Origin of the sequence: Pseudomonas paraversuta, assembly GCF_904063065.1 — a bacterium.
GTDB classification, from domain to species: Bacteria; Pseudomonadota; Gammaproteobacteria; order Pseudomonadales; family Pseudomonadaceae; genus Aquipseudomonas; species Aquipseudomonas paraversuta.
In genome coordinates, this window is the sequence record NZ_CAJFCL010000008.1 from 228,831 (window position 1) to 284,281 (window position 55,451).

General features: G+C 59.1%; 56 protein-coding genes and 1 pseudogene (2 of these 57 cut by a window edge). 36 read left to right on the forward strand and 21 right to left on the reverse strand.

Annotation, left to right across the window (positions count from 1 at the left end):
- Positions 1 to 130: the 5' end (the start) of a ribonuclease PH gene (gene rph / locus JQ845_RS17650; protein ID WP_003437790.1), read on the reverse strand. The gene continues 593 nt to the left of window position 1, outside the view; only the first 130 of its 723 coding nucleotides appear in the window; its start codon is at positions 128 to 130; its stop codon lies beyond the left edge, outside the window.
- 222 nt (positions 131 to 352) lie between these two features.
- On the opposite strand from rph, the gene JQ845_RS17655 reads away from it, so the two are divergent.
- The 6 genes from JQ845_RS17655 to JQ845_RS17680 all read left to right on the forward strand — a co-directional run bounded on the left by JQ845_RS17655 (position 353) and on the right by JQ845_RS17680 (position 5,664).
- Positions 353 to 1,216 (forward strand): YicC/YloC family endoribonuclease, encoded by an 864-nt coding sequence (locus JQ845_RS17655; protein WP_003437788.1) that lies wholly within the window; start codon positions 353 to 355, stop codon positions 1,214 to 1,216.
- A gap of 13 nt (positions 1,217 to 1,229) precedes the next feature.
- Positions 1,230 to 1,850, forward strand: a complete 621-nt coding sequence (gmk, locus tag JQ845_RS17660; RefSeq protein WP_003437785.1) for a guanylate kinase — start codon at positions 1,230 to 1,232, stop codon at positions 1,848 to 1,850.
- A gap of 167 nt (positions 1,851 to 2,017) precedes the next feature.
- Positions 2,018 to 2,281, forward strand: coding sequence for a DNA-directed RNA polymerase subunit omega (gene rpoZ, locus JQ845_RS17665; protein ID WP_003437783.1), 264 nt, complete (start codon positions 2,018 to 2,020; stop codon positions 2,279 to 2,281).
- Positions 2,282 to 2,341: 60 nt separating this feature from the next.
- Positions 2,342 to 4,447, forward strand: coding sequence for a bifunctional GTP diphosphokinase/guanosine-3',5'-bis pyrophosphate 3'-pyrophosphohydrolase (gene spoT / locus JQ845_RS17670; protein WP_003437781.1), 2,106 nt, complete (start codon positions 2,342 to 2,344; stop codon positions 4,445 to 4,447).
- 24 nt (positions 4,448 to 4,471) lie between these two features.
- On the forward strand, positions 4,472 to 4,852 hold the full coding sequence (locus JQ845_RS17675; RefSeq protein WP_003437778.1) for a RidA family protein: 381 nt from the start codon (positions 4,472 to 4,474) through the stop codon (positions 4,850 to 4,852).
- 68 nt (positions 4,853 to 4,920) lie between these two features.
- The gene (locus JQ845_RS17680; RefSeq protein WP_010656758.1) at positions 4,921 to 5,664 is read left to right on the forward strand and encodes a putative periplasmic lipoprotein; all 744 of its coding nucleotides are present in this window, start codon (positions 4,921 to 4,923) and stop codon (positions 5,662 to 5,664) included.
- A 66-nt stretch (positions 5,665 to 5,730) separates the two neighbouring features.
- Here JQ845_RS17680 and JQ845_RS17685 read toward each other — a convergent pair whose 3' ends face one another.
- Positions 5,731 to 6,582: an SDR family oxidoreductase gene (locus JQ845_RS17685; protein ID WP_203009304.1), complete on the reverse strand. Its 852-nt coding sequence runs from the start codon at positions 6,580 to 6,582 to the stop codon at positions 5,731 to 5,733.
- Between the two features lie 188 nt (positions 6,583 to 6,770).
- Here JQ845_RS17685 and exbB point away from each other — a divergent pair, with 188 nt between their 5' ends.
- From exbB to JQ845_RS17715, 6 genes are all read left to right on the forward strand, one after another.
- A complete protein-coding gene (gene exbB, locus JQ845_RS17690) occupies positions 6,771 to 7,751 on the forward strand; it encodes a tonB-system energizer ExbB (protein ID WP_003437770.1) in 981 nt (326 codons plus the stop codon).
- A 6-nt stretch (positions 7,752 to 7,757) separates the two neighbouring features.
- Positions 7,758 to 8,183, forward strand: coding sequence for a TonB system transport protein ExbD (gene exbD, locus JQ845_RS17695; RefSeq protein WP_003437768.1), 426 nt, complete (start codon positions 7,758 to 7,760; stop codon positions 8,181 to 8,183).
- Complete coding sequence (locus JQ845_RS17700; RefSeq protein WP_202210175.1) at positions 8,180 to 8,926, forward strand: TonB family protein; 747 nt, start codon at positions 8,180 to 8,182, stop codon at positions 8,924 to 8,926. Before exbD ends, JQ845_RS17700 begins: the two co-directional genes overlap by 4 nt.
- A gap of 224 nt (positions 8,927 to 9,150) precedes the next feature.
- On the forward strand, positions 9,151 to 10,071 hold the full coding sequence (locus JQ845_RS17705) for a hydrogen peroxide-inducible genes activator (protein ID WP_003437762.1): 921 nt from the start codon (positions 9,151 to 9,153) through the stop codon (positions 10,069 to 10,071).
- Positions 10,072 to 10,079: 8 nt separating this feature from the next.
- Entirely contained in the window at positions 10,080 to 12,155 is a 2,076-nt protein-coding gene (gene recG / locus JQ845_RS17710; RefSeq protein ID WP_203009319.1) for an ATP-dependent DNA helicase RecG, read from the forward strand.
- 69 nt (positions 12,156 to 12,224) lie between these two features.
- Complete coding sequence (locus tag JQ845_RS17715; RefSeq protein ID WP_203009305.1) at positions 12,225 to 13,634, forward strand: aminoacyl-tRNA deacylase and HDOD domain-containing protein; 1,410 nt, start codon at positions 12,225 to 12,227, stop codon at positions 13,632 to 13,634.
- Between the two features lie 89 nt (positions 13,635 to 13,723).
- On the opposite strand, the gene JQ845_RS17720 is transcribed toward JQ845_RS17715, so the two are convergent.
- The 4 genes from JQ845_RS17720 to JQ845_RS17735 form a co-directional block, all read right to left on the reverse strand.
- Positions 13,724 to 14,104 carry a hypothetical protein gene (locus JQ845_RS17720; RefSeq protein ID WP_003437753.1) on the reverse strand — a complete coding sequence of 127 codons (381 nt, stop codon included), beginning with the start codon at positions 14,102 to 14,104 and terminating at the stop codon, positions 13,724 to 13,726.
- 208 nt (positions 14,105 to 14,312) lie between these two features.
- On the reverse strand, positions 14,313 to 14,588 hold the full coding sequence (locus tag JQ845_RS17725; protein ID WP_003437750.1) for an HU family DNA-binding protein: 276 nt from the start codon (positions 14,586 to 14,588) through the stop codon (positions 14,313 to 14,315).
- A gap of 188 nt (positions 14,589 to 14,776) precedes the next feature.
- Entirely contained in the window at positions 14,777 to 15,925 is a 1,149-nt protein-coding gene (locus JQ845_RS17730; protein ID WP_161719194.1) for an NAD(P)/FAD-dependent oxidoreductase, read from the reverse strand.
- A 41-nt stretch (positions 15,926 to 15,966) separates the two neighbouring features.
- Positions 15,967 to 16,134: a rubredoxin gene (locus JQ845_RS17735; RefSeq protein ID WP_003437744.1), complete on the reverse strand. Its 168-nt coding sequence runs from the start codon at positions 16,132 to 16,134 to the stop codon at positions 15,967 to 15,969.
- Positions 16,135 to 16,334: 200 nt separating this feature from the next.
- On the opposite strand from JQ845_RS17735, the gene JQ845_RS17740 reads away from it, so the two are divergent.
- Positions 16,335 to 16,898, forward strand: a complete 564-nt coding sequence (locus JQ845_RS17740) for a chorismate--pyruvate lyase family protein (RefSeq protein WP_003437740.1) — start codon at positions 16,335 to 16,337, stop codon at positions 16,896 to 16,898.
- Positions 16,899 to 17,789, forward strand: a complete 891-nt coding sequence (ubiA, locus tag JQ845_RS17745) for a 4-hydroxybenzoate octaprenyltransferase (protein ID WP_203009306.1) — start codon at positions 16,899 to 16,901, stop codon at positions 17,787 to 17,789. It abuts the gene before it with no gap.
- A 63-nt stretch (positions 17,790 to 17,852) separates the two neighbouring features.
- On the opposite strand, the gene JQ845_RS17750 is transcribed toward ubiA, so the two are convergent.
- On the reverse strand, positions 17,853 to 20,237 hold the full coding sequence (locus tag JQ845_RS17750; RefSeq protein WP_203009307.1) for a penicillin acylase family protein: 2,385 nt from the start codon (positions 20,235 to 20,237) through the stop codon (positions 17,853 to 17,855).
- A 37-nt stretch (positions 20,238 to 20,274) separates the two neighbouring features.
- A complete protein-coding gene (locus tag JQ845_RS17755) occupies positions 20,275 to 20,859 on the reverse strand; it encodes a DUF6436 domain-containing protein (RefSeq protein ID WP_203009308.1) in 585 nt (194 codons plus the stop codon).
- 109 nt (positions 20,860 to 20,968) lie between these two features.
- Here JQ845_RS17755 and bipL point away from each other — a divergent pair, with 109 nt between their 5' ends.
- Entirely contained in the window at positions 20,969 to 21,910 is a 942-nt protein-coding gene (gene bipL, locus JQ845_RS17760) for a phospholipase BipL (RefSeq protein ID WP_203009309.1), read from the forward strand.
- A 28-nt stretch (positions 21,911 to 21,938) separates the two neighbouring features.
- Here the strand turns inward: bipL and JQ845_RS17765 are convergent, their stop codons facing one another.
- Entirely contained in the window at positions 21,939 to 22,691 is a 753-nt protein-coding gene (locus JQ845_RS17765) for a DUF2059 domain-containing protein (protein WP_003437731.1), read from the reverse strand.
- A gap of 151 nt (positions 22,692 to 22,842) precedes the next feature.
- Between JQ845_RS17765 and JQ845_RS17770 the strand changes: the two genes are divergently transcribed.
- From JQ845_RS17770 to JQ845_RS17780, 3 genes are all read left to right on the forward strand, one after another.
- The gene (locus tag JQ845_RS17770; protein ID WP_003437729.1) at positions 22,843 to 23,478 is read left to right on the forward strand and encodes a 2OG-Fe(II) oxygenase; all 636 of its coding nucleotides are present in this window, start codon (positions 22,843 to 22,845) and stop codon (positions 23,476 to 23,478) included.
- A complete protein-coding gene (locus JQ845_RS17775; protein ID WP_003437728.1) occupies positions 23,475 to 23,966 on the forward strand; it encodes a 2-thiouracil desulfurase family protein in 492 nt (163 codons plus the stop codon). Before JQ845_RS17770 ends, JQ845_RS17775 begins: the two co-directional genes overlap by 4 nt.
- Positions 23,967 to 24,083: 117 nt before the next feature.
- Positions 24,084 to 24,797: a carbonic anhydrase gene (locus tag JQ845_RS17780; protein ID WP_003437726.1), complete on the forward strand. Its 714-nt coding sequence runs from the start codon at positions 24,084 to 24,086 to the stop codon at positions 24,795 to 24,797.
- A gap of 73 nt (positions 24,798 to 24,870) precedes the next feature.
- Here JQ845_RS17780 and JQ845_RS17785 read toward each other — a convergent pair whose 3' ends face one another.
- Positions 24,871 to 25,506, reverse strand: coding sequence for a hypothetical protein (locus JQ845_RS17785; RefSeq protein WP_003437723.1), 636 nt, complete (start codon positions 25,504 to 25,506; stop codon positions 24,871 to 24,873).
- Positions 25,507 to 25,837: 331 nt separating this feature from the next.
- Here JQ845_RS17785 and coxB point away from each other — a divergent pair, with 331 nt between their 5' ends.
- The 9 genes from coxB to JQ845_RS17830 all read left to right on the forward strand — a co-directional run bounded on the left by coxB (position 25,838) and on the right by JQ845_RS17830 (position 34,152).
- On the forward strand, positions 25,838 to 26,965 hold the full coding sequence (gene coxB, locus JQ845_RS17790; protein ID WP_003437721.1) for a cytochrome c oxidase subunit II: 1,128 nt from the start codon (positions 25,838 to 25,840) through the stop codon (positions 26,963 to 26,965).
- An 82-nt stretch (positions 26,966 to 27,047) separates the two neighbouring features.
- Positions 27,048 to 28,637, forward strand: coding sequence for a cytochrome c oxidase subunit I (ctaD, locus tag JQ845_RS17795; RefSeq protein WP_003437719.1), 1,590 nt, complete (start codon positions 27,048 to 27,050; stop codon positions 28,635 to 28,637).
- A 117-nt stretch (positions 28,638 to 28,754) separates the two neighbouring features.
- Positions 28,755 to 29,327 carry a cytochrome c oxidase assembly protein gene (locus JQ845_RS17800; protein ID WP_003437718.1) on the forward strand — a complete coding sequence of 191 codons (573 nt, stop codon included), beginning with the start codon at positions 28,755 to 28,757 and terminating at the stop codon, positions 29,325 to 29,327.
- Positions 29,328 to 29,339: 12 nt separating this feature from the next.
- Entirely contained in the window at positions 29,340 to 30,227 is an 888-nt protein-coding gene (locus tag JQ845_RS17805) for a cytochrome c oxidase subunit 3 (RefSeq protein WP_003437717.1), read from the forward strand.
- Positions 30,228 to 30,237: 10 nt separating this feature from the next.
- Positions 30,238 to 30,975 carry an SURF1 family protein gene (locus JQ845_RS17810; RefSeq protein WP_203009310.1) on the forward strand — a complete coding sequence of 246 codons (738 nt, stop codon included), beginning with the start codon at positions 30,238 to 30,240 and terminating at the stop codon, positions 30,973 to 30,975.
- Positions 30,950 to 31,543: a hypothetical protein gene (locus JQ845_RS17815; protein WP_003437715.1), complete on the forward strand. Its 594-nt coding sequence runs from the start codon at positions 30,950 to 30,952 to the stop codon at positions 31,541 to 31,543. Before JQ845_RS17810 ends, JQ845_RS17815 begins: the two co-directional genes overlap by 26 nt.
- 10 nt (positions 31,544 to 31,553) lie before the next feature.
- Complete coding sequence (locus JQ845_RS17820) at positions 31,554 to 32,633, forward strand: COX15/CtaA family protein (protein ID WP_202210181.1); 1,080 nt, start codon at positions 31,554 to 31,556, stop codon at positions 32,631 to 32,633.
- Positions 32,621 to 33,520 carry a heme o synthase gene (gene cyoE, locus JQ845_RS17825; protein WP_003437711.1) on the forward strand — a complete coding sequence of 300 codons (900 nt, stop codon included), beginning with the start codon at positions 32,621 to 32,623 and terminating at the stop codon, positions 33,518 to 33,520. The genes JQ845_RS17820 and cyoE overlap by 13 nt, the downstream gene beginning before the upstream one ends.
- Positions 33,517 to 34,152 (forward strand): SCO family protein, encoded by a 636-nt coding sequence (locus JQ845_RS17830; RefSeq protein ID WP_203009311.1) that lies wholly within the window; start codon positions 33,517 to 33,519, stop codon positions 34,150 to 34,152. The genes cyoE and JQ845_RS17830 overlap by 4 nt, the downstream gene beginning before the upstream one ends.
- A gap of 56 nt (positions 34,153 to 34,208) precedes the next feature.
- Here JQ845_RS17830 and JQ845_RS17835 read toward each other — a convergent pair whose 3' ends face one another.
- The 3 genes from JQ845_RS17835 to JQ845_RS17845 form a co-directional block, all read right to left on the reverse strand.
- On the reverse strand, positions 34,209 to 34,979 hold the full coding sequence (locus JQ845_RS17835) for a MetQ/NlpA family ABC transporter substrate-binding protein (protein WP_010656765.1): 771 nt from the start codon (positions 34,977 to 34,979) through the stop codon (positions 34,209 to 34,211).
- Between the two features lie 82 nt (positions 34,980 to 35,061).
- The gene (locus JQ845_RS17840) at positions 35,062 to 35,736 is read right to left on the reverse strand and encodes a methionine ABC transporter permease (protein ID WP_003437705.1); all 675 of its coding nucleotides are present in this window, start codon (positions 35,734 to 35,736) and stop codon (positions 35,062 to 35,064) included.
- Positions 35,736 to 36,743: a methionine ABC transporter ATP-binding protein gene (locus JQ845_RS17845; protein WP_003437703.1), complete on the reverse strand. Its 1,008-nt coding sequence runs from the start codon at positions 36,741 to 36,743 to the stop codon at positions 35,736 to 35,738. Before JQ845_RS17845 ends, JQ845_RS17840 begins: the two co-directional genes overlap by 1 nt.
- 190 nt (positions 36,744 to 36,933) lie before the next feature.
- Here JQ845_RS17845 and katE point away from each other — a divergent pair, with 190 nt between their 5' ends.
- The gene (gene katE / locus JQ845_RS17850; protein ID WP_268968812.1) at positions 36,934 to 39,126 is read left to right on the forward strand and encodes a catalase HPII; all 2,193 of its coding nucleotides are present in this window, start codon (positions 36,934 to 36,936) and stop codon (positions 39,124 to 39,126) included.
- 90 nt (positions 39,127 to 39,216) lie between these two features.
- Here katE and JQ845_RS17855 read toward each other — a convergent pair whose 3' ends face one another.
- From JQ845_RS17855 to JQ845_RS17870, 4 genes are read right to left on the reverse strand one after another with little or no spacing between them, the layout of a single operon-like run.
- Entirely contained in the window at positions 39,217 to 39,933 is a 717-nt protein-coding gene (locus tag JQ845_RS17855; protein ID WP_003437696.1) for a PA5502 family lipoprotein, read from the reverse strand.
- Positions 39,934 to 39,970: 37 nt separating this feature from the next.
- Complete coding sequence (gene znuB / locus JQ845_RS17860) at positions 39,971 to 40,759, reverse strand: zinc ABC transporter permease subunit ZnuB (RefSeq protein WP_003437694.1); 789 nt, start codon at positions 40,757 to 40,759, stop codon at positions 39,971 to 39,973.
- Positions 40,752 to 41,540 carry a zinc ABC transporter ATP-binding protein ZnuC gene (znuC, locus tag JQ845_RS17865; protein WP_003437692.1) on the reverse strand — a complete coding sequence of 263 codons (789 nt, stop codon included), beginning with the start codon at positions 41,538 to 41,540 and terminating at the stop codon, positions 40,752 to 40,754. The genes znuB and znuC overlap by 8 nt, the downstream gene beginning before the upstream one ends.
- Positions 41,540 to 42,022, reverse strand: coding sequence for a Fur family transcriptional regulator (locus JQ845_RS17870; protein ID WP_029612723.1), 483 nt, complete (start codon positions 42,020 to 42,022; stop codon positions 41,540 to 41,542). Before JQ845_RS17870 ends, znuC begins: the two co-directional genes overlap by 1 nt.
- A 66-nt stretch (positions 42,023 to 42,088) precedes the next feature.
- On the opposite strand from JQ845_RS17870, the gene JQ845_RS17875 reads away from it, so the two are divergent.
- Positions 42,089 to 43,009 (forward strand): zinc ABC transporter substrate-binding protein, encoded by a 921-nt coding sequence (locus JQ845_RS17875; RefSeq protein WP_160626503.1) that lies wholly within the window; start codon positions 42,089 to 42,091, stop codon positions 43,007 to 43,009.
- Positions 43,010 to 43,093: 84 nt separating this feature from the next.
- Here JQ845_RS17875 and JQ845_RS17880 read toward each other — a convergent pair whose 3' ends face one another.
- Entirely contained in the window at positions 43,094 to 44,044 is a 951-nt protein-coding gene (locus JQ845_RS17880) for a homoserine kinase (protein ID WP_010656768.1), read from the reverse strand.
- Positions 44,045 to 44,102: 58 nt separating this feature from the next.
- On the reverse strand, positions 44,103 to 44,393 hold the full coding sequence (locus JQ845_RS17885) for a DUF2782 domain-containing protein (protein ID WP_003437683.1): 291 nt from the start codon (positions 44,391 to 44,393) through the stop codon (positions 44,103 to 44,105).
- Positions 44,394 to 44,467: 74 nt separating this feature from the next.
- Between JQ845_RS17885 and polA the strand changes: the two genes are divergently transcribed.
- A complete protein-coding gene (gene polA, locus JQ845_RS17890) occupies positions 44,468 to 47,233 on the forward strand; it encodes a DNA polymerase I (RefSeq protein WP_203009313.1) in 2,766 nt (921 codons plus the stop codon).
- A 251-nt stretch (positions 47,234 to 47,484) separates the two neighbouring features.
- Here the strand turns inward: polA and yihA are convergent, their stop codons facing one another.
- Positions 47,485 to 48,135 carry a ribosome biogenesis GTP-binding protein YihA/YsxC gene (gene yihA / locus JQ845_RS17895; RefSeq protein ID WP_003437678.1) on the reverse strand — a complete coding sequence of 217 codons (651 nt, stop codon included), beginning with the start codon at positions 48,133 to 48,135 and terminating at the stop codon, positions 47,485 to 47,487.
- A 190-nt stretch (positions 48,136 to 48,325) separates the two neighbouring features.
- Between yihA and JQ845_RS17900 the strand changes: the two are divergent.
- The 6 genes and pseudogenes from JQ845_RS17900 to JQ845_RS17925 all read left to right on the forward strand — a co-directional run bounded on the left by JQ845_RS17900 (position 48,326) and on the right by JQ845_RS17925 (position 53,905).
- Positions 48,326 to 48,614 (forward strand): annotated as a pseudogene (locus JQ845_RS17900) (c-type cytochrome).
- Between the two features lie 46 nt (positions 48,615 to 48,660).
- A complete protein-coding gene (locus JQ845_RS17905) occupies positions 48,661 to 49,281 on the forward strand; it encodes a c-type cytochrome (RefSeq protein WP_003437669.1) in 621 nt (206 codons plus the stop codon).
- A 190-nt stretch (positions 49,282 to 49,471) separates the two neighbouring features.
- Complete coding sequence (locus JQ845_RS17910; RefSeq protein ID WP_160626506.1) at positions 49,472 to 50,125, forward strand: thiol:disulfide interchange protein DsbA/DsbL; 654 nt, start codon at positions 49,472 to 49,474, stop codon at positions 50,123 to 50,125.
- A gap of 14 nt (positions 50,126 to 50,139) precedes the next feature.
- A complete protein-coding gene (locus JQ845_RS17915; RefSeq protein ID WP_160626508.1) occupies positions 50,140 to 51,006 on the forward strand; it encodes an endonuclease/exonuclease/phosphatase family protein in 867 nt (288 codons plus the stop codon).
- The gene (locus JQ845_RS17920; protein WP_203009314.1) at positions 51,003 to 53,039 is read left to right on the forward strand and encodes a GGDEF domain-containing protein; all 2,037 of its coding nucleotides are present in this window, start codon (positions 51,003 to 51,005) and stop codon (positions 53,037 to 53,039) included. Before JQ845_RS17915 ends, JQ845_RS17920 begins: the two co-directional genes overlap by 4 nt.
- Positions 53,040 to 53,122: 83 nt before the next feature.
- Positions 53,123 to 53,905 carry an N-acetylmuramoyl-L-alanine amidase gene (locus JQ845_RS17925; RefSeq protein WP_202210185.1) on the forward strand — a complete coding sequence of 261 codons (783 nt, stop codon included), beginning with the start codon at positions 53,123 to 53,125 and terminating at the stop codon, positions 53,903 to 53,905.
- An 11-nt stretch (positions 53,906 to 53,916) separates the two neighbouring features.
- On the opposite strand, the gene JQ845_RS17930 is transcribed toward JQ845_RS17925, so the two are convergent.
- Positions 53,917 to 55,451, reverse strand: partial view of an ATP-binding protein gene (locus JQ845_RS17930; RefSeq protein WP_003437664.1) — the 3' portion only. The gene runs 256 nt beyond the window's last position; the window shows 1,535 of its 1,791 coding nt (coding positions 257-1,791); its start codon lies beyond the right edge, outside the window; the stop codon is at positions 53,917 to 53,919.

A 55,451-nucleotide genomic window follows, 5' to 3' on the forward strand; every position in this document is an offset into this window, starting at 1 on the left:
CGCTGACGGTGCAGATGACTTTGGTGTCACCGAACTCGACCAGTACAGAACCCTCTGCGTGTTTGGTGTAGTTGCGGGTGATGCGGATCGGACGGAGCTGATCGGCAACGCGACCACTTGGACGTTTCATGTGGGATACCTGTACGGGACGGAAAACTGCCGAGCATTATAAAGGCCATGGCCCGACAGGACACGCCTAATAATTGCATGCCCGGCTCGCCGCCCCCTTGGGAGCGCCATGACACCGGGTACTTTTACGACAGACGTCATTTGGGGCCGTCCCCTGCACTGCGTTACAATCCTTCGCCTCAATGGCCGTCAGGCTAAATTCATCGAATCGCGAGGTACCTCCATGGTGCATAGCATGACCGCCTTTGCCCGCGTCGAAAGTGCCGGCACTCAGGGCACCCTGAGCTGGGAGCTGCGCTCGGTCAATAGCCGCTACCTGGAGCCGCACCTGCGCCTGCCCGAGTCTTTGCGTGACCTCGAAGGTGCGGTGCGTGAAGCGCTGCGTCAGGGGATCTCACGTGGCAAGCTGGAATGCACGCTGCGTTTCACCGAAGAAACCACGGGCAAGCCGCTGCAGGTTGACCGTGAGCGTGCGGCGCAACTGGTGGCCGCCGCCGAATCCATCGCCAGCCTGATCAAGCAGCCGGCTGCGCTGGATCCGCTGAAAGTGCTGGCCTGGCCAGGCGTATTGGTGGCGGATGCAAGCGACCCTCAAGCCCTGAACAATCAGGCGCTGGTGCTGTTCAAGCAGGCGCTGCAGGAACTGAAAAACGGCCGTGAGCGCGAAGGCGCCGAACTGGCGCGCCTGATCAGCGAGCGACTGACCGCGATCGAGGCTGATGTCGAGACTTTGCGTGAACTCGTGCCACAGATGCTGGCCACCCAGCGGCAAAAGGTGCTCGATCGCTTTGCTGACATGAAGGCCGAGCTTGATCCCCAGCGCCTTGAGCAAGAAATGGTCCTGCTGGCGCAAAAAAGCGACGTTGCCGAAGAGCTTGACCGCCTGAGTACCCACATCCTTGAGGTGCGGCGCGTGCTCAAGTCCGGTGGAGCCGCCGGCCGGCGCCTCGACTTCCTGATGCAAGAACTCAACCGGGAGGCCAACACCCTCGGTTCCAAGGCATTCGATCCGCGCAGTACCCAGGCGGCGGTCAACCTCAAGGTGTTGATCGAGCAGATGCGCGAACAAGTACAGAATATTGAGTAAGGCTCTCCCTGACATGACCCATAGCACCGGCACCCTTTATATCGTTTCTGCCCCTTCTGGCGCAGGCAAGACCAGTCTGGTCAAGGCATTGATCGACCTCGAACCGCAGATTCGCGTCTCGGTTTCGCACACCACCCGCGCCATGCGCCCGGGTGAGGTCAACGGCGTGAACTATCATTTCGTCGAACGCGAAGAGTTCGTGAAAATGATCGAACACGGTGATTTCCTGGAGCGCGCCGAGGTGTTCGGCAACCTTTACGGGACTTCGCAGAGCCATTTGCAGCAGACCCTGGATGAAGGTCACGACCTGATTCTGGAAATCGACTGGCAAGGCGCCGAGCAGGTTCGCCAGCTGATGCCGCAGGCGCGTTCGATCTTCATCCTGCCGCCGAGCCAGCAAGCCTTGCGTGAGCGTCTGGACAATCGCGGGCAGGACAGCGACGAAATCATTGACGGGCGCATGCGTGAAGCCGTGAGTGAAATGAGTCACTACGTCGACTATGACTACCTGATCATCAATGATGATTTTGCGCTGGCACTGGAGGACCTGAAGGCAATTTTTCACGCCAATCGCCTCCAGCAAAAACGTCAGCAGCAGCGTTTTGGCAAATTACTGGCTGAATTGCTGGGTTAAAGGGCTCTTCCCAAAACCCCTGTAAGGGCTTTACATTGGCGCTTACAGCGGGTTTGGGAAGGCGCTTGAAAAATCAGCGCTTCCCTAATGGCTGGTGATTTTTTAAACTGTTGAGTCCGCTCGCCCATCCGGGCAGCGCGCATATTGCATTTGCTACGAGGAAGACCATGGCCCGCGTAACCGTTGAAGACTGTCTAGAACACGTGGATAACCGCTTTGAGCTGGTCATGCTCTCTACCAAGCGTGCCCGTCAACTGGCCACCGGCGGTAAAGAGCCTTTGGTTGAGTGGGAAAATGACAAGCCTACCGTTGTTGCCTTGCGTGAAATCGCTGCAGGCCTGATGAGCTACGAGTTTATCGCCAACGCTGAAATCGTCGAAGACGAACCGCTGTTCGCAGCGTTCGAGGACGAGTCCAACGAGGCGAACTAAGCCTATGCCCGGTCGACGTAGCACGGCGAAGGGTAAAAAGTTTTGGCAGGAGGTTTCCTCTTGCCGAGCATAGACGCCCTCGCCGATCGCTTGTCGACTTACCTCAGTGCGGACCAGGTCAATCTGGTCCGACGAGCGTACTTCTACGCCGAACAAGCCCACGACGGCCAACGCCGACGTAGCGGCGAGCCTTATGTCACGCATCCGCTGGCAGTGGCGAACATTCTTGCCGACATGCATATGGACCATCAAAGCCTGATGGCTGCCATGCTGCATGACGTGATCGAAGACACCGGTATTGCCAAGGAAGCGCTTGTCGCGCAGTTCGGCGAAACCGTGGCCGAACTGGTCGATGGCGTCAGCAAGCTGACCCAGATGAACTTCGAGACCAAGGCCGAAGCCCAGGCTGAAAACTTCCAGAAAATGGCCATGGCCATGGCGCGGGATATCCGCGTGATTCTGGTCAAGCTGGCTGACCGTCTGCACAACATGCGTACCCTCGAAGTGCTGTCCGGCGAAAAACGCCGGCGGATTGCCAAGGAAACCCTGGAAATCTACGCGCCCATTGCCAACCGGCTGGGCATGCACAGCATTCGTATCGAATTCGAAGATCTCGGTTTCAAGGCGATGTACCCGATGCGCTCCGCGCGCATCTATCAGGCGGTCAAGCGCGCCCGGGGCAACCGCAAGGAAATCGTTAACAAAATTGAAGAGTCGCTCAGCCACTGTTTAGCCGTAGACGGCATTCAGGGCGAAGTCAGCGGCCGTCAAAAGCATATTTACGGCATTTATAAAAAAATGCGCGGCAAGCGCCGGGCCTTCAACGAGATCATGGACGTTTACGCGTTCCGGATCATCGTCGACAAGGTCGACACCTGCTACCGGGTTTTGGGTGCTGTACATAATTTGTACAAACCACTGCCGGGACGGTTTAAAGACTACATCGCGATTCCCAAAGCCAACGGCTATCAGTCGCTGCATACCACGCTGTTTGGCATGCATGGCGTACCGATCGAAATTCAGATCCGTACCCGTGAAATGGAAGAAATGGCCAACAACGGTATCGCCGCCCACTGGTTGTACAAGTCCAGTGGCGACGAGCAGCACACGGGGACCCATGCCCGGGCGCGGCAATGGGTCAAGGGCGTGCTGGAGATGCAGCAGCGCGCCGGCAACTCCCTCGAATTTATCGAAAGCGTGAAGATCGACCTGTTTCCGGACGAGGTCTACGTGTTCACGCCTAAAGGCCGGATCATGGAGCTGCCAAAAGGCTCCACCGCAGTCGATTTTGCCTACGCGGTGCACACCGACGTCGGCAACAGCTGTATTGCATGCCGTATCAACCGGCGTCTCGCACCGCTGTCCGAGCCGCTGCAAAGTGGTTCCACGGTCGAGATCGTCAGCGCCCCCGGTGCCCGCCCCAACCCGGCGTGGCTCAACTTTGTGGTTACCGGCAAGGCGCGTACGCATATCCGTCACGCCCTGAAATTGCAGCGCCGTTCCGAGTCCGTGAACCTTGGCGAACGCTTGCTGAACAAGGTGCTCAACGGCTTCAACAGCGCGCTGGACAAGATCCCGGCCGAGCGCATTCAGGCCATGCTTCAGGAGTATCGTCTGGAGCAGGTCGAAGATCTGCTGGAAGACATCGGCCTGGGCAATCGCATGGCTTACGTCGTTGCCCGGCGTCTGATGGGTGAAGGCGAACAGCTGCCGAGCCCGGAAGGTCCACTGGCGATTCGCGGTACCGAAGGTCTGGTACTCAGTTATGCCAAATGTTGTACGCCGATCCCGGGAGACCCGATTGTGGGTCACCTGTCCGCGGGCAAAGGCATGGTTGTGCACCTGGATAACTGCCGCAATATCAGTGAGATTCGGCACAACCCCGAAAAATGTGTCCAGCTTTCGTGGGCCAAGGATGTCACCGGTGAATTCAACGTCGAGTTGCGTGTCGAACTGGAGCACCAGCGTGGCCTGATTGCGCTGCTTGCCAGCAGCGTCAACGCAGCCGACGGCAACATCGAAAAAATCAGCATGGACGAACGCGATGGTCGTATCAGCGTTGTCCAACTGGTGGTCAGCGTGCACGACCGTGTGCATCTGGCCCGCGTGATCAAAAAACTGCGCGCCCTTAACGGGGTTATCCGCATCACTCGTATGCGTGCGTAGCCATCTAATTACAAGGAGTCACCCATGACCAAGACTGTAATCACCAGCGATAAGGCACCTGCTGCTATCGGTACTTACTCTCAGGCGATCAAAGCTGGCAATACTGTCTACATGTCCGGTCAGATCCCGCTGGACCCAAAAACCATGGAACTGGTTGAAGGTTTTGAAGCCCAGACCATTCAGGTATTCGAAAACCTGAAATCCGTGGCTGAAGCAGCAGGCGGTTCGTTCAAGGACATCGTCAAACTGAATATTTTCCTGACTGACCTCAGCCACTTCGCCAAGGTCAACGAAATCATGGGCAAATACTTCGAACAGCCATACCCGGCTCGTGCCGCTATCGGCGTTGCGGCCCTGCCAAAGGGTTCGCAGGTTGAGATGGACGCTATTCTGGTCATTGAGTAACACCCCTCGGCGCAGCGCCTTCATGCTGCGCCAACCCCCCGCTTGCCCCGCTTTAAAAGGATTCCGCCATGCGCAAAGCGCTCGCTTTCTCGCTGCTCACCATTTTCCTGGGTGGCTGTGCCAGCGGCCCCGCCCATCGCGATATCAGTGGCGTCTGGATCAACCAGGCCGCGATCAATGAAGCTGCCAAAGGCGGCAATTTGCGTGAAGCCCTGCTGGCCAACGGGCCAAATCTTGAATGGCAAATTGATTCCAAACAGGCCAAAGCCAACTACACCAATGGTTTTGAGTGGGTTGAAGGCAAGCTGATGCCTGAAAACAAAGGGGTTTGGCAGGTCAATATTTATGGCAGCGCGGCCACCGACTTGAGCCTCAATGGCGACGAGCTGGTACAGGCTGCGGGTGAGTCTGATCCGCAACAATCCTTTGTTCGTTCCCCCATCAACCTGACAAGCGACGCGCCTTTGGGCACCAATTTCGAGCACGCGCTCAAGACTGCCTATCTGGGCGGTCAGTGGCGTGTGGTCAGCGGTAAAGGGCAAGGCAATCAAGTGACCTTTTTTGCCGATGGCCGGATTACCGGTTTACCTGAAGCCAATGCTTACGCCCTGTGCCTGGCGGGCGACTGCGCATCAATGAGCGGCGAGTACGACAGTCTCTGGCTGGAACAGGACGAGACAGGTGCGGCGCACATTTTTGTGCGCAATGGTCGCCAGCTGGAGATCTTCCAGGCGCTGGATTCTGCCAAGCCTGACGAAATGCCCCAGCTATACCCGGGCAAGCGTGAATGGGTACTGGAAAAGCAGCTTTAAGCCTGGCCTGCTGCAAGAGCTTGCTGGCGATGGTATCGCCGGCAAGCTGCGCTCCCGCAGAGAGAGTCAATCCGCTAGCATCGCGCTGTAGCCTTCGCGATAACTCGGATAGCGCGGTTCCCAGCCCAGGGCCTTGGCCCGTGCGTTGCTGCAGCGTTTGCTGCCGGCCCGGCGCACGCTGGCTTCGGCAGCCCATTCGGTAATACCCAGACGTTCACGCAGCCAGCCCACGACTTCAGCCAAAGGTACCGGCGCGTTATCCACGCCGATATAGCAATCCTCCAGGGTTTTGCCCTGCAGGTCGGCCTGGAGCAGGAATGCCAGAAGGCCGCCTGCGTCATCGGCATGGATGCGGTTGCCATACAGCGGCGGATCGACTGCCACGCGATAGCCCTTGCGCACTTGCCCCAACATCCATTCGCGACCGGGTCCGTAAATCCCGGTGAGGCGCACCACGCTGGCAGCAATGCCGCTGTTCAATGCGATCTGCTCGGCTTCACGCATGATTCGCCCCGAGTAGCTTGTGGCTTCGGCAGGCGAGGTTTCATCGACCCATTCGCCTTCCGTCTGGCTATACACCCCGCTGCTGGAGACAAACAGCAAGCGCTTTGGCTGCTGGCCTTTTTGCTTGAGCCAGCCCAGCGTGTGCTTCAAACCTTCCATATAAGCGGCCTGATAGCCGGCCTCGTCGTGGTCGGTGGCGGCGGCGCTGTACACCAGATAGTCAATGTTGCCTTCAGGCCATTGCCCGGGGCACTGGTCGCTGAACAGGTCCCCCGCCACGCCTGTGACGCCTGCAGGTAACCGCTCAATGGAGCGTCGCAGCCCATAGACCTGCCAGTTATTGGCCGGCAGTTGAGCCGCCAGACGACTTCCGACATCACCGCATCCGGCGATCAGAACCGAGGCTTTGGGCATCTCAAAACTCCTAATTTAAAGTTACAAAAGTACATGTTCAGGCACGACCAAGGTCGTGACTTTTGAAAAAAACAGATGCTATTGCTTTTGTTAACAAGAATTACTTGCAATAATAACTCATCATTTGCCCCGGGTCTCAAGACGCGTTGCAGGGCATAACCTTCTTACTTTTCTCAGGTCCGGCTAGCATGACACGCAATCATTCCACCGCTTCGCCAACCCAGTTTTTGAGTCCGGCACGCCTCTGGCGCGGGCTTGCTGCGCTGATGTTCAGCCTTTTGCTGGCCCCGGGCGCAGTCTTTGCCGATGAGCCCGCGGCTCCGGCTGCTCCGGCTGCGCAACCGGCTATTGAGGCTGCGGCCCCAGTTGCTGCGCCGGGTGCAACCGACCCTGTGCTGGCTGAAGGCGCTGTTGCCCCGGCCGATGACGCTCCGCAAGTTCTTGAAGAAGACAACACGCTGGGCATGGCCCATGACCTGTCTCCTTGGGGCATGTACAAAAACGCGGACATCATCGTCAAGATCGTCATGATCGGCCTGGCTATCGCCTCGATCATCACCTGGACCATCTGGATTGCCAAAGGCTTTGAAGTCCTGGGCGCCAAGCGTCGTCTGCGGGTTGAAATCGCCAACCTGAAAAAAGCCCGCACCCTCAAGGAAGCCAGCGAATCTGCAACCAAAGAAGGCACGCTGGCGCACCTGCTGGTGCAGGACGCACTGGAAGAAATGCGCCTGTCGGCCAATAGCCGCGAAAAAGAAGGCATCAAGGAGCGCGTCAGCTTCCGCCTTGAGCGTCTGGTTGCCGCCTGTGGCCGCAACATGAGCAGCGGCACCGGCATCCTCGCCACCATCGGTTCCACCGCACCGTTCGTCGGTCTGTTCGGTACCGTTTGGGGGATCATGAACAGCTTCATCGGTATCGCCAAAACCCAGACCACCAACCTGGCCGTTGTGGCACCGGGTATTGCCGAGGCCCTGCTGGCCACTGCACTGGGCCTGGTTGCTGCGATCCCTGCGGTAGTGATTTACAACGTCTTCGCCCGCTCTATCACTGGCTACAAGGCTCAAGTGGCAGACGCATCGGCAGAAGTGTTGCTGTTGGTTAGCCGTGACCTCGATCACCTGCCGCCCGAGCGCAGCTCGCAACCGCACATGGTGAAAGTGGGGTAATCGGCCATGGGCCTGCATTTAAAAGAAGGCGATGACGATCTCGCCGAGAACCATGAAATCAACGTCACGCCTTTTATTGACGTGATGCTGGTACTGCTGATCATCTTCATGGTGGCAGCACCGCTGGCCACTGTGGATATCAAGGTTGACCTGCCAGCTTCCACCGCCAAACCGGCGCCTCGTCCCGAGAAGCCGGTGTTCCTCAGCGTCAAGGCTGACCAGCGCCTGTACCTGGGTGAAGAGCCGGTCAGTGTTGAAGCCCTGGGTGCGACCCTGGATGCCAGGACTCACAACAAGAAAGACACGACGATCTTCTTCCAGGCCGATAAAGGCGTGGACTACGGTGACTTGATGGGCGTGATGGATGCATTGCGCGCCGCCGGTTACTTGAAGGTGGGTCTGGTCGGACTAGAGACGGCAGCCAAGAAATGACCATAGCGCGCCAAAAGATGACGCGTTACGCAATCAGCCTGGTCGCGGTGTTGGCTATCCATGCAGTGGCAGTCATTCTTGCCATGCAATGGTCCAGCCCGCGGGCCGTCGAACTTCCACCGCAAGCGATGATGGTTGATCTGGCACCGCTGCCAGCACCGCCACCGCCTGCGCCGCCGAAAGTGGTGACACCGCCACAGCCGCCGGCCCCTGTGGAAGAGCTGCCGATACCCAAGCTGGCCGAAGCGCCCAAGCCGAAAATAGCTGTCCCGAAACCGGTCAAGCCCAAGCAGAAGCCACAACCGCCCAAGCCTGTGGAAAAAACCGAGCCGGTTAAAGAGAAGCCTTCAGAAGAGAAACCTAGCGACGCCACACCGACCAAGGCGCCGAGCGAGAAGTCTGCCGCCCCGGCTCCTGGGCCGTCGGCACAACAACTGGCGGCTAAAGCCAGTTGGGAAGGCACATTGCTGGCTCACCTGGGCAAGTACAAGAAGTACCCGGCTTCCGCTCAGTCGCGAGGCAAGGAAGGTCTGAACCGGCTGCGCTTTGTGGTAGACGGTGAAGGCAAGGTGCTGTCCTATGAGTTGGTAGGTCGTTCAGGCAATGCGGATCTGGACCGGGCCACCCTGGAAATGATTCGCCGGGCACAGCCGTTGCCCAAGCCGCCGGCCGAAATGCTGACCAATGGCACCATCGAGATCGTGGCACCCTTCGTTTATTCCATCGATAAACGTCGGCGATAAAGCCTCGGCCCGGATAAAAGTCCTGTAGGCGCTGGCTTGCCAGCGCTGGCAACAGTGCAGTCGCCCGCAACACAGGGGCGGCTGCATCGCTGCTAAACCCGTTTGCACAGTATTAAACCTCCCTTGCATTGATTAGCGACTGTAGCTCCGGGGCTAATGTCTGATAACGTGCGTCTATCGATTGCAGCCGCTATGCTTGGCTCGCAGCCACAGGGACGCCCGCTATGACGCTTACAGAATTACGCTACATCGTTACGCTCGCCCAAGAACAACACTTCGGCCACGCGGCTGAACGTTGCCACGTCAGCCAGCCGACCTTGTCGGTGGGTGTGAAAAAACTGGAAGACGAACTCGGTGTGCTGATTTTCGAGCGCAGCAAAAGTGCCGTGCGCCTTACCCCGGTGGGCGAAGGCATCGTTGCCCAGGCGCAAAAGGTACTGGAGCAGGCCCAGGGCATTCGTGAGCTGGCCCAGGCCGGCAAGAACCAGCTGACCGCTCCGCTCAAGGTAGGCGCCATTTACACCGTAGGCCCGTACCTGTTTCCGCACCTGATTCCGCAGCTGCACCGGGTCGCCCCGCAAATGCCGTTGTACATCGAAGAAAACTTCACCCATGTACTGCGGGACAAGCTGCGCAACGGCGAACTGGACGCGATTATCATCGCTCTGCCATTCAATGAAGCCGATGTGCTGACCTTGCCGCTCTACGACGAGCCGTTCTACGTGTTGATGCCGAGCGAGCATCCATGGACGCAGAAAGAGACCATCGATGCCAGTCTGCTCAACGACAAGAGCCTGCTCTTGCTGGGCGAAGGACACTGCTTCCGCGACCAGGTGCTTGAAGCCTGTCCGACCCTGGCCAAAGGCAAGGACGGCTCGCAGCACACCACGGTCGAGTCCAGCTCGCTGGAAACCATTCGGCACATGGTTGCTTCAGGGCTGGGCATTTCGATCCTGCCATTATCGGCTGTCGACAGTCACCACTATGCCCCGGGCATATTGGCTGTGCGTCCACTGACTCCGCCGGTACCTTTTCGTACAGTCGCCATCGCCTGGCGTGCCAGCTTTCCGCGGCCCAAGGCGATTGAAATCCTCGCCGACTCGATCCGCCTGTGTTCGGTGGCCAAGCCGCCTGCCGCGAAGTAAGCCTGCCGATGACCGAGTTGTCGAAAGTGGCGGTCACCGCGCTCAAGGGCGTAGGCGAGGCCATGGCAGAAAAATTGGCCAAGGTGGGCCTGGAAAACCTGCAGGATGTGCTCTTCCATTTACCGTTGCGCTATCAGGACCGGACTCGCGTGGTGCCCATCGGCGCCCTGCGCCCCGGTCAGGATGCGGTGGTCGAAGGCCGGGTGATCGGCGCTGATGTGGTCATGGGCAAGCGTCGCAGCTTGCTGGTACGGATCAATGATGGCACCGGGGGCCTGAGCCTGCGGTTCTACCATTTCAGCAATGCACAAAAAGAAAGTCTCAAGCGTGGCACCGAAGTGCGCTGCTATGGCGAGGCCCGCCCCGGCGCATCGGGGCTGGAGATCTACCATCCGGAATACCGTGCCATCACCGGCGATGAGCCGCCTCCGGTCGATACCACGCTGACACCGATTTATCCTACAACCGAAGGTCTGACCCAGCAGCGTCTGCGCCAGCTCAGCCAGCAAAGCCTCGCCCTGCTCGGCCCGCGCAGCTTGCCTGACTGGCTGCCGGCGGAGTTGGCCAAGGAGCACCAGCTGGCCCCGCTGGATCAAGCCATTCGCTATCTGCATCAGCCCCCGGCCGACGCCGATGTCGAAGAGCTCGCGTTGGGCCATCACTGGGCGCAACACCGCCTGGCGTTTGAGGAACTGCTGACCCATCAACTCTCGCAGCAGCGATTGCGCGAGAGCCTGCGCTCCCAGCAGGCGCCCGCTTTGCCCAAAGCCGAAAAACTGCCCGCGCAGTTTCTGGCCAACCTGGGGTTCCCGCCCACCGGCGCCCAGGTGCGAGTCGGCAACGAAGTGGCCTACGACCTCAGTCAGCCTGAACCCATGCTGCGCCTGATTCAGGGCGATGTGGGGGCAGGCAAGACAGTGGTCGCTGCGATGGCCGCCTTGCAGGCGCTGGAAGCCGGCTACCAGGTGGCGCTGATGGCGCCGACGGAAATCCTCGCCGAGCAGCACTACATCAACTTCAAGCGCTGGCTGGAGCCGCTGGGTCTTGAAGTTGCATGGTTGGCCGGCAAGCTCAAAGGCAAGGCCCGGGCCAGTGCGATGGAGCAAATTGCCAATGGCGCGCCCATGGTCGTTGGCACCCATGCCTTGTTTCAGGATCAGGTGCAGTTCAAGAACCTGGCTCTGGTGATCATCGATGAGCAACACCGGTTTGGCGTACAGCAACGTCTGGCCCTGCGCAACAAAGGGGTGGGCGGTGTGATGTGTCCGCACCAGTTGATCATGACGGCCACGCCGATTCCGCGGACGCTGGCCATGAGCGCATACGCCGACCTCGACACTTCGATTCTCGATGAGCTGCCACCCGGGCGAACCCCGGTCAATACCGTGCTGGTGGTCGATACGCGGCGCATCGAAGTGATCGAGCGGGTACGTGCAGCCTGTGCCGAAGGCCGCCAGGCCTACTGGGTATGCACCCTGATTGAAGAGTCTGAAGAGATGACCTGTCAGGCCGCCGAGACCACCTTTGAAGACCTCTCCAGTGCCTTGGGCGAGTTGCGCGTGGGCCTGATTCACGGGCGCATGAAGTCTGCAGAAAAGGCCGCAGTCATGGCGCAGTTCAAGGCTGGCGAATTGCAGTTGCTGGTCGCCACCACGGTAATCGAAGTAGGCGTTGACGTGCCTAATGCCAGTTTGATGATCATCGAAAACCCCGAGCGTCTGGGCCTGTCCCAGCTTCACCAGTTGCGTGGCCGGGTAGGCCGGGGCAGCGCCGCCAGTCATTGCGTGCTGCTGTACCACCCGCCGCTGTCGCAAATCGGGCGCCAGCGTCTGGGCATCATGCGTGAGACCAACGATGGTTTTGTGATCGCCGAAAAAGACCTCGAGCTGCGCGGTCCCGGCGAAATGCTCGGCACCCGGCAAACCGGCCTGCTGCAATTCAAAGTGGCTGACCTGATGCGTGATGCCGACCTGTTACCCGCCGTGCGCGACGCCGCCCTGACCCTGATTGAACGCTGGCCGAGCCATGTCAGTCCACTGCTGGACCGCTGGCTCAGGCATGGCCAGCAATATGGCCAGGTATGAAATTTCGTTCAGTAATCAGATTTGCGGCCGATCAAGTGACGCTTACCAAATTTGAGTTGCAGGAATCGAATGCAGATCTTCACTGAAGTCGCCGGCGCTCCAGCCTTTTCAAGCACACCGCCGGTCATCCGGCGGCTGCTTGCTGATCTGGGCATTACCTGTCGAGAAGTCCGCGACCACCCCGGGCTCAACCCGGGCTGCAAGGTCCAGGCTGTGTTGCTCGAGGACTCGGTGGGCGTGCTGATGGTGCTGTTCGCGCAGAGCCACTTGCTCGACCTCAATCGTCTGGCTGATTTAACCGGCCGGCGCATGACGGCTATCGCACCTGAGCGGCTTGAGCAGATGCTCGGCAGACACAACCTGAGCCTGTTGCCGGGCTTGCCGGCACTCATCGGCTCGCCATGTCTGTATGAAGAGCAATTGCTGCAGCAGCCTCTGTTGCTGGTCGGCGGGGGGGAGCCCGGTTTGTGGCTGGAGATGACCCGGGAAGACTTCAAGCTTCTGCTGAGCAATGCCAGCGACGGTCGTTTTGGCGAGTCCGTGAGTGCCATCAGGCTTAACCCTGATCATGCCGACGATGATGGCGCGGCGATCTGCCGGGCGGTCCAGGCATTCACCGCGCGACGAATCCAGCAACGGCTGGAAGACACCATCGAGTTGCCGCCCCTGGCCGAGAGCGTGCGCAAAATCATGCGGTTGCGGGTCGACCCGAACGTGACCATCGATGAAATTACCAGTGTTGTCGAAACCGACCCGGCGCTGGCGGCACAGGTCATGAGCTGGGCATCGTCGTCGTACTACGCCTCACAAAGTAAAATCCGTTCGGTTGAAGACGCCATAATGCGGGTGCTGGGGGTCGATCTGGTGATCAACCTTGCGCTGAGTCTGGCGCTGGGGAAAAGCCTGGGTGTGCCCAAGGATCATCCGCAATCAAGCGTCCCCTACTGGCAGCAGTCGATCTACACGGCAGCGGTCATCGAAGGGCTGACCCGGGCCATGCCCCGGGCCCAGCGTCCGGAAGTCGGCCTCACCTACCTGGCCGGGCTGTTGCACAACTTCGGCTATTTGCTCCTGGCCCATGTGTTTCCGCCGCACTTCTCATTGATTTGCCGTCACCTTGAAGTCAACCCGCACGTTAGCCATGGCGTCATCGAACAGCATTTGCTGGGCATCAGCCGCGAGCAAATGGGTGCCTGGGTGATGCGGTACTGGGGCATGCCGCCAGAATTGGCGACGGCGTTGCGTTTTCAACACGATCCGCACTTCAGTGGCGCTGATGCACACTTCCCGAACCTGGTCTGCGTGGCACTGGGGTTGTTGCGTAGCCGGGCAATCGGCACCGGATCCTGTGCGCCACTTCCCGACGCCGTGTTCGAACGGCTGGGCGTCCCCCGCGAAAAGGCTGAAGACGTTGTCAGCAAAGTGCTGGAGGCGGAGGTGCTGTTTCGCGAAATGGCAGCGCAATTTGGCCGGGCTTAGCCCGCCGTTACCTGTAGGAGCGAGCTTGCTCGCGAGCTCTTCCAAGCGTAAACAGCTCGCGAGGTAAGCTCGCTCCTACGGTTGAAGTATCAGGCCTTGGGCTTTTTGCGCGGTTTGAGGTACTTGGTCAGGCCCTGGAACCAGATGACCAGCGCCGGGTTGCCTTTGATCTGAATCGATTTGTCCTGAATCCCGGTCATGAATGCCAGCTGCTTGTTCTTCGCCTGCAGCGTGGCGAAGCCGTAGGCTGCATCTTTAAAACTGATGGAAAATGCAGGGTCGGGGTACGTGCCCGAATGGCTGGTGATGCGCTGATCTTTGACTTTGAAGTGACGGGCCACTGTGCCATCGAGGGTTTGCAGCTGGAAAACCAGGTCCTTATCGACCAGTTGCTGCTGAAAAGCAGGGTTTTTACGGCTGGCTTTGCCCATCAAAAAGCCCAGCATCCAGAGCAGAAAACGAAATTTCATGTACGCGGCCTCGGGGAAAAATTAAATAGCCGGCGCAGTGTAACGATTTGAACGAGGAACGCCATATATCTGCATGGATTGGCGTAGATGGTGGGGGTTTTGCCACTTATGGCCGCACGATTGAGTGGGAAGATATCAAGAATGGGCCGCTAGCCGAGCCAGCTTGCCCATTCTTCAAGGCCGTTACGAGCAGCGGCCACTCAGTGCTTTATGGATTGACGCTGTCTTTCAGGAACTTGCCCGGCTTGAAAGCGACGGTGTTGCTGGCCTTGATTTTTACCGGCTCACCGGTTTGCGGGTTCTGTCCGGTGCGAGCGCCACGATGGCGCTGAATAAAGGTGCCGAAACCGACCAGCGTCACGCTGTCTTTGCGATGCAGGGCCTGGGTGATTTCTTCAAGCACTGCGTTGAGTACGCGGTTGGCTTGCTCTTTGGTGAGGTCAGCCTTTTCGGCGATAGCGTTGGCGAGATCTGGTTTACGCATGATGAAGCCTCTTTGACGGTTTTTTGTTGTTATGTCCGTGCTGCTCTCTATGGAGCAGCGCCAAGGCGCCGCAGGCTCTACTCTGCGGCAGACCGGTGTGAGAATGGCACGCGGCCAAGGCCGGCGCCAGCCTCTGCACCGGCTTTGTTAAAGCAAGGCAATGTCATATGCGACAGAGTTAACCGTATTTACGCCAAAAGTGCCGGCAGCTCTTTGTTCAGCGCCAGTTTTTCGCGAACAGCCTCACCCGTCAGTGCATAACCTAGCAATTTGCCTTCAGCATCGCGGCACAAGGCTTTGATATCTGCGCCCTGGCCTTCCACGGTCCAGACCCCTTCATGGCCACGTGGCACGGGTGACACCACCAGCGGGCAAACCGGGGTTTTGACCGTAATCGGCATCGCACCGTAGCTGACAGCAGTGGGATTGCCTGCGAGGGTTTGTGCCAGTGCCCGGGCGCAGCTCATCAGCGGCATCACATACAACAGGCTCAGCCCATCGACCTCGGCGCAGTCGCCCAGGGCATAGATGTTGTCATGGGAGGTTTTGAGCAGACGGCTCACCTCGATCCCGCGGTTGACCCGGATCCCGGCGGCAGCCGCCATATCGATGCGCGGGCGCAAGCCAATGGCCGATACCACCACATCGCAGTCGATCACGCTGGCATCTGACAAATGTGCCTGGAGTCCGGCATCGGTGCGCTGCAGGCGGGTCAGAACCGGGCCCAGGTGCAGGCGCGCGCCCAGGCTTTCAAGGCCCGCCTGGACTGCTGCCGCCGCCGCGGGGTGCAACAGGGTAGGCATGACTTGCTCGCAGGGTGCGACCAGATCAACTTCATAGCCGCCTGCGATCAAGTCATTGGCAAACTCGCAGCCGATCAGGCCTGCGCCCAGAATCAGGACCCGACGCTTGCCCGCGGCGGCTGCGCGGAAGCGGGCGTAATCTTCGAGGTCATTGATCGGGAAGATTGAATCCTGGGCATCCCCTTCCACCGGCACCTGCACCGTTTGCGCGCCCCACGCCAGAATCAGGTCGCGATAGGCAACGGCTTCTTCACCGATCCACAGCTGCTTGTGGCCCGGGTCGATTCCGCTGATGCGGGTATGGGTACGCACCTGGGCATTGAGCTGTTGTGCCATGGCACCAGGCATCGCCATGCTCAGGCCGTCAGCTTCTTTGTTCTTGCCAAAGCCGGTGGACAGCATGGGCTTGGAGTAGGAGCGGCCGTCATCGGCCGTGATCAACAGCAGCGGGGTTTCGCTGTCCAGCTTGCGAAACTCCCGGGCCAGGTTATAGCCCGCCAGCCCGGTACCAACGATCACGACAGGTGCGTTCATTCCAATCTCCATGGGGTGAGTCAGGTTTTGAGGGGGGTAGATCAGTTGATTTCGATCATCTCGAAATCCATTTTGCCAACCCCGCAGTCCGGGCACAGCCAGTCTTCAGGTACGTCTTGCCACAGCGTACCGGGAGCAATGCCGTCATCCGGCCAGCCGTCGGCTTCGTTATAAATCAGTCCACATACGATGCATTGCCACTTTTTCATCGGGTTCTTCCTCAAGTTCAGGCTAATACGAGGCCACAGGCTTTTTCAGATTCGCCAGGTCTCTCGTCAATTCAGGGCGTTTTGTACTGATGACGACCGGTAGATGCAAGCACGATCGCTGCCAAATAATCCTCGGCCGCTCAATCAAAGATCCGCGTGATAAGCTCGCCGGCCTCAATGGCTGCCAATTATGACCCACTGTGCCGCACATAACTTACCCGCTGATCTCCCCTGTCTGGCTTGAAAAAGACCAGCTTCCTGCATTGCCTGATGAACAAACCCTTGACTGGTTGTTCGATCAAGGCTCTTTGACCCGACGTCTGACTGTGCTCTCGGAGGGTGCCTTTAGTGTGCAGCCGCTCTTTGAGGGCTGGCAGGCCTTGCGCCAGGATGAATGTGCAGCCCTCAGCCTGCCCGAAGGCAGCCAGGGCTGGGTGCGCGAAGTATATTTGCACGGGCATCAACAGCCGTGGGTGTTTGCCCGCAGCGTGGCGGCGAAAAGTGCGCTGGAAGATGGTGCACTGAACATGGACGAGCTGGGCACCCGATCTCTGGGTGAACTGCTGTTTTGTGATCAGGCTTTTGCTCGCGGCGCCTTGCAGGTGTGTCACTACCCCCGGGGCTGGTTGCCTGCCGCCGATCAGGCAGATCAGCTATGGGGCCGCCGCTCGCGCTTTGTACGCGGAGCGTTGAGCGTGCTGGTGGCCGAGGTGTTTTTACCCAAACTGTGGGCCGCCCTGAGTGCCCGGCCGGAGAACAACTGAATGTACGTGCGCCTGCTCAAGTCACTCAATCGCCTGAACCCTCGCGCCTGGGACTTCATCCAGCTGACCCGCATGGACAAGCCCATCGGCATCTACCTGCTGCTTTGGCCCACGCTGTGGGCGCTGTGGATTGCCGCCAAGGGTGTGCCTTCGCTGAGCAACCTGCTGATCTTTGTGTTCGGCGTAATCCTGACCCGTGCCGGCGGTTGTGTAATCAACGACTTTGCCGATCGCAAAGTCGATGGCCACGTCAAACGTACAGAGCAGCGGCCGTTGGTCAGCGGAAAAATCAGCGGTAAAGAGGCGTTGGTGTTTTTTGCGCTGCTGATGGGGATAAGTTTCCTGCTGGTGCTGTGCACCAATGCCCCGACCATCTGGCTGTCATTCGGCGGTCTGGCGCTGGCGGCGAGCTACCCGTTCATGAAGCGCTACACCTACTACCCGCAAGTGGTGCTGGGTGCGGCGTTCTCATGGGGCATGCCCATGGCATTCACCGCTGAAACTGGCAGCCTGCCTGCCGCGGCATGGTTGCTTTATATCGCCAACCTGCTGTGGACCGTGGGCTACGACACCTATTACGCCATGACTGACCGTGAAGACGACCTGAAAATCGGGGTCAAATCCACGGCCATTCTGTTTGGCGATGCTGATCGCGTGATCATCCTTACCCTGCAAGGCCTGGCGCTGGGTTGTCTGCTGCTGGCGGGCGCGCACTTCGAGCTTGGCGTCTGGTTCCACCTCGGCCTGCTAGCCGCGGCCGGGTGCTTCGTGTGGGAGTTCTGGTATACCCGCGACCGCGACCGGCAACGTTGCTTCAAAGCCTTCCTGCACAACCACTGGGCCGGCTTGGCAATTTTTGTGGGCATCGTGCTGCATTACGCATTGGGTTGACTGAACGGACCCTGCAGGAGCGAGCTGGCTGTCGAATTGAAAAGCTCGCGAGCAAGCTCGCTCCTACAGTTGCTTGGGCACCAGTCGCAAGACGCTGCGGGTGTTGAGCTGGATTTCTGTCTCGTCGATATGCGGGATGCTGTAGTCGCCTTCAATGTAGGGTCGGGCCTGGTCGCGGTAGTGTTTGTCGAAGGGTACGCCGCTTTGCCCTAGCGGGTTGATGGTCAGGCTGTGGTACGGCTCGGCAAAGTCGATCAGACGTCTGGTTGAGGGGCCGTAGGTCACTGCCCAGGGGGCCGGGCCGAGTTTGGCGCTGAGATTGTTGGGTACTTCGTGGCTGCCGGGGGCCTCGAATGGACCGACGTTAAACAGCCAGTCCAGCGGTTTCTGCCGCCCCAGCGGGTGGTCATGGGTCAAGGTGTGCGCCTTGCCCCAACGCCATTGCGCCGGGTCGTCGCCCATGGTGGCTTTCAACTGCGCAATGCTGGTTTGCCAGGCGACCTTGACTGTCTCGGCCTGGGTCTCTTTGTGCGCCGTATTACGGTTGTCCCACCACGGCGAATCCGGGTTTGCGGCGAGGCGTGGCAAGGCGGCGTCGATCACCCGGGTGCTGAGCAAGGTGTCGAAATAAACATCCCCCAACTCATCACTCATCGCTGCGTCAGCCAGGCTGAACAGAAGCTGGTTGAACAGCGTGGCGGCCGTTGAGTCCAGCGGATAATCGCCCTGCCATTGCGCCAGTTGTTCTACCAGCTGGCGTTCGGCCGGATCGCTGACTACTTCACGCAGCACTGGCAACAGCGGTTTGAGCACACGCTGCCCGTAGTCGGTGCGGGTGTCCAGTTGCAGCGCCTGACTGTTCTTCAGGTTCCATTTCACGCCGGGTTCGCTGAGCTGGCGATTGAGTTGCTGGCCGCGGTCCGCCAGGTTGTAGTAACCGGGGATCTCTATGCCGGCAGGCGATACCGGCTGAAAGTTGGCCGATACGATATAGCCCCGCGCGGGATTCTCTTCCTGGGGGTTGGCGCTGAACGGATAAAAACCGACTTTGTCGGCCTGGCTGGTACTGCCGTCCAGAATGAACGCGGGATTGACCCCTGCCGGGCGTTTGGGCAATTGCGCCGCCGCCCACCAGCCGATGTCGCCCTTGGCATTTGCCCACACCAGGTTCAGGCCCGGTGCGTGAATATAGGTGGCGGCCGTGCGGGCCTTGTTTAAGGTGTCGGCGCGGTTGAGCTGGTAAAAGCCTTCGAGAATCGGGTCCCGGGTTTCCAGAAAGCCCCACCACATTGCAATCGGCGTGCTGCCGGCGGCAGACCCGAGTACATCGTTGATGATCGGACCGTGGGGGGACCGGCGCAGGGTGAGGGTCACCGGTGCCTGGCCTTTGACCGCAATCTGTTGCTCGCTGCTGCTCATGTCGACCCACTGGCCGTGGTACCACACCTGATTCGGGTGGTCGGGATTGGTCTTCTCTGCGATCAGGTCCAGATCATCGTTCTGGAACATGGTCAGGCTCCAGCCAAAATCGCGGTTGTTGCCCAGAAAGGCGAACGGCACCAGGGCCTGATGGTAGCCATAGAGCTCAAAATCGGGCGCCGAGAGCTGCGCTTCGTACCATACCGCCGGCGCCGAGAAGCGGATATGCGGATCGCCTGCCAGTAGCGGTTTGCCACTTTGGGTACGTTTGCCCGACACGACCCAGGCATTGCTGCCTTCGAACTGTGGCAGGCCGGCCTGATTCAAGGCCTGATCGCTCAGCCGGGCGAGGGAACCGAGGTTTTTCCAGTCGTTGCTCGACAGTGCCGGGCTCAGCACGCCCCGGGGTTGCCAGTCCAGGTCGAAGACTTTCAGGTAGTTGCTGCCTAACTGGTCACGTACGTAAGTCAGCAATGGCTCCGTGCGAAAGGCGACTGCAAAGCTGTAAGCCATATAGCCGGCGACGCTGATCGTGTCTTCGGCGGTGAATGGCCGCGGGGTGATGCCCAGCAGGTCAAACTCCACCGGTCTGGCGTGGCTGGCCTGGTACTGGTTGATCCCGTCCAGATAGGCTTGCAGGGCCAGCCACGAAGGTGACTGATAGTCCAGTTCGGCGACATAGCTGGCGGCACGTTCGCGAATGCGCAGGCTGCGGAACAGTTTGTCGGTATCGATCAGCTTGGGGCCGAGTACCTCGGCCAGTTCCCCCCGCGCCAGACGACGCATTATCTCCATTTGAAACAGGCGGTCCTGCGCCTGTACATAGCCAAGGGCGCGGTACATATCCGTCTGGTTAGCTGCGCGGATATGCGGCACCCCGCGCTCGTCATACCGTACCGCGACCGGCCCCTGCAGCCCGTCCAGCGCTACCTGGCCCTGGCGGGTGGGCAGCTTGCTTTGCACATACCAGACGCCACCGCCCGCGATGACGGCAATAACGAGGGCGGCCAGGGTCAGGCTGCGTTTCATGGTGCAACTCCTTGTAATTGGTTCGCACCGAAGCGCCTTAGGGGGAAGCGCGGTCATTCTGCCACGGGCAATAGCAGCCCACGGCCATGGTGTGGGTGGCATTTACCGGGCGGCCTTCGTTCAGGGCCTGCAGGACGGGTTCGATAAAGCTGTTGCTGGCGTTGCAGGTGGCACCTTCGCTGTAGGGGCCAAAGTAGGCCAGCTGGCCGCTGCGGTCCCAGATAGCTACGGCCGGGCTGGCGCTCAGATGCTCGGCGCCGGGCAGGCTGGCCAAGGGCTTTATTGCGCCCAGGGTGGCGGGTAACTGGCCATGGGTGCCGGGCTTTTGCACGGAGTAGAACGTGACGCCCAGCGGCACGTAATGCGCCAGTAATTCGCTGAGGTGTTGTTGGTTACCGACATTGCACGGGCAGGCCGGGTCCCAGAAATGCACCACGCGGATGGGCCCCGGGCCTGACAGCTCGGCGGGCAGGCTCAGGACATCTCCGGCGAACAGTGCGGTCTGGTCGCTGAAGGCGCGGATATAGCGGCCCTGGAACCAGTCGTAGGCCGTCCACAACCCCGCTGCACATATCAGCACCAGCAGGCAGGCAAGCAGGGTTTTTAAGGTGGGCACAGGCATGCAAAAAGGTCCTCGAAGGCCGCTTAGCTTGCCATGCTTGAACGGACAGATGAATATCGTCGGTCTATAAAGCCTGTTTTGCGCACGTGCGCCCCGTCTGGAAATTCTTATGCCTGCCCCGTTTGCCCCCGATTCCTTGCGCGCCAGCTTGCAGCCTTTGCACGATGGCCAGCCATTATCGCGCGAGGGGCTGGCGTATCAGCAGTTCTACGGGCTGGATTTTGCGCAGCGCAAGGTGCCGGTGCGCCGGCAATTGGGGCGCTTCAGTGCCGGCGGCTACGAGCTGGTCAGTCAGGTCTGGTGGCCAGCGTCCACCCCGGTGGCGACGCTATTCGTCATCCATGGTTTTTACGATCATATGGGGCTGTATCGGCACGTGATTGAGTGGGGCCTGGATCACGGATTCGTGGTCATTGCCTGCGACTTGCCGGGGCATGGGCTTTCCAGTGGCGAGCGGGCCAGCATTGATGATTTCGCGCAGTACCAGGCGGTGCTGCAAGGTTTGTTTGTCGAGGCCCAGTCACTGGCCTTGCCGCAACCCTGGCACCTGTGCGGGCAAAGTACCGGTGGCGCGATTGTGCTTGATCATGTGCTGCGTCAGGGTGATCAAAGCCCGGCACAAGGGCAGGTGATTCTGCTGTCACCGTTGATCAGGCCCAAGGACTGGAATTGGTCGAAGTTCAGCTATTACCTGCTCAGAGCCTTCGTCAAAGGCATTGCCCGGCGTTTCAGCGAGAACTCCAACGATCCCGACTTCTTGCCGTTCCTGCAGGCCGATCCGTTGCAGCCGGTGCGTCTGCCGACGGCCTGGGTCGGTGCGCTGGCGCGCTGGATTCCGCGTATTGAAAGTGCGCCAGCCTGCTCCCGGCGGCCCTTGGTGATTCAGGGCGAAGCGGACAAAACTGTTGATTGGCGGCATAACCTTGAGGTGCTGAAAACGAAATTCGATCAGCCTCAGGTGCTGTTGCTGCCAGAGGCCCGGCACCATCTGGCGAATGAAACTGCCGAGATCCGCGAGCGTTATTTCGCGTTTCTGGATCAACATCTGTAGGCGCGAGCTTGCTCCTACGGGACGTTGGTTATTGCGACAGGCTTGACGTGCTTTGGCCCACGGCCAGCCCGGCGCGAATAGCTGCCAGTGCCGCCTGATAATAGGCTTTCCCGGCAGGCGACTCTGCAAAGGTGACGAACTCTTCCAGTTCCGGATCAGACAGGTCGCGATACACGTAGAGCAGCGTGTTATCCAGTTCACCGGCAAGTTGTTCCATCAAGCGCTGGCGCTGGCCATTCAACATGCCTTGGGCCTGACCGCCTCCGAGCAACCCCGGGATCATCGAACTCAAACTGTCTGCTGCAATCCCGGCAATCGCCAGAGTGACTTCCGCGCCGGCTTCACGGGCTGGCAGCGCCCGCGACAAGTGGTTGATCAGCAGTTGACGGGTGGCGCTGGCCTCGATGCGCGGCAAGCCTTGGGCGTGTTTGGCCAACTGATCGCGGCGGGTAGCCAGCAGTTCAGCAGCCACAATCTGGCGGCCCAGCGGCGACTGGAAAAAGGTCAGTGCGGGAACAGGGTCTGGCAGGTGGTTACGCATCTGCTCTTTGGCGCGCCGGTCCATTGCTTCGGGGGCAAAGCGCAGGCTGCTGTTATTGACCAGGGCCTGATAAACCGCCGGCGGCAAGTTATTGCGATAGCGCTCCTGGGCGGCAGTAAGGGCATCAACAAAATGCGCGCGCTGTTCTGGCCACCCGGCAGTCGTAAACAGATCATCGAGGTTATCTGCCCATGCGGGTAACGTGCAAAACATCATCAATAGTAAAAACAAGCGGCGCATGAGGGACTCCTGTCTGCAGGGCGCTATTGTCCGGGTGCGGCGTAGGACTTGTCGAGAATTCGCTCGTTCCAAGAGGCTTTAAATACTCCGGTTGATTATTTCCGCTCCGCCAGCTCGACGGAGCTGTCAGATTTTCAGGCGTGTCGATATTATGCGCGGCATGCAAATACCTACTGATCATCCGCTGTTGCTACGCATCGTCGACGACCTGTACGCACAGGGATGGTCACAGCAAAACATCTTTCTGCCCGAGGCTTTGACCCTCGAACTGGCGGCCGAGTGCCAAAAACGTTCGGCCGAAGGTGAACTGACCCCGGCCGCAGTCGGAAGGGGCATTACCCAGGAAGTCCGCGAGGGTATTCGCGGCGACCATATTCAATGGCTGGAGCCGGGAGAGGTTTTAGCCTGCGACAATTATCTGGGGTTAATGGAAAGCCTGCGAATCGCCATGAATCGCAGGCTTTTTTTGGGCCTGGAGGACTTTGAAAGTCATTTCGCCCTCTACCCGCCCGGAGCTTTCTACCTCAAGCATCTGGACCGTTTCCGCGATGATGACCGGCGCATGGTCTCGGCCGTGGTTTACCTCAATCAGGCATGGTTGCCTGAGCATGGCGGGCATTTGCGCATGTATCTGGATGGCGACCTCGACTATGACGTACTTCCGGTTGGCGGTTGTCTGGTGGTATTCCTCTCGGGCGAGATTCCCCACGAAGTCATGCCTGCGACCCGCGACCGCCTGTCGTTGACCGGTTGGTTTCGCCGGCGCGCCACCGAGGTATTTGTATGAGTCAGAAGTTGCTGGTCAGTCGTTGCCTGTTGGGCCATCGCGTGCGCTATGACGGCGGCGCCAGTGGTCCGTACGGGCAATTGGCCCGATGGCAGGAAGAAGGCCGGATCATTGCCTTGTGCCCGGAAGTTGCGGGCGGCTTGCCGACGCCGCGTGCTCCGGCAGAAATACCCGGTGGCCAGGGGAGCGATGTGCTCAACGGCCTGGCGCCGGTGATGACCAGCGAGGGTGAAGATGTGACCGCGGCCTTTATGGACGGGGCACAACAGGCGCTGGCGTTGGTGGTTCGGCACGGTATTGGTATTGCTATCCTCAAGGCTAATAGTCCGTCTTGCGGCAATGTGCAGACCTATGACGGCAGCTTTGGCGGGATCAAGGTTGCAGGCCAGGGCGTCACGGCGGCATTGCTGGCGGGGGCCGGGGTACAGGTATTTAACGAGCTGCAGCTGGAAGACGCCGCGCGGGCTCTAGCGCAGCTTGAGGCCTGAGGATTTGCGGGCCGGCCGGGAAATACCGGCGCGAGCAAACCCGCTCCTGCAAGGGCGTGTAGAGCGTATAAATGAGTTCAGGTAATATCCGGTGCCATTTTGCCCAGGGGATCCATCATGACTGACAAGCCGAAACCACAGCCCTCGGCAGCGACCGAAAGTGCTGATTCTGCACTGCACCATATCGTTGATGGTTTTTTGCACTTCCATCACGAAATCTTTCCTGAACAAGAAGCCTTCTTCAAAAAACTCGCCACGGCACAGAACCCGCGTGCGATGTTTATTGCCTGTGCCGATTCGCGCATCGTGCCTGAGCTGATCACCCAGAGTGCACCGGGCGATTTGTTTGTAACGCGTAACGTCGGCAACGTGGTGCCACCCTATGGCCAGATGAATGGCGGTGTTTCAACTGCCATTGAGTACGCGGTGTTGGCACTGGGCGTGCAGCACATCATTATTTGCGGACATTCGGATTGCGGGGCGATGCGCGCCGTACTCAACCCGGCAAGCTTGAAAAAGATGCCCACGGTCAGAGCCTGGTTGCACCACGTTGAAGTGGCCAAAACCATGGTGCAGGACAACTGCAACTGCGCCAATGAAGCTGAAAGCATGCACGTGCTGACTGAAGAAAACGTGATTGCCCAGCTGCAGCACCTGCGCACACACCCGTCGGTGGCGTCGCGCATGGCCAACGGGCATCTGTTTATTCACGGCTGGGTATACGACATCGAAACCAGCGAGATCAAAGCCTACGACGCCGATAAAGGCGCCTTCCTGCCGCTGGATGGCACCAGCCCGATTCCAAGCGCTACGCCCAAAGCCAGGTTTTAGGCGCTTACCCTTGCTCGCGTGCTCTGCGCTTTCTCGGACACTGCTCTGAAGGCGCTCGCGAGCACGCCGGCTGCTACAAGTTCAGGCCGACGCCCAGTTGCTTGGACAGACAAGGCCAGCGGCTCCAGGCAGCGCCCGTCTCGGGGCTGGTCAGCCGTTCGCGGTAAGCATCGACCGATTCCACGGCAAAGCTTTCGTCGTTAAGCATCTCGTCGAGCGCATGGTGCACGGCTTCGTCCAGCTGGTTGGCAAAGGCCTCGCCGATTAACTGGTGGGCGATGAGGTTGGCCACTGTCATGTCCAGAGGAATCAACGGCTGACCCAGGTGCTTGATGTAGAGATCGTTGACCTCTTCGACCAGGCGGTGCGCCAGATAGGCTTCGTCCAGTAAACCTTCAAGCCCCGGATGGCCATCGAGCAGCGGGAGCGGCTGGGCAAAATATTGCTCGGCGATTTTCAGTACCGGCTTGATTTGCGACTCGATACCCGCCTCATGGGCGACTGCGTTGGCAGCATCCAGCAAGTCGGGCACCTGCTCGATGTAGGCGCTGACAAAGCGGGTCATCACGACGTTTTTATCCGTATCAGGCAGCTCGATTGCGGCATGAAGGTGCGGCAGTTGCTTGGCCAGATGCTGGGCCAGCTGCTTCGTTTCGGCCTCATGTTCTTGGGCACGCGAGATCTGCGCGCGGATGGCGGCGGTGTTCATGGGAACTCCAGGGGGGTTGCAAGACAAAAAAGAGCTATAAAAGTAGCCCTTTAAACGCAAAGGGATTTTTTTCAGGGGAAGTATTGTTATTCATTTTGTGACCGGGCAGTGAGTGCCATTTGTCGATGTGGCCTTATTTCACTGTTTTGACCCCTTACATTGCGGGGCTGGTGTCGGTGTCTATACTCGCTTTTGTAACCGTTATTTGATGTCGCCCGACTGCCTGAGCAGACGAGGCTCGGCGGTCCAGGTTCACAGGGTTTGAAAACCGCCCCCTTGTAACGCAGGTTGATACCGGCGCAATAACAAGAAAAACAAAGGGGAACCCGCAATGAAGCGACATCCAAATCTATGGATGGGCCTGCTGTTGTGGTCGGTTTTCGGTCAGGCGCAAGCTGCCTGGACCGTGAACATGACGCCGGGCGCGACCGAAGTCAGCAACGCGGTATTCGACCTGCACATGACCATCTTCTGGATCTGTGTCGTGATCGGCATCATCGTGTTTGGTGCCATGTTCTGGTCGATGATCGTTCATCGGCGCTCCACCGGGCAGCAAGCAGCAAAATTCCACGAAAGCACCACGGTCGAAATCCTCTGGACGGTCGTGCCTCTGGTTATCCTCATTTTGATGGCCATCCCCGCAACCAGAACCCTGATCAATATCTATGACTCCAGTGAGTCGGATGTCGACATCCAGATCACGGGCTACCAGTGGAAGTGGCATTACAAATACCTGGGCCAGGATGTCGAGTTCTTCAGCAACCTGGCCACCCCCGCCGAGCAAATTCATAACCAGGCCCCCAAGGGCGAACATTACCTGCTTGAGGTGGACGAGCCGCTGGTGCTGCCGATCGGTGCCAAAGTGCGCTTTCTGGTGACCTCGGCGGACGTTATCCACTCCTGGTGGGTGCCTGCCTTCGCGGTCAAGCGCGACGCTATTCCGGGGTTTATCAACGAAGCCTGGACCCGTATCGAGAAGCCCGGCATTTACCGTGGCCAGTGTGCCGAATTGTGCGGCAAGGACCACGGCTTTATGCCGATCGTGGTGGATGTCAAAACCCGTGCGGACTATGACGCCTGGCTCGCAGACCGCAAGGCCCAGGCTGCTCAGCTCAAGGAACTGACCAGCAAGGACTGGACCCTCGACGAACTGGTGGCCCGTGGCGACAAGGTTTACCACACCACTTGCGTGGCCTGTCACCAGGCAGAAGGTCAGGGCTTGCCGCCAATGTTCCCGGCACTCAAAGGCTCGCCGATCGCTACCGGACCGGCTGCCGATCACCTGCACCGGGTGTTCTTCGGCAAACCGGGGACGGCCATGGCAGCCTTCGGCAAGCAGCTCTCGGAAGTTGATATTGCCGCGGTGGTGACCTACGAACGTAACGCCTGGGGCAACAACAAGGGCGATATGGTCACCCCCAAAGACGTGCTGGAGCTTAAACAGGCGCAAGGCAAATGAGCCGCCGGGGGCTGTGTGTGGGTAATGGCAGGGGGCCGTGGGCCGCCGGTTTTTTGGTCCATCCGTTTGCAGGAGTCAGGACATGAGTGCGGTTATTGATGACCACGGGCCTGCGCAAGACCACGCCCACGGCCCGGCCAAAGGCCTTATGCGCTGGGTGTTGACCACCAACCATAAAGACATTGGCACCTTGTATCTGTGGTTCAGCTTCTGCATGTTTTTGCTCGGTGGATCCTTCGCCATGGTGATTCGCGCCGAACTGTTCCAGCCGGGATTACAGATTGTGGCGCCGGCCTTTTTCAACCAGATGACCACCATGCACGGGCTGATCATGGTATTTGGCGCAGTGATGCCGGCGTTTGTCGGGCTGGCCAACTGGATGATTCCGCTGATGATCGGCGCCCCCGACATGGCCTTGCCGCGGATGAACAACTTCAGTTTCTGGCTGTTGCCTGCCGCTTTCGCACTGCTGATCTCGACCCTGTTCATGGCCGGTGGCGGGCCTAATTTTGGCTGGACCTTCTACGCGCCACTGTCCACGACCTATGCCCCTGAAAGCGTGACTTATTTTATTTTTGCCATCCATTTAATGGGCATCAGTTCGATCATGGGCGCGATCAACGTGATCGCCACCATCCTCAATTTGCGTGCTCCCGGCATGACGCTGATGAAAATGCCGCTGTTCGTCTGGACCTGGCTGATCACGGCCTTCCTGCTGATAGCGGTGATGCCCGTGCTGGCAGGGGTGGTCACCATGATGTTGATGGACATCCACTTCGGCACCAGCTTCTTCAGTGCCGCGGGCGGCGGTGACCCGGTGTTGTTCCAGCATGTGTTCTGGTTCTTCGGCCACCCCGAGGTCTACATCATGATCCTGCCGGCCTTCGGTGCCATCAGCGCGATCATTCCGACCTTCTCGCGCAAGCCGTTATTCGGCTACACCTCAATGGTCTACGCCACGGCCAGCATCGCCTTCCTGTCATTCATCGTCTGGGCCCACCATATGTTTGTGGTGGGGATTCCCCTGGTCGGTGAACTGTTCTTTATGTATGCCACGCTGCTGATTGCGGTGCCGACCGGGGTCAAGGTCTTCAACTGGGTCAGCACCATGTGGCAAGGCTCGCTGACCTTCGAGACGCCAATGCTGTTCGCCGTGGCCTTCGTAATTCTGTTCACCATCGGCGGGTTCTCCGGGTTGATGCTGGCCATCGCGCCGGCAGACTTCCAGTACCACGACACCTATTTCGTGGTCGCACATTTCCATTACGTACTGGTGCCGGGGGCGATTTTCGGGATCTTCGCTTCGACCTATTACTGGCTGCCGAAATGGACTGGCCACATGTACGACGAAACCCTCGGGAAGTTGCATTTCTGGCTGTCGTTTGTGGGCATGAACCTGACGTTCTTCCCGATGCACTTTGTCGGTCTGGCCGGCATGCCGCGCCGGGTTCCGGACTACAACCTGCAGTTCGCCGACTTCAACATGGTGTCCTCCATTGGCGGGTTCATGTTCGGCACTACGCAGCTTCTATTCCTGTTCATTGTCATCAAATGCATTCGTGGTGGCCCCAAGGCCCCCGCCAAACCCTGGGACGGCGCCGAAGGTCTGGAATGGAGCGTGCCCTCGCCCGCGCCATATCACACCTTCACCACGCCGCCGGAAATCAAGTGACCGGTGCATGCCGAGTCCCTGCAGGAGCGAGCTGGCTCGCAATGCAGACGGCCCGGTTTGCCTTGATAAATTCGCTGCTGTCATTGCGAGCAAGCTCGCCCCCACAGGAAGCCGCTTATGGCTAACTCAACTGCGGTCAAACGCCTGGTCCTGCGCCTGTTGTTGATGGTGGTGGTGATGTTCGCCTTTGGTTTCGCCCTGGTGCCGATTTACGACGTGATGTGCAAAGCCTTCGGCATCAACGGCAAGACCGCCGGACAGTACGAAGGTGAGCAAGTGGTCGACCCGACCCGGCAGGTGCGCGTGCAGTTCTTGTCGACCAATGCCATCGACATGGTGTGGGAGTTCTATCCCAAGGGCGATCAGTTGGTGGTCAACCCCGGGGCGGTTAACGAGATGGTGTTTGTAGTCTCCAACCCCACTGACCACCCGATGACGGCGCAAGCCGTGCCGAGTATTTCACCGGCCGAAGCCGCCCAGTACTTCCACAAGACCGAGTGTTTTTGCTTTACCCAACAGGTGTTGCAACCGGGCCAAAGCCTGGAGATGCCGATGCGTTTTATCGTCGACCGCGACATGCCCAAGGATGTGAAACACCTGACGCTGGCCTACACGCTGTTCGATATCACTGCTCGCCATCCGCCTGTCGCCGCTAACGCCGGCAAGGACGAAACCCGGCTTGCCCGATAAGGAGAACGCTCCATGGCAACTCACGATCACTACTATGTCCCGCCTCAAAGCAAGTGGCCGATCATTGCCACGGTGGGGCTGTTGGTCACGGTGTATGGCCTGGGCACCTGGTTCAACGACCTCAAGGCGGCGCGACCCGAGTCCCATGGCCCGCTGATTTTCTTTATTGGCGGCCTGATCGTTGCGTACATGCTGTTTGGCTGGTTCGGCGCAGTGATCAGGGAGAGCCGGGCCGGGCTATACAGCGCGCAACTGGATCGTTCGTTTCGCTGGGGCATGACGTGGTTTATTTTTTCTGAAGTGATGTTCTTTATCGCGTTTTTTGGTGCGCTGTTTTACGTGCGGCACTTTTCCGGTCCGTGGTTGGGTGGCGAGGGCAGCAAGGCGGTGGCGCACATGCTGTGGCCTGACTTTCAGTTTGCCTGGCCGTTGCTGCACACCCCCGACCCTGCGCTATATCCACCGCCTAAAGGCACCATCAGCCCGTGGGGCTTGCCGCTGCTCAACACGGTGTTGCTGGTCAGTTCCAGCATCACCCTGACCATCGCTCACCATGCCTTGAACAAGGGCCATCGCGGGGCGCTGAAGTTCTGGTTGGGCCTGACGGTTTTGCTCGGGGTCGGATTTTTGGGGTTTCAGGCCGAGGAGTACATCCACGCGTACAAAGAGCTGGGCCTGACTCTGGGCTCCGGGGTGTATGGCGCGACGTTCTTTATGCTCACCGGTTTCCACGGTGCCCACGTGACCATCGGCGCCCTGATTTTGCTGGTGATGCTGATCCGGGTGATACGCGGGCATTTCAATACCGAGCACCAGTTTGGTTTCCAGGCTGCGACCTGGTACTGGCACTTTGTGGATGTGGTGTGGCTCGGGTTGTTCCTGTTCGTATACGTGTTGTGAGTCAGCGCCCATGACGCGCTTTCGACCCGGCATCGCGCCGACACTGGTGGTGCTGGCGTTACTGCCGCTGCTGGTGTTCCTGGGTTTTTGGCAACTGAGCCGCGGGGAGCAGAAACGCGCGCTGCTCGATAGCTACGCAGAACGTCAGGCCGCCGCGCCGCTGACCGCAGGCCAGCTGCTGAATGTGGAGCAACCGGCCTTTCGCCGTGTGCAATTGCGGGGGCATTTAGACGGGCAACACAGCCTGCTGCTGGACAACCGTATGCGGGATGGCCAGGTCGGTGTCGAGCTGCTGCAACCCTTTCAGGATCAAGCCAGCGGCCAGTGGCTGCTGCTCAATCGTGGCTGGCTGCCGTGGCCGAGCCGTCACACACCGCCGGTATTCAGCACTGCGCAACAGACCCTGGATGTGCAGGCCTGGGTTTATGAGTCGCCAGGCGCCCCCTTTCAATTACACGCCGACCCGCTTGACGCGCCCTGGCCGCGGCTGGTGACGACGGTGGAGCCCGCCAAACTTTGGGCCGAGCTGGGCCGCGAAGGTTTTGCCGATGAAATCCGTATCGCCCCCGGCCCGGCCGCATATCAGGCTGACTGGCCACTTATTTCCACGGGCATGGGCCCGGAAAAACACACCGCCTATGCCGTGCAGTGGTTCGCCATGGCGCTGGCCCTGATCGGTCTTTATCTGTACCTCGGTTGGCACAACGCTCGGGAGAAACGTCATGGCAACGGCCATCAATCCGCCTGATACAGCTCGCGCCCCATCCCCTGCCACCCGGCGCCGCGGGCGATTGCAGCTGATCCTTATTCTGCTGCTGACCATCGGCCCCATGGTGCTGGCCACGGGCATGTACAAACTCAAGTTCTGGGTGCCTGAAAGCCGCAGCTATCACGGAGAACTGCTGGGGAACGGGCAGAACCGCGCGGCCCTTGGCGTCGTGACCGATGAGCAGCGCTGGCAACTGCTGGTAACGGCCCCCCAAGGCTGTGCTGCCGATTGCCAGCAGTTGGTGTATCTGGCACGCCAGCTTCAGGTCGGACTGGGCCGCGATGCGTCGCGGGCGAGCCACGGCTTGGCGGTGGCGCAGCCGGTGGACGCGCAATACGCCGCCAAATTGCAACGCGAGTATCCGCAATTACAGCGCTACACACTGGACCTGCCGACTTATACACAGGGCGCTGAAGGCAATGGCGCGGCGCAACTGTGGATAATCGACCCCCACGGCAATCTGGTGCTGCGCTACGACCCGCAGGTCAACGGTAAGGACGTGCTCAACGACCTCCGCCATCTGCTGAAGCTGTCCAACATCGGATAGGGGCCAGGTCATGGCTAAAGCTGGATTTCGTCTCGCATTGTTGGCCACCTTGCTGGCGCTGGTGGTGGTATTGCTCGGCGCCTACACCCGCCTGACCCATGCAGGCCTCGGCTGCCCGGACTGGCCGGGTTGCTACGGTTTTATCAGCGTGCCGCAAAGTGAGGCGCAACTGGCCCACGCCGAGCTGCACTTTCCCGATGCCCCGGTGCAGGCCGACAAAGGCTGGAGCGAGATGGTGCACCGCTATTTTGCCGGCACCCTCGGGCTGTTGATTCTGCTGCTGGCGGCACGGGCCTGGAGCCAGCGTCGGTTGCAGGATCAGCCGTTAAAACTGCCGTTGTTTATTTTGTTGGTGGTGATCGCACAAGCGGCCTTTGGCATGTGGACGGTAACGCTCAAGTTGTGGCCCCAGGTGGTGACGGGGCATTTGCTCGGCGGGTTTGCGACCCTGAGTTTGTTGTTTTTACTGACCTTGCGTCTGTCCGGGGTGCTGCCCGCCCTGGCTATCCCCCGCCGCCTGCAGCGCTGGGCAACGGCCGGGCTGGTGTTGGCGGTCATGCAAATCGCGCTGGGGGGCTGGGTCAGTTCCAACTACGCAGCCGTGGCCTGCGTCGATCTGCCGACTTGTCATGGTGAATGGTGGCCCCAGGCCGACTTCGCCAATGGCTTTCATCTGACCCAGCATATCGGCCCCAACTATTTGGGCGGGCAACTGGACAGCGAGGCGCGCACTGCCATTCACCTTACCCACAGGCTCGGCGCTGTGCTGCTGACCCTGGTGTTATTGGGCCTGGCCTGGCAACTGCGCAAAGTCGGCATGACCCGGTTGGCGGGCTTGCTGCTGCTGGCGCTGGGAGTGCAGATCAGCCTGGGAATGAGCAATGTGCTGTTTGGTCTGCCACTGGTGGTCGCGGTGGCTCACAACGCGGGGGGCGCGGCGTTGTTGCTGACGCTGGTGCTGGTCAATTACCACGCCCGCACGGCATTGGTCAGGGTCAAGGCCCCGCGCTTCTCCCGCTGGATTTTCAGCCCCCGGCGCCATACGCCCGGTCTCGTCACCCTCAAAGGAGAATTGCCATGGCGACCGTGACTGGCGAACATCAGCGCCAGGGGCTCTGGCGTGACTATCTGGAGCTGACCAAGCCGAGGGTGGTCCTGATGATGCTGGTTACTTCGCTGGTGGGCATGTTTCTGGCTACCCGCGCGGGCGTGCCGTGGACGGTACTGGTGTTCGGAAACCTGGGGATTGGCCTGTGCGCCGGTGGCGCGGCGGCGGTCAATCATGTGGTGGATCGGCGTATTGATGCCATGATGGCCCGCACCCATAAGCGACCGCTGGCCGAAGGGCGGGTTTCACCGCTGGCGGGATTGTCGTTCGCGCTATTGCTGTCGCTGTCGGGGCTGGTGCTGCTATTGGTGTACACCAATGCCCTGGCGGCCTGGCTAACGCTGGCTTCTCTATTGGGCTACGCGCTTATTTACACAGGCTTTCTGAAGCGGGCCACGCCGCAAAATATCGTGATCGGCGGGCTGGCCGGTGCGGCGCCGCCGCTGCTGGGCTGGGTGGCGGTCACGGGGCATGTCACCGCCGAGCCGTTGCTGCTGGTGTTGATCATCTTTGCCTGGACCCCACCGCACTTTTGGGCGCTGGCGATCCACCGCAAGGCGGAGTACGCCAAAGCGGATATCCCCATGTTGCCCGTGACCCACGGCGAGCACTACACCAAGGTACATATTCTGCTGTACACCCTCGTGCTGCTGGCGGTCAGCTTGCTGCCCTTTGTGATTCACATGAGCGGCCTGCTCTATCTGGTATGTGCACTAGTGTTGGGCGCACGCTTTCTGCATTGGGCTTGGGTGCTGTACCGTGGCACTGCGCCGCACGCTGCGATCAACACCTTCAAGTACTCTATTTACTACTTGCTGCTGCTATTTATCGCGCTGCTTGTCGATCATTACTTAGTGTTGAACCTATGACTAAAACTCAAAAAACCGTTTATATCCTCGTCGCGCTGGTGGCATTGGTCATGGGCCTGACGTTTAACAAAATGATGTCGAGCAAAAGCCAGGGCGACAACACGTCCCTGATCGATGCCGGGATCATTCTGCTGCCGCAGAGCCGTCATTTGCCGGATGTGAAGATGACCGACCAGAACGGTCAGCCGGTGCTCATGAATGAACTGAAAGACAAGTGGAGCATGCTGTTTTTCGGCTACACCTTCTGCCCGGACATCTGCCCGACCACCCTCGCCCAGCTGCGTCAGATCAAAAGTGAACTGCCCAAGGACGTACAGGACAAACTGCAGATCGTGCTGGTCAGTGTCGACCCGAACCGCGATACGCCGCAGCAGCTCAAGCAATACCTGGGCTACTTCGACCCGCAGTTCGTGGGGCTGACCCCTGCTTCCATAGAAGATCTGCAAACACTGGCGAATGCCGTGAGCATCCCGTTCATCCCGGCGGATACCAGCAAGCCCAACTACACCGTCGACCACAGTGGCAACCTGGCGCTGATCGGGCCGGACGGCACCCAGCGGGGTTTCATTCGCGCACCGTTCAACACCGCCAAAATGGTTGCCCAATTGCCGGGGTTGGTAGAGCGCAAATAAAGGACGCGAGGGGCAATCTGTAGGAGCGAGCTCGCTCCTACAGAAAGATCAGAGGATCAGAACGCCGGGATGATGGCGCCTTTGTACTTCTCGTTGATGAACGCTTTCACTTCAGGGCTGTGCAAGGCAGCAACCAACTTCTGCATATCAGCCGAGTCTTTGTCGTCCGGGCGAGCGACCAGAATGTTCACGTAAGGCGAATCGCTGCCTTCAATGACCAGGGCGTCTTTTTCCGGGTTCAGCTTGGCTTCCAGCGCGTAGTTGGTGTTGATCAACGCCAGATCGACTTGAGTCAGAACACGGGGGATGGTCGCTGCTTCCAGCTCGCGGAATTTCAGGTTCTTGGCGTTCTGTTCGATGTCTTTTGGCGTCGACAGGATGTTGCTCGAGTCCTTGAGCTTGATCAGGCCCGCCTTGTCCAGCAACAACAGGGCACGGCCGCCGTTGGTGGCGTCGTTCGGAATGACCACGGTGGCCCCGTTCGGCAGATCATCCAGCTTCTTGTACTTGCTGGAGTAAGCACCCAGTGGTTCCAGGTGTACGGCTGCAACGCTGACCAGGTTAGTCCCCTTGGCCTTGTTGAATTCGTCCAGGTACGGCTGGTGCTGGAAGAAGTTGGCATCCAGACGTTTTTCGGCCACCTGCACGTTTGGCTGGATGTAGTCGGTGAAAACCTTGACCTTGAGGTTCACGCCCTCTTTGGCCAGTGCCGGTTTCACGAACTCCAGAATCTCGGCGTGGGGTACCGGTGTGGCCGCGACCGACAGATCGCCGGCATGGGCGGAAAATGCGGCTACAGCGGCCACGGCAGCAAATAACTTCTTCATTCAGCAACTCCTTGTGAACACCCGACTTCAGGTGCCTGCCAGCCCTGGGCTGGCGGTTACGTTTATTAACGAGAGGTCGCGCTTACTTGCGCGAAAAGTGCACCACTAGCCGATCACCAACGGTTTGCAGAATTTGCACCAGAATCAGCAACAGCACCACCGTGACAATCATCACGTCGGTCTGGAAGCGCTGATAGCCGAAACGGATCGCCAAATCACCCAGGCCGCCGGCGCCGACCACACCTGCCATGGCGGTGTAGGACACCAGCGTAATGGCGGTCACGGTAATCGCTGCAAAGATGCCGGGGCGCGCTTCAGGCAACAAGGCGCTGGTAATGATCTGACGCGTGCTGGCGCCCATGGCCTGAGTCGCTTCGATGATGCCGCGATCCACTTCACGCAGCGCGGTCTCGACCAGACGGGCGAAGAACGGCGTAGCGCCGACCACCAAAGGTGGGATCGCCCCCGCTACGCCCAGGGAGGTTCCGGTAATCAGAACGGTGAGCGGGATCATCACAATCAACAAAATGATGAATGGCAGCGAACGCAGAATGTTCACCGCCAGTGACAATATGGCGTATACCGCCTTTTGCTCGAACAGTTGGCGCGGGCTGCACAAAAACAGCAGTACGCCCAGCGGCAGGCCAAGCAGGATGGTGAACAGCAGCGAGCCGCCGAGCATCATCATGGTGTCGCCGGTTGCCAGCCAGATTTCGAACCAGTCAATGTTGGAAAAGAAACTCAACAGGGATTCCATCAGCGCAGCACCTCCATATGAACGTCAGCCGCAGTGAAGCGGGCGAAAGCCGCTTCCATGTCGCCACCGGTAATGGCGAGGGTCAGTTGCCCGTAGGGGGTGTCTTTGATGCGATCGATACGACCGGCCAGGATGCTGTAATCCACCCCCGTTTCACGGGCGACAGTGCCCAGCAAAGGTGCGTAGGTGGATTCGCCCTGGAAGGTCAGGCGCACGATACGGCCAGGAACATGGGCGAAGTCGTCGCGCTGCTCGCTTTCGTCGATCTGCTCGTCTTCCTGGACAAAACGCTTGGTGGTCGGGTGCTTGGGGTGCAGGAACACTTGGGCGACCGGGCCTTGCTCGACGATTACGCCTGCATCCATCACCGCTACGTGGTCGCACACGCGACGGATCACATCCATCTCGTGGGTGATCAGGACGATGGTCAGCTTCAGTTCGCGGTTGATCTCAGCCAGCAACTGCAAGACCGAGGCCGTGGTTTGCGGGTCCAGGGCACTGGTGGCTTCGTCACACAGCAGCACTTTGGGTTTGGTGGCCAGTGCACGGGCAATGCCTACGCGTTGTTTTTGGCCGCCTGACAGTTGCGCCGGATATTTCTTGGCGTGGTCGGACAGACCTACCCGCGCGAGCAACTCGGCGACCCGCAGATCGATGTCCTTGCGGGACAATTCACCGGCCAGCGTCAGGGGCATGGCCACGTTATCGGCCACAGTCTTGGAGGCCAGCAGGTTGAAGTGCTGGAAGATCATGCCGACTTGCTGGCGAAACCGTCGCAGGCCGTTGGCATCCATCGCCGTCACGTCTTCGTTGTCGACGATGATCTGCCCGCCACTCGGGGTTTCCAGGCGGTTGATCAGGCGCAGCAGGGTACTTTTGCCCGCGCCGGAGTGGCCAATCAGGCCGAAAACCTGGCCGCTCTCAACACGCAGACTGGTGGAGTGCAACGCGGGAATGTCCTTACCGGAAACCCGGTAGGTTTTATGAACGTTATGGAACTCAATCACGTAGCGAACCTTGTGGGGCGCGAAAATAGAAGATCAGCGGTTAGCCGGGCGCGCATTTTAGCCTGTCCGTATAGAGGTTCTTAGCATTTATTTGCGCTGGGACCTTTGATTTGGCAATAAGACGACTGATGGTCTGAATTAAGGAACGACGGTAAACGCTAAAAGTCAGTACTAGGACCCGCCTCGGGAGATTAGTCCAGGAAGCCCGGCCAACAGGGCTTTCGCCAACAAGGAGTTTAGTCTGATGAGTAGCAAAAAACCGTCTTCCAACAAGAGCCAGATGGCCGGCACCGACACCTTGGATCGTGGCAACACCAACGTCAAACTCGATAGCCTCGAAACTTTTCGTGATGACGCAACCGATCAGGCGCTGCGGACCAATCAGGGGGTGAAGGTTGCAGACAATCAAAACACCCTGAAAGCCGGCGCCAGAGGCCCCTCGCTGCTCGAAGACTTTATTATGCGCGAGAAGATCACCCATTTTGACCATGAGCGAATTCCAGAGCGCATTGTTCATGCTCGAGGTACCGGCGCCCACGGCTACTTCCAGACTTATAAATCCCACAGCGCACTGACCAAGGCGGGTTTCCTGCAGGACCCGGGTAAGAAAACTCCGGTTTTTGTGCGTTTCTCCACCGTCCAGGGCCCGCGCGGCTCCGGGGATACCGTGCGTGATGTGCGCGGTTTTGCTGTGAAATTTTTCACCGATGAAGGCAACTTCGATCTGGTTGGCAACAATATGCCGGTGTTTTTTATTCAGGACGCGATCAAGTTTCCGGATTTCGTACACGCGGTAAAACCTGAGCCCCATAACGAAATGCCTACGGGCGGTTCAGCTCATGACACGTTCTGGGACTTCGTCTCACTGGTGCCGGAATCTGCGCACATGGTTATTTGGGCGATGTCTGACCGTGCCATTCCTAAAAGCCTGCGCAGCATGCAGGGGTTCGGCGTGCATACGTTCCGTCTGATCAACGCTGAAGGCAAATCCAGCTTCGTCAAATTCCACTGGCGTCCGAGTGTGGGTACTTGCTCGCTGGTGTGGGACGAAGCGCAAAAACTGGCAGGTAAAGACACCGATTACCACCGCCGTGATCTGTGGGAGTCGATTGAAACCGGCGATTACCCTGAGTGGGAATTCGGTGTGCAGATCATTTCGGAGGAAGACGAGCATAAATTCGAATTCGATATTCTTGATCCGACCAAGCTGATCCCCGAAGAACTGGTGCCGATTACGCCTTTGGGCAAGATGGTACTCAACCGTAACCCCGACAACTTTTTTGCGGAAACCGAGCAAGTGGCTTTTTGCCCGGGCCATATCGTGCCGGGTATCGACTTTTCCAATGACCCGTTGCTGCAGGGCCGGCTGTTTTCCTACACCGATACGCAAATCAGCCGTCTGGGCGGGCCGAACTTTCACGAGATTCCGATCAATCGCCCCGTCGCGCCGTTTCACAATAATCAGCGTGACGCGCAGCACCGTAGCACCATCAACAAAGGCCGGGCGTCCTATGAACCGAACTCCATCGACGCTGGCTGGCCGAAAGAAACCCCGCCTGCAGCCCATGACGGGGGGTTTGAGTCTTATCCCGAGCGCATCGACGCCAACAAGATTCGTCAGCGCAGCGAGTCGTTCAGCGATCACTTCTCCCAGGCCCGGCTGTTTTTCCGCAGCATGAGCAAGCATGAGCAAGAACACATTATTGCGGCCTATAGTTTTGAATTGGGCAAGGTCGAACGTGTGCCCATCCGGGAGCGCCAGGTGAATGAAATCCTGGCCAATATCGACCTTGAGCTGGCCAGACGGGTGGCTGAGAACCTGGGCTTGCCTGCACCGAAGGCGGGTACGCAAGCGGAGCGCAAAACCAGCGTCAGCCGCTCCCCGGCCTTGAGTCAGGCCAATCTGCTACCGGGCAATATCAAAACCCGTAAAGTGGCAATTCTTGCCGCCAACGGGGTTGATGGCGCAGCGATTGATGCTCTGAAAAAGGCGCTGGCGAATGAAGGCGCCCATGCCAAATTGTTGGGTCCTACGTCTGCGCCGGTGAAAACCGCAGACGGCAAATTGCTGCCGGTTGATGCATCCATGGAAGGCATGCCGTCGGTTGCCTTTGATGCGGTGTACGTGCCGGGTGGCGCGGCTTCGATCAAAACCTTGAGCACCGATGGCGTGGCGTTGCACTACCTGCTCGAAGCCTATAAGCACCTGAAGGCGATTGCCTTGCATGGCGAAGCCAGACAGCTGCTGGACGTTCTGCATTTGCAGGCCGATGAGGGGTTGCTGGCAATCAAGGATGGCAAGGATCTGAAGGCGTTCTTTGCCGCGATCGGGCAGCACCGTGTGTGGGCCCGGGAGCCGAAGGCCAAAGCCGTTCCGGCGTAAACGAAGGGCTCTGCAGCAGCTGGCTGGTTCGCGATGGGGTCAGAGATGACCCTGTTGCGAACCAGTTGCTTGCTGCAGGTTCGCCTGGACCTAGGGTTTACTTGGGATCAGCACTATTTGCGCAGGCACATGGCGAATGATCTGACGTTCAACTTTCAGATCGAACGCCGGATCGAGTTTTTTCACCCGCTTGCTGATCAGCGTGGACAGCCATGGGAAGTCCGCTGTGCGCGGAACCTGCAGGCTGACAGCACACTGGTAATTGACGATATCTTGCGCGATCAAATTCAGTTGATGGCGAAGTTTCGCAATATCCTCGATGTTAAGCGTAACTGTGGTGCTCTCAGCGGCAGGGTCGATAACCCTGGCCGGTGGTCTGGCCTCGGCAGCCTTGAGTGCGGCTTCGGCTTTATCCAGTTCGGCCTTGCGCGCATGGGCAATGGCACTGTTGACACCGCCGGTCAGCGCTGGAGCCGTGGGCATCAAGGCGCGGGCGCGGCTCAGTGCCGTGGCAGCAGCGTTGACATCACCTTTTTGCAGCACGATCTGACTGCGTTGCAAGTAGGCTTCTGCCAGTTGACGCTGGTATTGCACCAATTGTGGATCATCCGGCGTTTGCTTCTGCAAGGTAGCCAGTTGATCTTCAGCGGTCGCGAGTTCGCTGCTGGCCAGGTTTTGCTCCAGCTGTGCGATGGCCGTAGCGCGCGCATCCGGGACAGGTGTGTCGCCGGAGGGTGTGCTTTGGCAGGCGCCCAGCAGCAAGGAAAATGCGGCCAGGAGCAAGTAACGGGAGTTGAACAGCTTCATTCCTGCGGCTCTCTAAGTGCGCAAAAAACGAGCAAGTCTACACCCCTCGACGGGGCAGAACAAAACTCAGCAGAAACAGTGCCGCGGCACACACCACAATTGATGGTCCCGCCGGCGTGTCTTTGAACCATGAAAGTGCCAGGCCACCACACACCGCCAGCATTCCCAGCAAACTGGCACCCAGGGCCATCTGCTCCGGAGAGCGGGCGTGGCGCTGGGCAGCTGCTGCCGGGATGATCAGCAAGGACGTGATCAATAACACGCCGACAATCTTCATTGCTACGGCAATAACAATTGCGATCAACAGCATCAGCGTCATGCGCAACGCCGCTACCGGCAAGCCTTCAACAGTGGCCAGCTCTTCATGCACGGTGATCGCCAGCAGCGGCCGCCACAGCGCCACCAGCAATGCCAGAACCACAGCGCTACCGCCCATGATCCACATCAAATCGTTGGGGCTGATGGCCAGCAGATCACCAAACAGATAAGCCATCAGGTCGATTCGTACTTCATGCATGAAGCTTAGTACGACCAGCCCGAGGGACAAGGTGCTGGGTGCAAGTATTCCGAGCAATGTGTCAGATGCCAACGGCTGGCGCTGTTGCAGGGTGACCAACAGGACTGCCAGCAGCAGACAGCCGACAGTCACGGCAATGGTAGGGCTGACATCCAGCAGGAACCCCATCGCCACCCCCAGCAAAGCCGCATGGGATAGCGTGTCGCCGAAATAGGCCATTCGTCGCCACACCACAAATGAGCCCAGGGGGCCGGCGACGATCGCCAGGGCCAGACCTGCCAGCAGGGCGTAAAACAGAAAATCAGCCATGCTTGCAGCCTTCTCCATGAACGTGGGCGGGTGCCGTTGTGGCGTCTTCGCTGACCACCGAACCATGCAAGTCATGGGCGTGGTCATGATGGTGATGATAAATCGCCAGGCTCTGTGCGTTTTTGCCGAACAGTTCGACGAAAGCCGGGTCATTGCTGACTTGTTCCGGGTGGCCCGAACAGCAGACATGGCGATTGAGGCAGACCACCTGGTCGGTGGTGCTCATGACCAGATGCAAATCGTGGGACACCATCAGCACGCCACAGCCATGGCGGTCGCGCAGGCGGGTAATCAGGCTGTACAGCTCGGCCTGGCCAGCGACATCGACGCCCTGTACCGGCTCGTCAAGCACCAGCAACTCCGGTTTGCGCAGCAGGGCGCGGGCCAGCAGTACGCGCTGCATTTCGCCACCGGACACACTTTGCACGGGGCTGTCGATGACCTTTTCGGCGCCGACTTCTTTCAGCGCGGCAAGGGCTTGCGCCCTGTCCACGCCCGGCACCAGACGCAAAAAGCGTAAAACCGAGAGCGGCAATGTCGGATCGACGTGCAGTTTTTGCGGCATGTAGCCGACCCGCAACCTGGGTTTGCGCCAGACGCTGCCACTGGTGGGCTTGAGCAGGCCGAGCACGGCTTTGACCAGTGTGGTTTTGCCGGCGCCGTTGGGGCCGATGAGGGTGACGATCTGGCCCGGCTCGACACTCAGCTCGATATTGTCGAGCACGTCTTGCCCGGCGAAGGTCACGGTGACCCGATCCAAACGTATCAGTGCAGCGCTCATCAGGCCTCCCGGCAACCCGAACACAAACCGACCACTTCGACGGTCTGGCCTTCGACAGTAAAGCCGACATCCAGCGCACTGTTGATGATTGCGTCGCTGATGGTTTTTTGCTCGAGTTCGATGGCGGCATGGCAGTTGCGGCAGATCAAAAACTGACCCTGATGCGCGTGCTCGGGGTGGCTGCAACCAATAAAGGCGTTCAGTGAGGCGATGCGATGCACCAGGCCGTTCTCCAGCAGAAAATCCAGCGCCCGATAGACGGTCGGTGGCGCTGCCCGGCGGCCGTCCTGCTCGCTGAGTACTGCCAGAATGTCGTAGGCGCCCAGCGGCTTGTGACTTTGCCACACCAGTTCCAGCACCCGGCGGCGCAGTGCAGTCAGGCGCAAACCCTTTTGCGCGCACAGCACATCCGCTTCGCTAAGGGCGCTGTGGACACAATGGGAGTGGTCATGGGGACGACTGGCAAGCGGTGTAATAGGCATGGGCGGCGACGATTTTTGAGAGAGACGTTATTATGTTACCTGTTTCAACCACCATGAGTGCTCATCGTGCCCCGTCTTTTTTCTATTTTTCTTGCTCTAACCGCCAGTTTGGCCGTAATTGGCCCGGCCCGGGCCGAGGTCAGCGTGTTGACCAGCATCAAACCCTTGCAGCTGATTGCGGCTGCTGTGCAGGACGGCGTGGGCCATCCCGAGGTGCTTTTGCCGCCCAATGCTTCGCCGCATAACTATGCCCTGCGTCCTTCCGACGTACGGCGCGTGCAGTCGGCTGATCTTTTGTACTGGATTGGCCCGGACATGGAAGGTTTCATGCCGCGGGTGATTAAAACCCGCACTTTGCCATCGGTGGCGGTCTACACCCTGCCTGAGCTTAAGCTTCGTCATTTCTCCGAAGATAGCCACTCCCATGCCGAAGATGCGGCCGAACACGACCACGATCACCGTCCTGGAACGCTGGATGCGCACCTGTGGCTGGCCCCGGCCAACGCCCGTGTGATCGCGGCCAAAATGGCGGCTGACCTGAGTCAGAAAGACCCGGCCAATGCTGCCCGGTATCAAGCGAATCTGGCGGCTTTCAATCAGCGTCTGGACGCCCTGGATGCGCGACTGAAAACACGTCTGGCGGGGATTTCCGACAAGCCGTTCTTTGTGTTCCATGAGGGCTACGACTATTTCGAAAGCGCTTACGGCCTAAAGCATGCGGGTGTTTTCAGCGTGGCTGCAGAAGTACAGCCAGGGGCCCAGCACGTCGCCGCCATGCGTAAGCGTCTGCAGGAAGCGGGCAAGACCTGCGTATTCAGTGACCCGCCTTTGCGTCCGCGTCTGGCAGACACCCTGACCGCCGGCTTGCCGGTCAAGTTGGCTGAGCTGGATGCCCTGGGCGGCTATACCCCGGCGACGGCGCAGGGCTATGAGCAACTGCTGGAGAAGCTGGGCAATGACCTGGCGGGCTGCCTGGAAAGCTTGTAACCCCGCACCAATAGAGCCTGCAGGAGCGCGCCTGCTCGCGAGCATTTCAATTACACACAGCTCGCCAGCAGGCTCGCTCCGGCCTTACAGGGCAAAAGGCAGATGAACTGTCACTGTCTGGTGCACGGCCAGACGGCGTTCGAATTCGCCCGGATCGTGAATCAGCACGTCTTGCCCGGCAAAGGTATGGGCCGCGATCAGGCGCGAAAGCCAAAAGCGCACGCATGCGACCCGCAGCATCGTCGGCCACAATTGGGCTTCGCTTGCAGTAAACGGGCGCAGTGCGGCATAGGCACCGAGTAGCGCGCGGGCGCGCGGGGCGTCAATCTTGCCGTCTTCGTCAGCGCACCAGTCATTCAGGGCGATCGCAACGTCATACAGCATCGGGCCTGAGCACGCGTTGTAAAAGTCGATCAGGCCGGTCAGATGCGTGCCTTCAAACATGGCGTTATCGCGGAACAGGTCGCCATGCAGGTTGGCCCGGGGCAACGCGAGGATCTGCTCTTTATTCGCGCTGATTTCAATCAACGCGTTTTGCAGCAATTGTGCCGCCTCAGGTGACAGATCGGCCATTAGTGCAGGCCCTTCTGCCAGCATCCAGTCCAGCCCGCGGTCAGTCTTGCGCTCCAGCACCTTGTCGCGGGTGGCCACATGCAAGTGACCAAGCAGCTCGCCGACCTGCGCGCAATGCTGGGCATTGGCTTCACGAATATGTTTGCCCGCCAGGCGCGGTTGCAGCAGCGCCGGTTTGCCCTTGAGTTCACGCAGGGCCTGGCCGTCGACGGTACGCAGGGCGAAAGGCACCGGCAGTTCTGCGCTGTGCAGCACATCGAGCAGTTCGATGAAGAACGGCATCTCTTTGATCGGGCCACGCTCAACCAGGGTCAGGACATATTCGCCCTGCTCCAGACTGATGAAGTAATTGGTGTTTTCGCTGCCAGCGGCAATCCCCTGGAAATCGAGCAGGCGGCCAAGCCCGTAAGGCGCAAGAAAAGTTTCCAACTCGGTGCGAGTCAGGGGCGTGAATACAGACATGGTTTAAAACTGCCAGTACGGGCGCCGCGTTGAGTCGGCGCCGATTAAAGTTAAGACGCTATTTCCATTCGAAGATTTTCCACGATGGAATCAGCATATCCGGCTGGTCGGAACGGATGAAATTGGCATCAGTACCATCAGCGCGCACTAAAAAGTACGGCGGTGCTCCTTTTGGGGTGACCTTGATGGCATAGAGAAAACCGTTTTGACGGTATTCCTGGATCGTTTTATCGCCTTCCGTGCGAATGGTTACGTCTGGGTCAGCTGTGACTGCTTCATCGGCTGCGAAGGTTAGCAGCGGAGTGAATGCAAACAAGCCGGTCAGCAACAGGCGATTTAGTGTGCGCATGATAACCTTGTCCCTTTGTCGTCATTGGTCCGGACATTCTAGCGCCGGACTCGCCGAAAAGGTTGATCCTGCTCATGAGCCAAGCTCCCCTCGTCCTGGTGGACGGTTCTTCATATCTGTACCGCGCCTTCCATGCGCTGCCGCCGCTGACTACGTCCAAGGGGCTGCCGACAGGTGCCGTGAAGGGCGTGCTGAACATGCTTAAAAGCCTGCGCAAACAGTACCCGGACAGTCCGTTTGCGGTGGTTTTCGATGCCAAGGGCGGAACATTTCGCGATGAAATGTTCGCCGAATACAAGGCTAATCGCCCAAGCATGCCCGATGACATGCGGGTCCAGATCGAGCCCCTGCACGCCAGCGTTATCGCGCTGGGTTTCCCTTTGCTGTGCGTCGAAGGTGTCGAGGCCGACGATGTCATCGGCACGCTGGCCCGCAGCAGCGCGGCGGCAGACCGCCCGGTAGTGATCTCGACGGGCGACAAGGACATGGCGCAACTGGTCGATGGCCACATCACCCTGGTCAATACCATGACCGGCAGCGTGATGGACATCGAGGGTGTGAAAGAGAAGTTTGGCGTTTCGCCCGAGCAGATCATCGATTACCTGGCCCTGATGGGCGACTCGTCCGATAACATTCCCGGGGTTCCGGGCATTGGTCCGAAGACCGCATCCGGCTTGCTGGTGGGTGTGGGCGGCGGTCTGGTCGACCTGTACGAGAAGCTCGATATCGTGCCGACCTTGCCGATCCGGGGCGCCAAAAACCTCCCGGCCAAGCTCGAAGAACACCGGGAAATGGCGTTTTTGTCGTACCGGCTCGCCACGATCAAAATTGATGTGCCATTGGATATCGGTCTTGAAGACCTGCACCTCAAGCAGCCAGATTGCGAAAAGCTGATCGAGTTGTACACCGAGCTGGAATTCAAAAGCTGGATTGCCGAGGTGGAGCGCGATGCCAAGCGCGCCGGCCAGGTCATTGTCCATGAAGAGCCTGCGCCGCCTGCTGAAGAGCAGCAGTACGAAACTATCCTGGATCAGGCGCGCTTTGACGTATGGCTGAAAAAGCTTAACGACGCCAAGTTGATTGCTTTCGATACTGAAACCACCGGCCTGGATGCGCAGCAGGCGCAGTTGGTGGGGCTGTCGTTTGCAGTCAAGCCGGGCGAAGCGGCCTACATTCCGCTGACCCACTCCTATATGGGCGTGCCGGAGCAACTGGATCGCGATTCGGTATTACGAGCCCTCAAACCGCTGCTCGAAGACCCGGACAAAGCCAAAGTGGGCCAGCACGCCAAGTTCGACATGAACATCCTGGCCAACTGCGCCATCGGTGGTGATCAGGCCTGCGGGATCATGGTGCAGGGCGTCGCTTTTGACACCATGCTCGAATCCTATGTGCTCGACTCCACTGCCACGCGTCACGATATGGACAGCCTGGCGCTGAAATACCTGGGCCATAGCACCACCAGCTTCCAGGACATTGCCGGCAAGGGCGTGAAGCAACTGACCTTTGACCAGATCTCGCTGGAGCAGGCCGGACCTTACGCCGCTGAAGATGCCGACGTGACCCTGCGTTTGCATCAGGCACTGCACGAAAAACTGCTGGCGATCCCGAGCCTGAACAAGGTGCTGACAGACATTGAGATGCCGCTGGTGCCTGTACTGGCGCGTATTGAGCGCCAGGGCGCGCTGGTGGACGCCAACCTGCTGGGTATTCAGAGCGTTGAGCTGGGTGACAAACTGGTCGCGCTGGAACGTGAGGCGTTCGCCATCGCCGGCGAAGAATTCAACCTCAGCTCCCCCAAGCAATTAGGTGTGATTCTGTACGAAAAGCTCGGTTTGCCGATTATCAGCAAAACCGCCAAGGGCCAGCCTTCGACCGCTGAAGCGGTGCTGGCTGAATTGGCCGAGCAGGACTTCCCGTTGCCCAAGGTGCTGATGCAGTACCGCTCTATGAGCAAACTGAAAAGCACCTATACCGATCGCCTGCCTGAGCAGATCAATCCTCGTACAGGCCGGATTCATACGTCCTACCACCAGGCTGTTACCGCGACCGGACGTTTGTCCTCCAGCGATCCAAACTTGCAGAACATTCCTATCCGTACTGCCGAAGGCCGTCGGATTCGTCAGGCGTTTGTGGCGCCTAAAGGCTACAAACTGCTGGCAGCGGACTACTCGCAAATCGAGCTGCGGATCATGGCCCACCTGGCCAAGGATGAAGGCTTGTTGCACGCCTTCCGCAATAACCTGGACGTGCACAGCGCCACTGCCGCCGAAGTATTCGGCGTCGAGCTGGGTGATGTCACTGTCGATCAGCGCCGTAGCGCCAAGGCAATCAACTTCGGCCTGATCTATGGCATGAGCGCGTTCGGCCTGGCCAAGCAGATCGGTGTCGACCGCAAACAGTCCCAGGCCTACATCGACCGCTATTTCGCCCGCTACCCGGGTGTTCTGGATTACATGGAGCGCACCCGCACCCAGGCGGCCGAGCAAGGCTATGTCGAGACCATCTTTGGTCGTCGCCTGTACTTGCCGGACATCAACGCAAAAAACCCGGCGCTGCGCAAAGGCGCAGAGCGGACTGCAATTAACGCCCCGATGCAGGGCACTGCTGCGGACATCATCAAGAAAGCCATGGTGGCTGTGGATAACTGGCTGACGGCTTCAGGCCTGGATGCCCGGGTCATTCTGCAAGTACACGATGAATTGGTGCTTGAAGTGCGTGAAGACCTGGTGGATCAGGTGCGCGATGAAGTTCGTATCCACATGAGCGAAGCCGCGAAGCTCGATGTGCCGCTGCTGGTTGAAGTGGGTGTGGGCAACAATTGGGATGAGGCGCACTAAGGGGCTGCAGGTGAAATTGCGGGCCTGTCAGTCAGGGAAAACCCGGGTTTATTGCAAATGGTTATTAGCCCTCTGGAACTAACCAGCCCTTCGCCACTCAGATTTACTGAATGGGTGGTGAAGCCCTTCAAAGCTCCTGATGTTGTGTTAAGTGTTGGCAGATATCTGGAGCGCGCCCTAGCGTTCCAGTACTTGAACCCCGAACTTCTTCCCCCAATACGAAGTCCGGGGTTTTTTTTGCCTGGAATTTCTTACTCGCTGGCCTCGACCACTTCTTCGCCTTTGTTCGGCAGTTCCATCCAGCGTGCCAGCACGGTGTACGCCTCTTCCAGGCCCATGCGTTTCGGGGTGGAGAACAACTGGATGGTCACTGCATCGCCCCACTGCTTGCGAATATCAGCCTGGATTTTGAGCAGGGTATTTTTTGCTGCGCCGTACGTCAGTTTGTCGGCTTTGGTCAGCAAAATGTGCATCGGCATGCCGCTCGAAACGGTCCAGTCGAGCATCAACAGGTCGAAATCGGTCATTGGATGACGGATATCCATCATCAAAATCACGCCTTTGAGGCTTTCACGGCTGCCGAAATAGGCTTCCAGGTGACGCTGCCAATGCAGCTTCAGCGGGATTGGCACCTTGGCATAACCATAACCCGGCAGGTCGACCAGGCGACGTTCTTCGTCCAGCTGGAAGAAGTTCAGCAGCTGTGTGCGCCCCGGAGTTTTCGAGGTGCGCGCCAGGCTGGCATGGGTCAAAGTGTTGAGTGCGCTGGACTTGCCGGCGTTGGAGCGCCCGGCAAACGCGACTTCAAAGCCTTCGTCGTCGGGGCATTGATCAACTTTGGCGGCGCTGAGCATGAAGGTAGCCTGTTGGCACAGACCGAGAATGGGGTTCTTGAGTTGCATGGGATTTCCGATGTGAGCGGCGTCAGGAATGGACGCGGCGAGCGTGTCGTTTCCGTTTCAGTGGCGCCAGTATATAATGCCGCAGATTTTGTGTGCGCTTTGTCCCAGCGTAGGATGAAGAACACGGGAGCGATAAACCTAGGTTGCGCATTAGAACGCAGCAAGCTCCCAACCCTGAAAAGGTCGTTTTATGACGAAATGGCTGCTAGCTGCCGGTATCTTGATGCCACTTTAACAGCACTCAGGCTACACAGGATCCGGAAGCCGTGTACAACCGCGTTTGTATTGTCTGCCAGCTGGTCAACTGCCCGTAGCACCGAAATCCGGTGATCGGGAAGCCTCAAGGCCAAGGACAGGATGATATGGAAGCGCTGGTGCAACACGTGACCCAGGGTTTCAAGGCGATGCCGCCGCGTGGTTTGTGCATGGACTGCAGTGTCGAGGATTACCGGTCAACCATCCTGTGGGTGAACGAGTAAGCCCGGCCCATAACTCTTTAACCCTTAGCCGTAGTTGGATTAGCTGATGAACAAATTACTCGTGAGTCTGCTGTTGACCTTGGGCGTCGCCGGTATTGCCCAGGCTGCAGCCACCGCCGTTGTCGGCGATGCTGCTGCAGGTCAGGCAAAAACCGCTGTATGTGGCGCGTGTCACGGTCCGGACGGCAATAGCATGGCGCCAAACTTCCCCAAGCTGGCCGGGCAAGGTGACCGTTACCTGCTCAAGCAGCTGCACGAAATCAAGGACGGCAAGCGCCAGGTTCTGGAAATGACCGGTTTGCTGACCAACCTGAACGATCAGGATCTCGCGGATATCGCGGCCTATTACTCCAGTCAGAAAAACTCGGTGGGTGCTGCTGACCCGGCGCTGGTTGCCCGTGGCGAAGCCCTGTTCCGTGGCGGCGACCTGCAAAAAGGCATGCCTGCGTGCACCGGTTGCCACTCCCCGGACGGCCAGGGCAATGCTGCCGCCGGCTTCCCGCACCTGGGTGGCCAGCACGCCAGCTACATCGAGAAACAACTTACCGACTTCCGCGAAGGCGAGCGCACCAACGACGGTGACTCGATGATCATGCGCGGTATTGCTGCGAAGTTGAGCAACAAGGACATCAAGGCACTGGCCAGCTACATACAGGGGCTGCACTAAGGGTCGATCAGGCCGGGATGCAACCTTCGGCCGTGTTAACGATCGTTTAATCCTTGACTGTGAACCTGAAAGGGCAGCTTCGGCTGCCCTTTTTCGTAGCATCTGCCGCTACACTACCGAACTCAAGCCAGAACGGACCTGTCTGAAGACAGGTCACGTTGAAGCGACCTTATTTGCCCAGGAGTAAAGCATGCGTAATCTGATTCTCAGCGCCGCTCTCGTCAGTGCCAGTCTGTTTGGCATGACCGCTCAAGCTGCCGATGTACCGCTTGAAGCCGGTAAGACCTACGTCGAATTGTCCAACGCTGTTCCGGTTGCAGTGCCCGGCAAGATCGAAGTGGTTGAGTTGTTCTGGTACGGCTGCCCGCATTGCTTCGCGTTCGAACCGACCATCAATCCATGGGTTGAGAAGCTGCCGGCAGACGTTAACTTTGTCCGCATCCCGGCCATGTTCGGCGGCATCTGGGACGTTCACGGTCAACTGTTCCTCACCCTCGAAGCCATGGGGGTAGAAGACAAGGTTCATAAAGCGGTCTTTGAAACCATCCACAAAGCTTCCCTGAACGACAAGTCCGGGAACCTGCTGAAAACTCCGGAAGAAATGGCTGAATTCCTGGCGGCTCAAGGCGTGGATAAAGCCAAGTTCCTGAGCACCTACAACTCCTTCGCCGTTGCCGGTGCGGTGCAGAAGGCCAAAGATAAAGCCAAGGCCTATCAAATCTCCGGCGTTCCGACCATGGTCGTGGATGGCAAGTACCGATTCGATCTGGGTACTGCCGGTGGCCCGGAACAGGCACTCAACGTGGCTGATCAACTGATCGCCAAAGAGCGGGCCGCCAAGTAACAGGGGGCCTTGCCGTGCGCGGCTGGAAAAGCAAACGCATCGTTGGCCTGCATGAACCGCAGGTCAACGAGGATCATCTGGCTGCCTGCGGGCTGCCGGATGATCGGCGTTTGCGGCTGCTAAGTTTCAATATCCAGGTCGGTAACAGCACTCAAAGTTATCGTCATTACCTGACCCGCAGTTGGCAGCATGTACTGCCACACAAAGGGCGGGCCGGTAACCTGGACAAGATTGGCGACTTGTTGAGCGACTTTGATCTGGTCGCGTTGCAGGAAGCCGATGGTGGTAGCCACCGATCCGGCTACATCAATCAGGTCAAGTACCTGGCCCAACAAGGCGAATTCCCTTACTGGTATCAACAGCTCAATCGCAATCTGGGGCGACTGGCGCAGCATAGCAATGGCGTGCTCAGCCGCTTGCGTCCTACGGCGATTGAAGATCATCCCTTGCCCGGCCCTGCGGGTCGTGGCGCGATTTTAGTGCGCTTTGGTACCGGCCCTGATGCGCTGGCCGTCGTGGTCATGCACCTGGCGCTGGGGACTAAAGTACGAAACCTGCAACTGGCCTACATTCGCGAGCTGGTTAGCGGTTATCAGCACCAGGTGCTGATGGGCGACATGAACACCAATGCCACCGATCTGCTCCAGACCTCGCCCCTGCGTGACCTCGGTTTGCTGGCGCCACAAATGCAAGCCACTTTCCCAAGTTGGCGCCCGCAGCGCTGTCTTGATCATATTTTGCTCAGCCCCAGCCTGACCCTTGAGCGTGTGCAGGTGCTGGACCAGCCTATCTCTGACCATTTGCCGGTGGCAGTTGAAATCCGTTTGCCGGGAATGGTGGGCAGCGATTCACTGCCGATGTTGAGCGGCTCGCCTTCATGAGCTCCGACGACGCCAATCGCTGGAAAGAGAAGTACCTTTTAAGCATCGAGCGCCAAGACAAACTTGAGCGGCGCTGGAATGCGCGGCTCGACCTGCTGCGCAGGGGCCTGGTGCGCAGTACCCTGGCGGCGGAAGGGACAGACCGCACCGTTGATCAATGCATGAAGGAAATGCGCGAAGCGGTACGCACTGACGAGATGGACGCGGCATTGGCGACCTTGCTGCCCCGTCTCGAAAAAGCCGTACTCGACTCCGAACAACGCCGCGAAACCCGGGTTGCGCAAATCAGTACTGCGCTTAATACCCTGGTCACTCAACTGCAGGCGTTGCCGTTGCCCCGTGAAGTCAGCAAGCCGCTCAAGGCATTTGCCAGGCAGCTCGACAGCCGGGCTGGCCAGGCCCGTGAGATACCGCTGTTGCTGGACGAGTTGAGTAACTTGCAGGGACTTGCCCTGGCGCCGCAACGCCAGGCACCGGAATCGTCCAAACCGGGCTTGTTACAGCGTCTGTTCGGTGCTCAAGACCCAGACAAAATCCAGCCCGAAGTCGTTGCGGTACCGGCAGCACAAGCCACGGCACCGCCAGTCATGCTGCAGCCGATGGTTGCCAAGTTGCCTGCAGCGCCGGTGTTGCCACAGGCTGAGAGCCAGCCGCCGGTGTCTGAGCAGCCGCAACCGGCGCCAATGGAGTACGCGCAGTCCTTGCCTGAGTACGCTCAAAAGGCGCCTGAACAGCCCCTTGCCGTACTCGAAGTGCCCGCACCCGATGAGCCGGAAGAACAAGCTCTCTGCGGTGCCCTGGAGTCGGTGGTGGCTCTGGTCGATGCAGAGAACAGTCTGCCTGAGGCGCCGGTCGAGTCGCTCACCCTTGAACCTGACGACAGTGCTGAACTGCCTGAATCGGTAGACCCGGTTGCGGCTGCGCCGCCGGAGCCTGATACCGTCTATGCACTGCCTGAAAGCCCGGAGCCCTCATACAGCTCGGTGGCGGCGCATATCGAGTCAACCCTGCTGGGTCTGCTAAGTGACCTGTCGTTGCCGGAGCATCACCGCCCGCAAGCCGAAGCCATGAAAGCTCGTCTTGAAAAAGGGCTCAACTGGTACGAGTTACTACCGATCCTCGACGATCTTGCAGTCTTGATGCTGGCCGTCACTGACAGTGACCAGCATGAGTTCGAGGCGTATCTAAAACAGCTCAACGAGCGGCTCGAGTCATTCCAGAACAGCCTTCAGGCGGCCAGTGAAGGGCACACTGAAGGTCGATCTGCCGCGGCTGACTTGAACAATCAATTGCGCGAACAGGTCGACGGGCTGCAAAACAGCGTTCAGGGCGCGGTTGACCTGAGCAGTCTCAAACACATTCTGGAAAATCGCCTGGAAGGCCTGCTGGGCACGCTGGATCAACACCAGCAGCAGCGTGATGCGCGCGAGCAAGACGTCGCAGCACACCTGCAAGCATTGGCCGAGCGGGTGGTGCAAATGGAGCAGCAGGCCCAGGACTTTCGCGAGCACCTGGAAGAGCAGCGGCAAAAAGCCCTGCTCGATCCCCTGACCGGTTTGCCCAATCGGGCGGCCTGGGGCGAGCGGCTGGCATTTGCAGTCGCACGCTGGCAAACACAGGGCAACTCGTTGTTGATCGCCATGCTCGATCTCGACCATTTCAAGCGGATCAATGATGGTTATGGGCATCTGGCAGGCGACAAAGTGCTCAAGATCATTGCCAATCAACTCCGCAGGCAACTGCGCCCGGGTGATTTTATCGCCCGGTTCGGCGGTGAAGAGTTTGTCCTGTTGATCCCTGACGCTACGCCGGCCATGGGCCTGGCGCTGCTCGAAAAACTGCGACTGGCCATTGCCGACTGTCCGTTCCACTTCAGGGGCGAGCCGGTAACCATCACCGCCTCCATCGGGGTCTCGGCGTTCAAGGCGGGTGACCGCAGCGAGTCTGTACTCAAGCGTGCAGACGAAGCCCTGTATCGGGCCAAGCATAACGGGCGAAATCGCATTGAGTCCGAGCTTCAGGAGCTGCTCTGAAGGTCTGAGGGCTCAGGTTCAGATGCATCCGCAGCCAGTAAGGTATGCTGGTGTATTAACATTTTACTGTGTTGTGTCTGCCCATGAAATTTTCCGCGCTTCTAGTCTTTATTGCCCTGCTGGCGGGTTGTGCCAGCGGTCCCCGCATGGATACCAGCCATCCTTCGGCCAACCACGACAGCCGCGTGCAGTTCGTGGTCCTTCACTACACCTCGACCTCCCTTGAGCGTTCACTGCAATTGCTGACCAGCGGGCCGGTGAGCAGCCACTATCTGATTGGTGATACCCCGCCAACCATTTACAAGCTGGTGGACGAAAACCAGCGGGCCTGGCACGCCGGTGAAAGTCAGTGGAACGGCCGCACCTGGCTCAACTCCAGTTCCATCGGCATTGAAATCGTCAACAAGGGTTTCCGCGATACGCCCAACGGGCGGGTCTGGTATCCCTACACTGAAGGTCAGATCCAGTCGGTGATCGCCCTGCTTAAAGACATCACGACGCGCTACAAAATCGATCCGCACAACATCATTGGTCACAGTGACATAGCGCCGTTGCGCAAGCTTGATCCGGGGCCGCTGTTTCCCTGGAAGCGCCTGGCCGAAGCCGGCTTTGGAGTCTGGCCGCAGGCCCAGGCCGTAGCCCGGGAGCAGGCCCTGTTTGCCAACGCACTGCCAAGTATTAGCTGGTTTCAGCAGCAGTTGGCCCTGTTGGGCTACGAGACCCCCCAGACCGGTGAGCTGGACGTTGCCACTCGCCACGTCCTGGCGGCCTTCCAGATGCATTTCCGGCCAGCGCTGTTTGATGGCACGCCCGATGCCGAAAGCGCGGCCATTTTGAAAGTGCTGAACACCCAGGCCAAGCGATGACCGCGCGAGCGCTATAACAGCGGCAGGGCCATGTAGAACTGGGTGCCCTGGCCAGGGCGTGAGTAGACGCCGATCCGCCCGCCGTGGAGCTGGACGATTTCCTTGCACAGCGCCAGCCCCAGGCCGGCGCCGCCTTTTTTGCGACCTACCTGCACGAAGGGCTCGAAAATCCGCCCTTGTTGGCCATAGGCAATGCCTTCGCCATTGTCTTCAATACTGATGATCACCCGCTCGCCATGCCGCCGCGCCTGCAGGCGAATCTGCCCACCGCTGGCCGTGTGGCGCAAGGCATTGTCCAGCAGGTTATCAATGACCCGTTCGAGCTGTGGCTGGTCGGCATTCAACACCGGTAGCGGTGGCTGCAGGTCGACCTGCAACTCGATCCCCTTGGCTGCCGCGCGGGCCGCGAAGCGGGTCCGGGCGTCTTCGAGCATGTCCGGGAGGTCGCAGGGGGCCAGCGTCAGCTTTTGCATGCCATTTTGATAGCGGGAAAAATTCAGCAGGTCATTGATCAACTGCATCAGCCGCTGCATTTCTTCATTGACGGTGTTGAGCAGGTCGGTTTCACGGGACTGCGGATCAAAACGCGCCCGCTCCATAAACAAGCCAAAGGCCATATGCATACCGGTGACCGGGGTGCGCAATTCGTGTGAGGCACGCAGTACGAACTCGCTGCGTACCCGTTCAAAGGCCCGCTGCTCGGTGACATCATGCAACACCATTACAGCACCAAGAATCGGTCCTTTGGGCTGGCTGACCGGGGTCAGGCTGTAGGTCAATAGGCGTTTTTCACCCTCTATATCGACGCTCAAGTCTTCCGGGGCTCGTTCCAGGTTGCCGCCACGCAAGACCGTGAGCAATTGCTGATCGAGCTCCGGGCGCATCAGCGCCTCGCCCAGCGGCTGACTGAGGCGGCTCTGATCCCAGCCCAACTGGCGTTGCGCGACCGGATTCAGATGCTCGAGGCGGCCTTGCTGATCAATCATCAGCAACCCGTCGTCAATACTGTCGAGCACCGCCTGAAGCCGTTGCTGGCCCGCCAGCAGTTCGTCGACATTGGTTGCCTGATGTTGGCGCAGTGCTTCGGCCATGATCCCGAAACGCCGGGTCAGCAGGTTCATCTCGGTGGCCGAGGAGAGTGGCAGCACCACCTCGAAGTTGCCTTTGCCTATATTGTCGGCGGCTTTGGCCAATGCTTCGATCGGCGCGCCAAAACGTCGGGCAATGCCGTGGGCGGTAATAAAACCTATGGTCAGTACCGCAAGCCCTACCAGGCCCAGAAGCAAGGCAATGATCAGGGCCCGGTCCCGGGCGGAGGCCTGGGCGCTATAGATGTTTTCGAGGGCCTTGCGGTGCTCGGTAATCAGGCCGTTGCGCAACAGGTTGAAGCGGTTCCTCAGCTCGTTGTCAGTACTCAGGTCAGGGGTGTTGGGTTGAGCCGGGTTGAGGGCTTTGAGGAAGCTTTCGTAGTCCGTACGGGCCTGGGTAAAGCCGCTGTGCAGATTGTTTTTGCGCTCATGCTCGATGCCCTCGTCGAGCAGTTTCA

What these genes read in the sequence shown, in the direction of transcription:
- JQ845_RS17655 (WP_003437788.1), top strand. Translation starts at nt 353, where the DNA reads ATGGTGCATAGCATGACCGCCTTTGCCCGCGTCGAAAGTGCCGGCACT.
- gmk (WP_003437785.1), top strand. Translation starts at nt 1,230, where the DNA reads ATGACCCATAGCACCGGCACCCTTTATATCGTTTCTGCCCCTTCTGGC.
- rpoZ (WP_003437783.1), top strand. Translation starts at nt 2,018, where the DNA reads ATGGCCCGCGTAACCGTTGAAGACTGTCTAGAACACGTGGATAACCGC.
- JQ845_RS17675 (WP_003437778.1), top strand. Translation starts at nt 4,472, where the DNA reads ATGACCAAGACTGTAATCACCAGCGATAAGGCACCTGCTGCTATCGGT.
- JQ845_RS17680 (WP_010656758.1), top strand. Translation starts at nt 4,921, where the DNA reads ATGCGCAAAGCGCTCGCTTTCTCGCTGCTCACCATTTTCCTGGGTGGC.
- JQ845_RS17685 (WP_203009304.1), bottom strand. Translation starts at nt 6,582, where the DNA reads ATGCCCAAAGCCTCGGTTCTGATCGCCGGATGCGGTGATGTCGGAAGT.
- exbB (WP_003437770.1), top strand. Translation starts at nt 6,771, where the DNA reads ATGACACGCAATCATTCCACCGCTTCGCCAACCCAGTTTTTGAGTCCG.
- exbD (WP_003437768.1), top strand. Translation starts at nt 7,758, where the DNA reads ATGGGCCTGCATTTAAAAGAAGGCGATGACGATCTCGCCGAGAACCAT.
- JQ845_RS17700 (WP_202210175.1), top strand. Translation starts at nt 8,180, where the DNA reads ATGACCATAGCGCGCCAAAAGATGACGCGTTACGCAATCAGCCTGGTC.
- JQ845_RS17705 (WP_003437762.1), top strand. Translation starts at nt 9,151, where the DNA reads ATGACGCTTACAGAATTACGCTACATCGTTACGCTCGCCCAAGAACAA.
- recG (WP_203009319.1), top strand. Translation starts at nt 10,080, where the DNA reads ATGACCGAGTTGTCGAAAGTGGCGGTCACCGCGCTCAAGGGCGTAGGC.
- JQ845_RS17715 (WP_203009305.1), top strand. Translation starts at nt 12,225, where the DNA reads ATGCAGATCTTCACTGAAGTCGCCGGCGCTCCAGCCTTTTCAAGCACA.
- JQ845_RS17720 (WP_003437753.1), bottom strand. Translation starts at nt 14,104, where the DNA reads ATGAAATTTCGTTTTCTGCTCTGGATGCTGGGCTTTTTGATGGGCAAA.
- JQ845_RS17725 (WP_003437750.1), bottom strand. Translation starts at nt 14,588, where the DNA reads ATGCGTAAACCAGATCTCGCCAACGCTATCGCCGAAAAGGCTGACCTC.
- JQ845_RS17730 (WP_161719194.1), bottom strand. Translation starts at nt 15,925, where the DNA reads ATGAACGCACCTGTCGTGATCGTTGGTACCGGGCTGGCGGGCTATAAC.
- JQ845_RS17735 (WP_003437744.1), bottom strand. Translation starts at nt 16,134, where the DNA reads ATGAAAAAGTGGCAATGCATCGTATGTGGACTGATTTATAACGAAGCC.
- ubiA (WP_203009306.1), top strand. Translation starts at nt 16,899, where the DNA reads ATGTACGTGCGCCTGCTCAAGTCACTCAATCGCCTGAACCCTCGCGCC.
- JQ845_RS17750 (WP_203009307.1), bottom strand. Translation starts at nt 20,237, where the DNA reads ATGAAACGCAGCCTGACCCTGGCCGCCCTCGTTATTGCCGTCATCGCG.
- JQ845_RS17755 (WP_203009308.1), bottom strand. Translation starts at nt 20,859, where the DNA reads ATGCCTGTGCCCACCTTAAAAACCCTGCTTGCCTGCCTGCTGGTGCTG.
- bipL (WP_203009309.1), top strand. Translation starts at nt 20,969, where the DNA reads ATGCCTGCCCCGTTTGCCCCCGATTCCTTGCGCGCCAGCTTGCAGCCT.
- JQ845_RS17765 (WP_003437731.1), bottom strand. Translation starts at nt 22,691, where the DNA reads ATGCGCCGCTTGTTTTTACTATTGATGATGTTTTGCACGTTACCCGCA.
- JQ845_RS17770 (WP_003437729.1), top strand. Translation starts at nt 22,843, where the DNA reads ATGCGCGGCATGCAAATACCTACTGATCATCCGCTGTTGCTACGCATC.
- JQ845_RS17775 (WP_003437728.1), top strand. Translation starts at nt 23,475, where the DNA reads ATGAGTCAGAAGTTGCTGGTCAGTCGTTGCCTGTTGGGCCATCGCGTG.
- JQ845_RS17780 (WP_003437726.1), top strand. Translation starts at nt 24,084, where the DNA reads ATGACTGACAAGCCGAAACCACAGCCCTCGGCAGCGACCGAAAGTGCT.
- JQ845_RS17785 (WP_003437723.1), bottom strand. Translation starts at nt 25,506, where the DNA reads ATGAACACCGCCGCCATCCGCGCGCAGATCTCGCGTGCCCAAGAACAT.
- coxB (WP_003437721.1), top strand. Translation starts at nt 25,838, where the DNA reads ATGAAGCGACATCCAAATCTATGGATGGGCCTGCTGTTGTGGTCGGTT.
- ctaD (WP_003437719.1), top strand. Translation starts at nt 27,048, where the DNA reads ATGAGTGCGGTTATTGATGACCACGGGCCTGCGCAAGACCACGCCCAC.
- JQ845_RS17800 (WP_003437718.1), top strand. Translation starts at nt 28,755, where the DNA reads ATGGCTAACTCAACTGCGGTCAAACGCCTGGTCCTGCGCCTGTTGTTG.
- JQ845_RS17805 (WP_003437717.1), top strand. Translation starts at nt 29,340, where the DNA reads ATGGCAACTCACGATCACTACTATGTCCCGCCTCAAAGCAAGTGGCCG.
- JQ845_RS17810 (WP_203009310.1), top strand. Translation starts at nt 30,238, where the DNA reads ATGACGCGCTTTCGACCCGGCATCGCGCCGACACTGGTGGTGCTGGCG.
- JQ845_RS17815 (WP_003437715.1), top strand. Translation starts at nt 30,950, where the DNA reads ATGGCAACGGCCATCAATCCGCCTGATACAGCTCGCGCCCCATCCCCT.
- JQ845_RS17820 (WP_202210181.1), top strand. Translation starts at nt 31,554, where the DNA reads ATGGCTAAAGCTGGATTTCGTCTCGCATTGTTGGCCACCTTGCTGGCG.
- cyoE (WP_003437711.1), top strand. Translation starts at nt 32,621, where the DNA reads ATGGCGACCGTGACTGGCGAACATCAGCGCCAGGGGCTCTGGCGTGAC.
- JQ845_RS17830 (WP_203009311.1), top strand. Translation starts at nt 33,517, where the DNA reads ATGACTAAAACTCAAAAAACCGTTTATATCCTCGTCGCGCTGGTGGCA.
- JQ845_RS17835 (WP_010656765.1), bottom strand. Translation starts at nt 34,979, where the DNA reads ATGAAGAAGTTATTTGCTGCCGTGGCCGCTGTAGCCGCATTTTCCGCC.
- JQ845_RS17840 (WP_003437705.1), bottom strand. Translation starts at nt 35,736, where the DNA reads ATGGAATCCCTGTTGAGTTTCTTTTCCAACATTGACTGGTTCGAAATC.
- JQ845_RS17855 (WP_003437696.1), bottom strand. Translation starts at nt 39,933, where the DNA reads ATGAAGCTGTTCAACTCCCGTTACTTGCTCCTGGCCGCATTTTCCTTG.
- znuB (WP_003437694.1), bottom strand. Translation starts at nt 40,759, where the DNA reads ATGGCTGATTTTCTGTTTTACGCCCTGCTGGCAGGTCTGGCCCTGGCG.
- znuC (WP_003437692.1), bottom strand. Translation starts at nt 41,540, where the DNA reads ATGAGCGCTGCACTGATACGTTTGGATCGGGTCACCGTGACCTTCGCC.
- JQ845_RS17870 (WP_029612723.1), bottom strand. Translation starts at nt 42,022, where the DNA reads ATGCCTATTACACCGCTTGCCAGTCGTCCCCATGACCACTCCCATTGT.
- JQ845_RS17880 (WP_010656768.1), bottom strand. Translation starts at nt 44,044, where the DNA reads ATGTCTGTATTCACGCCCCTGACTCGCACCGAGTTGGAAACTTTTCTT.
- JQ845_RS17885 (WP_003437683.1), bottom strand. Translation starts at nt 44,393, where the DNA reads ATGCGCACACTAAATCGCCTGTTGCTGACCGGCTTGTTTGCATTCACT.
- polA (WP_203009313.1), top strand. Translation starts at nt 44,468, where the DNA reads ATGAGCCAAGCTCCCCTCGTCCTGGTGGACGGTTCTTCATATCTGTAC.
- yihA (WP_003437678.1), bottom strand. Translation starts at nt 48,135, where the DNA reads ATGCAACTCAAGAACCCCATTCTCGGTCTGTGCCAACAGGCTACCTTC.
- JQ845_RS17905 (WP_003437669.1), top strand. Translation starts at nt 48,661, where the DNA reads ATGAACAAATTACTCGTGAGTCTGCTGTTGACCTTGGGCGTCGCCGGT.
- JQ845_RS17910 (WP_160626506.1), top strand. Translation starts at nt 49,472, where the DNA reads ATGCGTAATCTGATTCTCAGCGCCGCTCTCGTCAGTGCCAGTCTGTTT.
- JQ845_RS17920 (WP_203009314.1), top strand. Translation starts at nt 51,003, where the DNA reads ATGAGCTCCGACGACGCCAATCGCTGGAAAGAGAAGTACCTTTTAAGC.
- JQ845_RS17925 (WP_202210185.1), top strand. Translation starts at nt 53,123, where the DNA reads ATGAAATTTTCCGCGCTTCTAGTCTTTATTGCCCTGCTGGCGGGTTGT.